Raw genomic sequence first — 41,612 nt, forward strand, 5'->3', positions numbered from 1 at the left:
CGACACCTTGCTGAACGCTGCAATCGGTCTGATCCCGGTGACCTGGGCAAGGAGCTCCTCGTCGGAGTATTGCTTGGGAACTTTGTGTTCACCGAACAACGACTCTTGCGCGGGCTCCGGTTGGGAGAGGAGGTAACGGCGCTTGTAGGCGGAGGTCTGGACGCCGACATTGGCCGCGTTAGTGCCGATGTGATGTCCGCTCTTGGCGACGGTTGCGTCGTGCTCGTCGATCAAAGCATTGATTCGGCTCCCCGATGCGGTGTAAGTGTCCGTCGTCGTGGTCTGCTCCTTCTCGGCGGCGTTGGCCGTCTTATCGATGCTCCGCCAGCGCTTCGCCTCGGGGTTGGCGTAGGCGAAACCGAGGGCGATGGCCGCTAGCAGGATGGTGAGTTGGATGCCGAAGAAGGCGAGGCCGCCGGTGTCGGTTCCGAGGGCTTTGAGATACTCCGAACGGATGTAGCTGAGGGCAGCCAGGCCGGCGAGGGCGCCGAGGAGGCAGACCGTGAGCCAAAAGACGTCGAACACGGCAGGCTTTGGAAGCCTTTCGCGCTCGGCTACATCAGCCTGGCGGCGGTTCTCAAAGGCGTACTCGATGAGGCGGAGACGCTCGCCGACGGCTTCGCCCAGGACGACCAAAGCGAATACGGAGGAAAACGCGGCCAGGTGGAGGTCATCGGTGAAGGCGATCCCGGGAATCCATGGATGGTCTGAAAGCCCGAGGATCTGGTAACCGAGAGTGATGAGACCCCAGTCTCCGACGAACAGCCCGATCATGGCGGCGATGAGGATGACGCCCGCTTTTTTTGAGGGGATCGGCAGACCGGTCACCCGCATGCGACGCGACTGGAGAATGCGCTGACGCTCGGCCGACTCGTAGTTGCTGTTCGCCTTGAGTGCGGCGGCCTCAGCGGACTCGAAGTTGAGCAATTCCTTCTCCAAAAGGGCGTCGACCGCCTGGAGCTCATCGCGGGTGTCGAACCCAATCACGCCGGTGGCAGCGTCATGACCGTGCACGAGTGCGTCAATCGCGTGTGGGTGCGAGTTCACCCCAACGGCTGCGGGATCGAGAATGCCGGTCTGGCCGTCCTCGATTGCTTTGTTTTCGATGTCCTGCTCGGAGATGCCAGTGTTATAGGCGCCGTTGCGGAACGTCGAGACGTTTGGTGACGGCTTGAGGGGCGGTTTCGCCTGCGAAGTGGGAAACTTGAAACGCACGTTGTTCTCCTTAATGCTCTAGTGGGCGTACCAAAGCCGGGCCGGCGGTGCTGGCCGAGGCCGTTCTTGATGGATCGGTGGTCGCCGCCGGGGCTTTCATCCAACGCCGCCACAACGACGCCCACTGCTCGCCGAGCACATGAGGGTCAGACGTTTCGAGATTCTTCGAACCTGGTTCCCTAGTTGCCTGCCGAGCTTCGGACGACGTCCTGGTGCCTCTTCATCTCGCCGAGTGGCTGGGGTACCCGCCTTAGCCGGTACCCCAGTTGCTCGTTAGCGCTTCTTACTGGTTTCGCTCGCCTTGCGGCGGGACTCCGCGATCAGAGCCCGCTCGCGCTCCTCACGACGACGGCGCTCCTGCTCCTGCTGGTGCTTCCGGTACTCCTGAGCCCGCTTCAGCGCGGCTTCCTCCGCGCGGCGGACTTCAGCCGGCTGCTGCTGGTATGGCGGCAACATGGCCATTGCTTTCACCTCCTTCCTCCTGAATAGAGCCCTGTGCCAGTGCGTAAGCCCTGACGCCGGACGGGCCAAATGGTGATTCGAGCCCCACACCATCCGTGCACAAGAGCGTGAAGCCGCAGAGAATCGTCTTGGTGACCTCAGGCGGTCCTCGGATGCCTCCTCGTGACATCTGAAACGGCCGCAAAAGATGAGTCGCATTGGCCAAGGGCTGCCGGCTCATGAGGTCACTCATGACGAGCCCCCGAAGCGAGACGGACGTTCGATGTCCCTCCAAGAAGCAGCTCAGCCGACCGGAGAGCCGCGGATGGACTGGGGGCCAGAATCCAGCCCCCGCCGACAACAACGTCCAATGAATCCAGAAGCTCGAACTGGTAGATGCTGCTCATTTCGTCACCTCTCGCTGCCGCCGTTCTTGACTTAGACAAGAAACTAAGGCGAGCCCGGTGACGGCACACAAGGAGAACGGTGACAAAAGCAGTGCCTTCCGTCACGGATGCCGGGCAACGAGATGTGACTGGCAGATCCTTTGAGAAGCTTCACGCCGGCGTTACAGTTCTCGGCGGTAGCAAGTCCCATATTGTGAGGACGATGCGAACGCTTTTTTGAACTTGGTACTGAGCATCCCGGGAAGTTTCGTCCGCTTGTAAAAGAGGCATCCGGCGGAGCCATTAGGGAATCGAAGCCCTGAGGTCCAAACAGGTACTAGGCGCAGGGGAAGCGTTCAGGCATTGTCGACAGAGGCTATTTTGGCTGAGTCCGTGCATCAGAAAAACCAGATTCACGGGCGGTGGATAGAGGAGGCAGCATGAGGATAGAGATTCTCGCCGGAACCATTACGGTACATGCTCCCGAGGACCAGCGTGGCAGACAGCCCATCGAGATTACGGATGAACAGGACCGATGGCTGACCTTGACCCTTGTTTGGGCATCGAGGGTGAAATCAACGACAGTTTCTTCAACGAGACTTTCTGACGGTACGGGCCTGAGCACGAGCAGCGGTGCTCTCAAAAAGCGCCTGGAGCGGTTACGCAAATATGCAAGCCTCCCCATTAAGTCTGAAAGGGGAACAGGATACTGGATCGACTTGGCCGACGTCACAGTCGACGCTCTAGAGTTCATCGACCGCGCCGAGAGTGAATTTGATGTGCCCTTGGGGTTTCACGGCAGCAGGTCTATTGAGTCGATGCGAACCGCGCGCGCACTGTGGGCAGGCGGCCCCCCGACGTTCAAAAAGCTGACAACCCCCGCACCGGAAATGTACGCGAAGCTCAAGGACCTCAGAGCCAAGCTCCAGTCGATCGGTCAACGGTTGCTTATCGTAGATGATCAGATCGGGGGGCTCCTCGCCGAGCGCCTCCGTCACCGTCACGAATGCAAGGTGGCGCACAACCTCGACGAATACGGCCGTCTGAGTTTAGAGCAGCTCAAGGAGTTCGACTTGTTCGTTATCGACCGGCACCTCAGTGCTGACTACGGAGATCGCGGCGGTGAGGAGATTGTCGAGGACCTCAACCGGAAGGCGCTTGGCATCCCGATGCTCATGATGACGATGAAGCCCCCAGGCGACGACGGGTTGGGAGACTGGGAATCTTCCCTCGGTCTCGCGAGGTTAATTTACAAGGACGGGGGCGACGGTCCTGAAGCCGACTTAACAGGATTAGTAAGGCAGATCGGTGCGCTCATGGAGCAGTCTCCAGCTGAACTGGCCTGCAGGCAGATCGAAATATGGAGCATAAGAGCGCGACGGGTTGCCCGCAAACGTCTGGAGGCAAGGGCCGGGAACATCAGGGAAGTCAGTCAGATGGAGGAGGATGCTGAATCATTAAGGAAGGCGGCGGCAGAGAATAACTTGGCAAAGGCCCAGCGTGGGCGGCATGTCTTCAAGGGTCGCTGGGCTGGTGACTTTGTGTAGGCTATCCGCCCTAGTGCTCTTTTCGTTCACGGATTTGAAGGTCCGGTAGCTCCAAGGGGCATGGTGCAGGTGACAGAAGTCAGGTTTCCCTCGACCTTGACTGCCATATTTACGTTGTGTTTTTTCCCGAATACACGGTAGGTGTGTAACCCCGTTCCCCGGTCGGGGCGGGCCGCGTCCCGATGCCATCCTCCGTTGTTGAATCGTTCAACGACCTCGATCGGCATCGGCTGACCATCGTTACTGACGGTGAGCGAGACGGAATCCCGCTCAGCGCTGGGGTTGATTTCGAGCTTGATCGTGCCTTCTCCTTCCCGAAGACCCGCCGTGGCAGCCAAGGCATTTGTGATCAACTCGTGTAGGAGGCAATATAGCCAAATCCGGGGTCCGGCAGCGTTTACCCAAAGTTCCTCATTCTGACGGGTTAGGTCGTCTTGATCGCTCAGAATAATATCGGCAGTCTTCTGCCGCCCCCTGAAGTCACTCACTACTTCTTGACACAATCGGCCCAGTTCAAATGGCGAGTCTTCGGCCAGATACATTCTGGTCCGTTTCCAGGCTTCCTCACGATTCGAAGCCTCGCTCAGGACAGCATTGGCCGCCTGCTGCTGATGACGGATCATCGTCAGTATGGTTTCGAAGGCACGCGCCTCTACCGAATCTGTGGCGTCGACCCTGTCCACAAGCGATGAGAGCCAAGCCGGCGTAGCCGTTCGGGCCAAAGCACGCAAGGCCGAGCAGTCGCAGACGTGTAGTTCGCCTTCGGTTTCAACGACGTAGCCGCTTTCCTTCAAGCGCTCCACAGCTTCTGAAACGCGGACGCGCTCCGAGGGCAGGCGCCCCCCGCGCTCAGCCCACAGGTCGCCCACCGCCATCCATAGTTCTGCTGTCGTGCAGCCAACCCCAAAGTAGTCGTTGGAAAGTCCGAGGCCGAGGACTAACAGGTCTTCCTCTCGGTCCAGATCTCGTGCAATGCCTCGCACCAGGAGGTCATCCATGTCCTTCCTAGCCCAGAGCGCACTGATCCCGTCGATTGGGTCGTCAGCTCGGGCAGCGTCAATGAGCGTCCAGAGCACTCCGGGATGACCTCCCGCTCGCAAACGGATCCTATCGAGATCAACCGGCTGGGGAGCCATGCCCAAGACCGCCATCAACCAGGCAAGCCTACGGCGGCTAGCCTCAGTCCGTCCCGCCGGAGTATCGCGCGGGGCGATTACCTCTTCGAGCGGAAGCCTCGAGCAAACCAGGCAAAGAAATTGAAGGGCGCGGTCGGAAGCCTTGGGTTGCTCGCCGCCGTTAGACTTCCGGAGCAACGAGAGGACGTCAGGGACAGTTATCACGGGACCGCTAGCGCCTTCCTTGGAGTTGCTCAGTGACAGGCGCAGCAACGTGCCCGGAAGTCGACGCTCGCCCACGCTCATCCGGACTGGCTCCCCTCCCATCCAGCGAAGGCGCGGAAGATGGTTGTTGGAAGGCATCAGGAATTCAGCCACAAGTCCGTCCCCGTCCCGGACGACCTCGGGACGATACCCATCGTCAACCTCGTCAACCATGCGCTGGAGGGCTGCAACCCATAGTCCAGCTCCATTACGGTCGTCACTTCCCAGCAACTGTAATGCTTTGACCACGCCCTGCCCCGCTGAGTCGGACGGGTCAGGCGCGAACCTGGCCCTCAGCCCGGCAGGAGCGGGCTGAGCGGGATCGAACCACCTTGCCATCTCCTGGACCTCTGCAGTTCGCCAGGACCAGCGGGCGAATGTCGTCGGCCGCGGTAGCTGCTGCTGTCCGTCATGATTCTCAAGGGCAAGCTCGGCCAGTCGCAATTCTCCTAGGGCGATTATCGACTCTATGTATGCGGCCCAATCTGGTGCGAGATCCGCGCGCATATTGTTAAGTCGTTCGAGCAAGGAAGCAGACAGGACACCGATTGCGCTGGCCACTGCGTCCCGCATGGCTTTTAAAGCAAGCTCTGCATCGTCAGATTTCTCTTCTACTTGAATGCTTCGGACGCCGACCAAGTTGGAATCGACATCTGCACGTTCACAAAGTAGCCTCAGTTCTTCCACTGCCTCGTCCACTCGGACCTGAGCTTCGACTTGGTACTCCCTTATCTGGCGATCGAGGACATCAAGGGAGGCTGCTTCAAGGAGTTCGAGTCTCTCCGTGAGCTCGGCGGTTCGCTGCGCTTGGATGAAGTCACCCTCTCGCGCTATTTCAAGAACCGCCTCGTACGCCGTTCGGTCCTTTACGATGTCCTCGCAGACGGCTTTCAAAAGGTCAACTGGCGAAGGATTATCCGCGTGACGCGTAGTACAGAAGTATGCCGTCACGAATGGCCAGCTCTTCCAGCTTCGGACTGGGGTGTTACTGGTCCCCTCCTCGGCCCAACCAAGCAACCGAGTGATCTCGGCGGAGACGACAACGCTCTCGGGATTGGGCGCGACCTCCGCCTTGGTCCGGATTGACTCGGCAACAAGGATTATGCGCCTGAAAAGATCAAGTTGATCTGGGGACCAAGCCGGCCGGGGTTCGCGGGATTGGAATGTGTAACCTTTGGCGATCAATCGTTCTGTCGCCTCACTGATGCGGCGATGGTGACGGAGGAAGGACTTCCGGCGGCTAGCATCGATTTTCTTCTGAAGACCGGCTTTCCGGGCGGACTCATCTAACCACTTGTCGTCGTTGCCGTTCTGTACGAATTCTCCGCGCCAGGCTTCCACCGCCCCGATGTCCCTGCCGGCAAGCGCCTTTAGCAGCTGCGTCATCTCGCCCTCCGTCCCGAAAATGTATTGCTGGAGAGCCGTTCCTGACGCGGAATTCGACGGGTAATGCTGCAATCCCAATACGGCGGCTTCGGCTGACTCCCAAAGGTCTTCGCCACCATACAGAGGCACTTTCTGAAGTTCGACCGGAAGGACTCGGGGAAGCGGCCCATAACTCTGCCAATAAAGGGTCGCGACAGAATCGAATTCAGCCACGAGCGGATCGAGCACCCTAAGGATCTCGCCATCCAGCGAGAGATCGGTAGATCCGCTGTCAATATCGCCGAGAACCGCGGCCACCAGGTCTACTACTCGAAGGGCTTGGACCTCCTCGGGCCGGAGGTCATCGCTGCTGGTAAGCCCGGCCAAGATTGCTTGTCCTCCGGGGCCGCCCTCCGCAAGCGCAGAAGTGAACTCTAGTCGCGGAGGCATGTTCGAGTCCGGAATGAAGCTTCGGATCAAACATGCGGCTCCCCAGTTTCCGTCTTCCAACATGCAATTCAGGAGAATCTTTCCGCTCTCGACATCTACTTTTCCCGCAGCAAGGCTCTCGGAAAGTCCCACAGCTCCTGTGGAGCGCAACACCTCTCGAGGGAGACCAAATCGGCTACACGCTTCGGCGACTTGGGTGGTGCCATTTTGAGCAACCATGGTCCTGATGGCGTCAAAGGACCTGGCCTCGACTGCCTCCAAGAGGTTCTGGGCGAGAGCAGGCATAGCCGGCATAAGCTGCGGAACCTGGACGTCGTCGCGTGTACGAATTGGATCGATGCCGGTCAGCGCGCGCCACACGGAATCCGCAAACCACGCTGAGTCTACTTTGACGCCCATTTCTCCGGTGGAACGGCGATTCCGGAGACCTGCGTCCACGGAGAGCGGATTGAATGAGCCCAACAAAACCGTGTCATCATGCGAAACGACCTTCGCATGCATCATCCCGTTGAACTGGACATCTACCGAGGGTGGTGACGATCCGTCTTTCCTACTCAGCTCATCGATCCGACTCCTCCCGTCTCCCCTGACCTCCCAATAGCGCATGGACATCTGCAGGCCCTTCTCCGCACGGGCGAGGGCCAATTCGACGATCTCTCCTGTCAGTGCACTGTCACTGAGCCCGTGTGAAGTTACAAGAACCCGGGAAGCAGCTTTTTGGAGGGCGCCTTGGAGAATGCCGCGATGTTGGAGGTCTGTCACGATTTCCACGGAGGGACGCCGGCTCGATAATTTAGTCCGGGCCACTTGGACAGCGTCGATCCAGCCTAGTGCCCAGGCATTTACCTGAGCATCGAGAGCGTTGTTTTCGCCGAGCACCTCCCTCCACGCGGGCAGCTGCAGCTGGGCTCTCTCAGGTTCGACACGTGGCCCGAATGCACCTCGGATCCGGTTTAGGCTGTTAGCCAGAATCGGCTCGGGCATCTTGTAGTGCAAATAGGCCAAAGCTGCCTCTATCGCGGGAGCAGCAGCTTCGGTGTCGCTGTTCTCCGCAATTTTTGGTGCCGCAAGGAGTACTCCCAGTTCGGTGTAGTCCGTCGTCGACAAGAAATTCTTGCTCGTAACTAGCATCTGCCGGTCATCGGCTACCGCAACCTTGGCGTGGCTGCGAGCACCCCTGCGCCTGCTGAAAAGTAATCGTCCGGGCAGCCCGGCCCGATTGATATGGGCAACCATTGAATCGAGCCAGTTGATCACACTTTGTTCTAGATTCTGATGGCCTCCTTCAATACCCCAGAGAAGTATTACTTGGACGCCTCGTTCGAGGGCGCCAAGGATCGGCTTCCTGAAATACTGAAGCCCGGCTGCCGTGACCCACGGCACTGCAAGTACGATCTGCCGGGTTGCCGATTCCATCAGCGTGGTCAACGAGCGTCTGTGATCTTCGAGAGAGCTGAGGAGGGTTAGGTCCATCTCCTGTCTGGCGAGCCACTGAGCGTAGTTAAGCACCTGAGAAGTCAAGTCGAAGGCACGGTCGTGTGCCCTTTGGCGCAGGCTCGGAGCGCACGTTGCCATGCCGGCCACTGTGCGTTCCAGTTCAGCAACGACCTTGGTTATGCCGCGGTCCTCGAGCGGCGCGCGTGTTGCCTGGGACTTGACCCGAACGGCAAACTCAGACCTCGGCAGTTCGTCTAGAATCCTTTGCAACCTGGTAGTAGCCGTAGTCCGGTCGCGGACGGATAATGCCGCGTCCACAACGGCGACAGTAAGTTCGCCCGTAGCCGACAGGTGCGCATCAATCCTGATTGGAACATATCTCCGCCGGGATACCACGTGTAGGAACTCGGGCTCGAGATGAGCTTCCACAACACGCAGGTTCCGCCCCTGATAAGCGTCACTCCGGTTCTGCTGTTCAAGCACATCCGAAAGGGCCTCGGCCAGTTCTGCCGAGGACACGCTCAAAGGATGTCGGTCTTCGGGCCCAATCGGTACGACAGCAGATCGATCCCTGGGGCTGCTGCGGCTTCGCGTGGGAGGGAGCACTCTGCCCGTCAGGCGCTCGAGGACGAGTTCTTCCGTCCCCCGGATAAAGCTGGCCGCGGTTCCGTCCTCGCCTGCCGACTCAAGCTCTTTCCGTCCATCATCCGTTAGGGCAAGAGACTCGGTGTCAGTGCCCATTTGAACGCTGATCCAGCCGGCCTTCCAAAGATCGGCAAGAATGTCGATTACCAGACGATGGGCCAATCCAAAGATGTCAGCCAGGTCATTGGGGGTCGCGGCCCCCTTTCCAATTGCCCGCAGAATCGTACGCTCAATGTTCCCGGCCCGGTTCAGCGGCGCCAACAATAGCCGCACCGTCACGATGTCAGCCTGTGCCCAAATTTCGAAAGCCATTATTCCTCGCTGATAAACTCGGCCGCGGAAAATACCGCGCCATCCGCGCGGAATCTCTGGACTATGGCGGCCCATTCAGGACCCGCCGCATTCTCATATACATCCAGACGGCCGACAATAACGACCATTTCTCGTGCCCGGCTAAGCATTACATTGATTCTTTCGGGCGAGGAGACGTGCCCGACGGTTTGGACAGCGGTGGCCCCGGGGCGCAGTCGGTCCCGCACGAGGGAAGCCAAAACAATATCGGCTTCGCGGCCCTGGAACCCATCAACCGTGTGGATCCGTTCAACGAGCTCTGGTAGACGGCCCTGAAGAACCTTGACCTGGCCCTTGTAAGGCGTGAGCACTGCGAGGCTGGGTCCCTGAGATCCTCCAGGGAAAGGGCTCATCATTCGGACAATGTTTGAACAGAGCACAGCTTCGTACTCGTTGGCCCAGAATCCAACCGAACGCTCAGCCCTACCAGTATCGACCCACACCAGCCGCTGTCCCCGCAACTGCGCCGGTTCCTTGAGCGGGTGCGCGGCTCTCGCGCGTAGCGCCCTTAGCCCGCCGCTCGCGGAATAGAAGACGTCTCCAACTATGGAGGAAACCGCCTCATCCATTCGGTATTGCTCTGTCAGGGAACGGACTGCAGCGCCGGCAAGCGTGCCGTCGAACAAGCGCGCGAAGGTACTGAAGTTACGGATATGCCGTTCCCTCGCGTCAAACATCGCCTGGAGTTGTGGCTCCTCGTAGTTTTCCAGATCCATGAGGAACCGCTCAACGTCACCTCGCCGATACGCTCCGATCTGCGCGTGATCCCCGACAAGTGTCCACCGCACACCCCTCACGAGCGGTAACGCAAGCTCGGTAGGCCAAGCCCGCCCTGCTTCCTCGACTACAACCCAGTCGAAAGGTTCGTCGGAAACGTCCGCGTTTAGTCTCTCCCGGGTAGCCACCCCTGTAGTGGCGAATACGATGTTGGCCGCACTCCTCACCCTGCGGGAGATTTCAGGGTGAGCGGACCTGACCCGGGCGATCCAGTCCTGAACGACGGGAACGAGGCTGGGTCGTTCTGCTCTGCCAGTACGGAGCCAATCTTGTGCTCTGGCAACGCTATGGGCAATGACGCGATCGGCCATGCTGGATGGTGTGAGAACGGCTAGTTCCGGATGAGGGTTACGGTCAGCACGGGAGGTCTGGATGCGCAAGGCAAGCGTGTCCATCTGCAGGGCGCCTTCCGAACCTGATGAAGGGATGATTCCAAGCTTCTTACAGATGCGGATCGCCAAATTTTCTAGCGCGTCATGCGACTGAGCCGACACGAGCACACGAGCGCCGGGATCGTCTTTGACAAATTGAAACACCGCTTCTGAAGTCACCTCCGTCTTTCCCGTTCCCGGTGGTCCTTGAAGCGCGAAGAGGGAATCATGAATAAGGATGTCGTGCACAGCCTCCCGGCCTTCGCCTTGGAGAACAGAAATTGCAGGTTCAGGGCTCTGTGCTAGTCGATTTAGCACTGCCTTGGGTTCAATGAGTTGGCGAAGGAGAGTGCGGTTAGTGGCTAGCTCCCTCACCGCCTCCTTCTGCCTCGCGATCTGGGTCTCGGTACCGGAATCACCTTCCAGCCGAAGCCAACCACGTTCGGCTGGAAGGGGCTTCCCCTGAAGCGCTAAAACTACGGTATCTGGATCGAACACATCCACAACTTCATAGACATGACCACGATTCCCGAAGGACATTTCGCCGTACTCAAAGAGCCGTACGCTGCCATATTGGATACTCTCGTCTGCGTCTCGGACAAATGAAGCTAAATCAGGACGCCGGGTGTCATGAATCGATTTACCGCTCAGAAGTTCGTTACTGGTCAGTTTCCGACCATAATCGTCTTCCATATTCCAACGAAGGGTGACTGTCGCAGTGCCCGCACGGCCGGGATCAAGTACATACGCATAAGTTCGGGAATCGAGAAGCGCCCGTTGATACTGGAGATACCATTCGAGGGTCCCTAGATAATCACGCTCCGCCTCAGACCATGAGTCGGAAGCCCCGGATGGTTTGACTAAAACCTGCCAATCGGGCCTACCTCTGCACAAGTGACGGGCAACATCGATGTCCTTTGGCATGGGTTCGACATCGACCATTGGCACTTTATCAACGAGGGCGCCCACCCGCAGCCGGTTGATCATTGCGCTTATATCTGACGACTTCCGCACAAATTTAACAATCATCATTTCATTGAACTCGCTGCTTCCGACCCGCAAGCGCTCACAAAACCAGGTAATTTCACGTCCAATGATTACGGTCTTCGCGCGACGCAGTTTTTCGACGCTTCCGCCGGCGAAGCCTTCCGCACCCGTCGGTGAATGAAGGATTTCAGCTCCACGCATGTCCAATTCGACCCGCTCGGTGAGCTCGTCCAGGCCATCATCGGTGAGCGCCGAATGTTCCACAAATTTCCATTTAAGGAGGGTCTGATCTGTCTCGTCTCGCATAACGCCGACCAGATAGGGAACGTCGGGCATTTCTCCCGATAAAATCGCGCGTGCGTCAGAGAATTCCGCCGAAATGGATCGGACTACTTCGTAGGCGGTCGGGCGGGCAGCCGGCTCCTCGTCAAGCATTCGCAGTAGAGTCTGGGCAAATTGTCCGGGCAGTTCGTTCGAGCGCCGCACCAGAGCTATCCGAACATCATTTTGAATTGTTCTTACATCCGCGATGGTTTCGACCGGCGCGGAAGTGTCCCCTATCCCGAGGAGCCAGTCCGCCGCAACCATGCCGAGTGAGAATATGTCTCCTTTCGGTCCTCCCAAGGTTCCGTTAGGGAGATCAAAAACAAACTTGCACCTTTCGGGAGGCATGTAGATTCGCGACGAGGGATCCTCTCTCAGATACAGGCTTCGCAATTGTGCGAGGTGGACTGTAGATCCCCGCATCCGGAACATGTTCGCTAGAAGAGCGCTCATCTCGAATCGGGCCAGACTTATATTGCCAATTTTGGCGTCTGTGCTCTTCATGGAGAGCGCGCCCGGCCACAGGCCTTGGTGGGATATTTTCGCGTCGTGGAGGGTAGAAAGGGCGTCAGATAGGTACCAAAGGTGCTCCAGGGCTTCCCCGCGATTCGCGCGCAGGAGTAGGCGATTCTCATGTTGGGACATGGGGCTGCCCTCACGGTACATGCGGACAAACGCAGCTCCGGCGTCACCGTCGATTCCCTCGATGCGCCCTCCATCCACAAACCGCGGCAGTGCCCTATGGTCAAGCCCTGCAATCCGCTCAAGTGTCCGTACCTCCTGCTCCCAGAGCAGGCCACCCACACCGCCCACTCCTAGATAGAGATTTAGGGTCACCACTTCATTGGCCGGATCGAGAAGCTCGTAGCGGTACAAGATATCCGGAACCAGTGCAGCGTCGTCCCCCTCAGCTGTCAGCCTCTTCCATCGGCGCCGTGATTTCCCCCCGGGCATCGCAGGCGCTCCTATAAGCGCATCAACGTATTCATCCGCGAGTTCTTGACTCAAGGCTCTCCCCCATCTGCTGACTGAACCTTCACCTCCTGGACGGAGAACCTCGGGAAATCTCACCCAACTCGCACCCTATCCTCGCCCGTCTGGAAATGGAACCATTGCGGGAGGGAGTCGGGCCTGTGCTGAATCGGCTCCAAGTCGAGAGTTCTCACGTCAGGGAACCACCGGCGAGTTGCTTTCTTTGGTTGTTCTTCGATGTCGCGGTTGTAGAAGGAATTTTGTGGGTCGAGGAGGGCACTCGGATCGCACTGTCCAAGATCATCAATGGCAAAGAGCATCAGAGTGTAAGGCACCCTCGACAAGCAGGTGCGCAATGGGGCGACCTTGGTGAGCCTCATAGAACGCTGGCACACGCTGACGCCGGGACAGGAAGTCAAGGTCAGGGAAGCCGGCCACGCCCCGCCGCGGGCGTCATCGACAACATGACCCGGAGGTTCGGTCATAAGGGTTTAGATAGACGGGAAGTCCCTGGGGCGGATGTTCCTGGGCCGGAGACCCCGTCGAGATCCTCTCTGCATTGGAAACCCCTGACCCCTTTTAGGGTGCAGCGGCAGGACGACCGCCCGTCAGGGGCTGAAGCGGGGTTCAGGACGCTGGTCAGGGCGACAGTATGTGTCGGGATGGGCGGGTTCGCTCCATCGGACCACCAGATGGGGCCTATCCACTGCGTCATTCGGATGTTTTCGGCCCGGTTCATCGGCGGCTCTTCGCCCAGTCCTAGGCCGGAGCCCGGGCTGGGCCGCCGGGACGGCCGTCAGCCTCTACCGAAGGGCTGACGGAGACCCGCCAGCGGCGTCGTCTCTCCCCGCTGCGGGAGGGGAACGGAATACCGGCAAGAAGGGGGAGGGCGCTTCGGCAATTGCGCCCGGACAATTAGTTCCGCTGCCCACAGCCGGGGAAAATCCTGATGGGTTATCCACCGCTACTGCTGCTGAGGGAGCTTTCCCGATGGCTCCCGATTTCCAGCCGTGGATAACCCGGATTGACCCCAACTATGGACAGCCCGCGTGGTCGCCTTGGGCGTTGGCTACCACTACGCGATTTAGAACAGCCCTGAGGGCGGTTCCTCGCAGGGTAGAGGGGCGAGTTTGGCGCGGTGGCCGTCGTCCGGGGTGCAGCCTTTGAACGGTCCATCTGTTGAGAGCAGAACGGACATGTGGTGGTCTGCGTGGTCGCGCCACCACACGCTCATCCCAGTGGTGCCGTCCAAGCGCAGGAACTCCCAAGCGCGCCAGAGCGCTTCGAGGCGGCTGATCGCTTCGGCGTGCTTCCACCACTGCGGGCACCAGGTCACACCGCCCTGCACGTTGAGCTGCCGGCGGTAGCTGGTTGCCAGCTTGTTGCTGACGAATTCAGCCACGTTCGGGTAGAACAGCTCCGGGGCGTCCGCGTCCTCCTCGGCTGGCTCCGAGGCTGCGGCGTTGTCCCCCAGCTCGTCGTCCCACTCCCCCAGGCCTTCACTCATTAGAGGCACCCGCGGTGACCCACCGGTTCCCGGCCGCGGCCGCCGGCCTGTTGGCAGGGTCATGTGCGGTGATGGAGGCTCGGACTGCATCAGCCTGCGGACCGCTCATCCAAGGCACTGTCTCCAGCATCGCCGCAGGGGCACCAGAGGCGAACATGATGGCACGGCCGCGAGGGAACGCGGCCAGGTCCGACACGTCCAGTGTGCGCTCCTTGCGGTCGTCGTCGTGGCTGTAGGAAGTGCCCTGTTTGGAGCGGCTTCTGGTCATGTTGGAGTAGCGGTACTCCCCCACGAGCTGTGCGAGCTCGTTAAGGAATTCGGCTTCGGCGACGCCGCCGCCGTAGACCTTGATGTTGGAGGCGCTCCAGAGCTTGCGCATCCCGTCGCGGCCCCACACCTCCACGCCCTGGGACCAGGACTGAAGGATGGTCATCAGGACAATGCCCCGGGAACCGTAGTGGCTGTAGAGGTTCGGCAGCTCACGCCACCGGCAGACGTTGGCTGCTTCGTCCAGGACACCGACCATGGGCGTGGCCAGCCGGCCCCCGGGTGAATGGACGGCGAGTTCTTCGGCTGCCTCGACCGTGGCCACGGTCAGCGCCGTCACCAGCGGGCCTGCGGTGCCCTTTCCTTCCTTGGACAGGCTGTACAGCGTCCCGTTGGATCGGACGAACGCTGCGGGATCAAACTGCGGCCGCTCGTCTTTTTCGCTCTGGGGTGTCACCCAGCGTGCCACTTGGCGGTTGGTGAGGCAGGAGGCCATCTGCAGCGCCGTGCCGTACACGCCGCCGCGTTGCTTTTCGGGTGCGTTGATGACGCCGCCGACGGCGTTGGAGGTCTGGGTGAAGCCGTGGGCTTTGAGGATGTCCACCGCTTCGTCGTCAGCGGGCCGGGTCAGCCAGGTGTGGACCTGCGTGATCGGGCGGCCGTCGAGGGCGGCGGCGAGCAGGAGCCCGGCGAGGAGATCCTGGCCGGCGGGATCGAAGTAGGCGTCCGTTTTGGCGTCCGGGCCGCGGGAACCGGCGGCGAAGTGATCCGCCAGGCGGGCTGCTTTCACTTCGTCCGTGACATAGGACAGGGGGTTCCACCACCACGTGGGTTCCTCGAGTGCGACGGACTGCGGGTCGAAGACCCAGACCGGCCCCTCGGCGGCACGGACGTCGCGCGTGCCGTCAACGATGTCCCGCTTGTTCGATGTCACCAACGCCGCTCCCGGGGCGGCGAGGATCGCCGGGATGGCCCGGGAAGTCGTCTTGCCCGTTCTGGGTCCCCAGATGTCGATGTGCATGTCTTCCCAAGATCCATAGACCATCTGCCCGCCGAGGACGGTCTTGCCGACCGGGACGCCGGGTGAGCCTTTCACTCCAAGACGTTCGGCGGTGGCCGTTGCACCGCGCAGGCTCAGTGCGCGCAGGTCACGGCCTTTGGCCATGTGCTGGGCGGCTGCGTCCACGCGGGAACGCTTGGACCGTTTGCGCATCACCGACCCGACCACCAAGACGGCCAGGACGATGACGAGGACGCCGAAGCCGATGATTACCCCTGTGGCGGCTGCAGGCCACGTGACTTTGTGCGAGAGCAGGCCGAAGACCAGTTCAAACGGGTTGACTGGCAGCTTTTGCCTATCATCGGAGAGCATTGACCCCAGGTGCACGGCGCCGGCCACCGAGCCGACCCCGAGCACCACGATCGTTATGACGATCCAGAGCAGGATCGCTTCGGTGTCGAGCTGGGAACGCTTGCCGCTGCTTGGTGCACCCATGGGACGTCTACTCCTTTTTTCTTTTTCTCGTGCGCTTGGGGAGCGCTCGTTGTTTCAGCTGCGTGTGTATCCAGCCAACGATGAGGGGTACTAGGCCTGCTAGGACGCCGATGATAAAGGTGATGTTGCTTTGGCGTTCCTGCATGCCGAGCAGGATTGTGGATCCATGGGCACGGAAGGAATTGCTTCCGTGCTGTACCCAGGTCAAATCGTCGTCGTCACCATTAGGTTCTGGCGCGGTGATTTCAAGTTTTTCGTCAGATTGAAGGTCGCGGTAGTCGACTGTTAGCTGTGATAGATCCGAGTCGAACAATTCTTTTCCGTCAAAAACTTCTTTCGTGGGTGTCCAGTCAGGTGCCCTGAAGCCCGTGCCAACGTCTGGAAGGGCGAACGCGGTACGGGATGACCCTGCTGATGTCCATCCGTTGGTCGCAGCCACGGTGAAGGCGGTGGATAGGATGCTGTTTTGCTCACGAACCAGAGTTCCAGAGAGCACTTGAGCTTGAGTAAGAGGGAACTTAGGAGGATCCTGCAGATTCTTAGCATCCGTACAGTTGGGTGCGACGTCGTCACCATGGAAATCAACTTCGAGGCTGCAGTCCCCGATTTTAGGGACGAACTCTTGCTCGGGACGTCGGAAGTTGTCCCCCGTGAGCGCAACACTGAAGCCGACGCTGTCTTCCTCGTAACCTGGCTCGACGATCAGACTGATGTAAACGGAGTTGAACTGCCCGCTTCCCGTAGTCCCGTCCGCAAAACTAACTAACGCTTGGATCGGCACGTGCGGCTTATCCGTGAATATCAGGATTGACTGGTCAGCAGCGGATGGGGCGGCCGGCGAGGCTGTCGTTTGATGGAACCACGCAGCTAGCCACAGGAATCCGTACAGAAGCAGTAGTGCGCAAAGGGTGTCAGGAACCCACCAGGGAATCGCCCAGAAAGCGGCCAATTTCGACTTTCGGACCGCTTCTCGACGGCGCGCCTTTTTGAAAATGCGCCCTCTCCTAACGGCAGGGTGCCGCCGTCGCTTCATCTATCGCCCCTCATCGTGCCAGCGCTTGTTGGTGTCGTGCAGTTTTTCTTCGACGCTGGTGAGTTTGAGCGCGACGGGGATCCCGGGGCGGCCGCCGACTTTGAAGAGGAACTTGCCCAGGCCTGGGCGTACACGTTTGCGGGATCCGCCGACGTCGGTCCATGACCCGGGGTCAGCCCATGAGATGAGGCGGGCTTGTTCGGCCCGGGAGAGGGTGACGGCTTTGTTGAGTTTTTCCATTTCGGCTCCGGGGAGCGCGCCGCAGACGACCATGCCGGAGCGTTCGACGAATCCGCGGGCTTTCATCCGTTCGGATTCGGTGGGCAGGGCTTCGAGGTCGCTCATGGTGTGCGTGATCATGGCTTGCCCGACGCCTTCGGTCCGGTTCAGGCGGGTGAGTGAGTCGACCCGGTCGACCATGCCTTCGCCGGAGCGCAGGGCCCGCCACAGTTCGTCCATGACGACGAAGTAGTTCCGGCGCGGCTCCAGGCCGGCGTCTGCCAGGGTGTGGGCGACCTGGACGGTAGCGAACCCGGTTGACCAGCAGGCCAGCAGGCAGGCCGCTTGAATGTCCCGCTGTGTGTCGGAGATCCCTGAGAGGTCGAAGACTACGGGCTTGGTCAGGTCCATCGGCTGGTCGGTGGGCTGGGAGAACATGTCCGAGAAGCGGCCTGAGCCGTCGAGGGAGTACAGCGACTGGCGCAGCTGGTCGGTCGCGTCGAGGTAGCGGCTCATGTCGCCACGGTCGAGGGCGATCGCGCGCAGTTCGTCGGGGGCGTCTTTGATGACCTCGATCAGGTCCCCGATGAGGGGCACGCGGTCCAGGCGCTCGTCCAGGATGTGCAGTGCCCGGTCAATCAGGGATTCCTCGTGGGCGCTGGGCTTGGCGTTCCGCACGATGGTGATCAGCGCCGTGATCATGTTCAGGCGCCGGTTGTGCGAGTCGGCCATCAGCTGTTCGGCCAGCTTCTCCGCCTTCACCGCTGCAGCGAGCAGCTGCGCGGCCGCGGTCTGGTCGCCATCTGGATCGTTCAGGGTCCGGTTCGCCTTGGCCCGGTGTTCCTCGGCCGAGGCGAGCAGCCTGACGGCGGCTCCGGTGGCTTCGCCGGGGTCCAGGACGTTCAAGTGGCCGCGGCCGGGACCCAGGCTGATGACCTGCCCGCCGAGGGCTTCGATCAGGTCAACGTAGTCCGGCTTCAGGTCGCCGAGGATCAACGGGTTGATGCTCCGGCCTGCCAGGCCCAGGACGATGTGCCGGACCAGGGTGGACTTGCCGTAGTGCGGCAGGCCGAGGACGAACATGGAGGGGTTGTTGATCATGCCGTGCATGAACCAGCTGATCGGATCGGCCCCGAAGGGCGCTCCGGTGTCGGTGTGAACGCCGATCGGGACACCCAGGATCGGCGTGCCGGACCCGCCCACGAACGGCCAGAGTCCGCAGACCTGGACCGAGGTTCCGCGCCATTCGTCTGCTGCCGTGACGTAGACAGCTTCGCCCTGTCCGCGGCCACGCCAGCCCCGCAGGCCCGGGCGGCGCGTGACCGCGGCCGCGAGCTTCGCGGCAGGGGCCGGTGTGCGCTGGTGCTTGGTCTTGCTGCCGAACATCACATGGCCTCGCGGATCTCTTCGGGAACCTTCAAGTGCTTGGGCAGGACCAGACCCAGTGGCAGGGATGCGGCGAAGGCAGAATCCTGTGAGCCGTAAGCGCGGCGCAGCAGCAGTCGTGCCGACGGGCCGAGGTTTCCCTCCACCACGGCCACAGCGTCCTCAAGGTCCCGTGCGGACAGCACCGTGGCCGTGACAACCATGCCGAAGTTGACCAGCCCGGCACCCTTGGCTTCCTCCGCTGCGGTGGCCTGCGCCGCACGGGCATCGACCAGGGCGCGGGCTGTGGGCCGGTTGGTCGAGGAGGCCCGGGTCAGGGCGCTGGTCTGGTCCGACTCGACGATGGCAGCCGCGCGGCCGGCTTCGATCGGCCGGTACAGCAAGGTGACGCGCTTGCGGTCGATCTCCCCGTGCGGTGCGACCAGGCGGCCCAGTGCCGATGCCAGAATGTGGCCGCGGGGTGCGCCGGTCATCGTCCAGGACACCGAGTGCCCGGAATCGTGGCGGTAGCCGTCCCAGTTTGATTGATGGGCGGACGGTCCGACATCGCCCCAGTCCAGGTCAACGGGTGTGCCCTGGTAGTGGGCTTCGTCGATGAGCCGGGCCGCTGCAGGGTCGTAAGCGACCCGAACGACCTCACACAGTTCCTGGGCGTTCAACGGTGCGCATGCCCCAGCGCCGGTGGATTCCAGACGCTCGGTCAGGCTGGGAAGCCGTGAGGCGAGATCCCTTGCGATCTCCTCGGCGGTGCGTCGTTTGCCGCCTGCCCGGGCAGCGGCGCTGAACGTCAGCGCGACCCAGGCACGGATCGTGGCCGACCCCTGCGGGTAGGTATTCAAGGCCTCCCGGAGCATGGCCTTGGCGATGGCAGGAGCGTCGTCGTGGATGTTCGATTCAACTTCCCGGCGCAGCCGTGCCCCGGAATCGGGTGCGGTTTCGACCGTGACGGATGCAGCCACGACAGCAGGTTCATTCGACAATGAGGCCAGCCAGCCGCCCCAGTTAGCCACCCAGGCATCAATCTGCTCGGGATCAACCAGGGACGCACCGTCGGGCTGGGTGCCGAAGACAACGCTGTAATGCGCGGTGGACGGAAGGTGGATCAGCGCGAACGGGCGGCCATAGGAGTCCGTGAACTCGTAAAGCTTGGAGCCGGCAGAGATCCCAGGCAGCTGGAACTCACCCCAAGGCGTCAGCCCCAGCGGACCGGAGCGGTAGATGTTGGCGCGTCTGCGCCGCGCGGAGCGGAACGCCAGCCGGGCGAAGATCCGCTCCCCTACAGACTTGTTGTGCTTGTCGGTCACCGAGACGACGGCCAGCGCCACCCCAAGGATGAGCAGGGCAATGAGCCCGGCGAACCAGCCGCCGACGAAGAGACAGATCACCGTGATGATGAGGCCAACAAACAAGCCGGCTGTTGCCAGCCCGCCAAGGGTGCCGATGCCTGCCTTACGCGGACGCCGCCAGTTGCCGTAGGTCGGTTCCCTGTATGTGTTCTCGATTGCGGCCATGTCAGGCACCCCCCGTTGATTCTTCGCTCATGTTTTTGATGGCCCCGGAAGCGGCTTGGCCTGCTTCTGCGCCCTTTTGTGCGGCCAGTACGGCGACACCGCCCGCGCCCGCGGCCGCGGCGCCACCGCCGGCGGCTGCTCCGCTGCCTGCAGCAGCACTGCCGGTGCCGGTGGATGGTGCCGCGCCAGTGGCTCCGGTGCTCCGGGTACCGGTTTTGCCTGCTGTGCCGGACGTTCCTGCTGTACCCTGGCTGCCAGTGCCCGAGGGACCCTGGGATCCAGGGCTTTGGGTCGAGGTGCTGCTGGTTGTCGTCGAGCTGGTGGATGATCCGCCGCCGCGTCCGGCGCTGCCCATGCTGATTGCGCCGGAAGCCAGTGCGCCGACCGTCCCTGCTGCGAGAGCGCCACCGCCGCCAGCGACAGCACCGACCATCGGGGTGACGAACCGCATGAGGGCTGGCATGGCGAACAAGGCAATGATCATCAGAGCCAGTCCGGTGACCGTTGCCAGGAGCGCGGAGCCGAAGTCCTTGCCGTCACCAACGTTTCCGAAGATCTTGCTGCCGCTGAGCTGGAAGGCCGTCGCGTAGATAATGGCGGCCGCGGGCTTGTAGAGGATGAAAGCGATCAGCCAGGCTGTGCACTTCTGGAACCAACCCCTGCCTGCCTCGGTGTTGCTGAAAGCTGCAGCCGTAGGGAAGATCCCTGTCAGGATGACGAGCAGGCCCCCACGGATGATCATGAGCACGATCTGCATTACGGAGGCCAGAATCGCAATCAGCCCCAGGAGAATGATCATGATCGACCCGATCGGGCTGGTGGCCGAAAGCGCCAATAGGGCCGTGATGTTTTCGTTGAACGAGGTCCCGTTCGTGGAATTAGTGATGATCCAGGCCGAGAACTGATCCGCAGCGACTGTCAGCAGTCCCACTGCTGCCACACCGGCACCGGAGACGACGATTAGGGTCGCCAGCGAACGCACCAGATCCCGCAAAGGCGCACCCCTACGTTCAATCGTCATCTTGGCTGCACCCACGAGGACAGACATCACCGCCAGGGAAGCCGTAAAAAAGTAGAGACTGTTCTGCAGGAACAACACCGGGTCACTCGCGGCAGACCCTCCCGGGGCTGCGGTCAGAGCGGGAGTTCCCACGTTCACCCAAAATGTCCCGAGTGTTTGGACTGTTTGTCCAACGGCATCGGCAATAGCCTTCGCCATGTTCTTGACGGCATCATTGGCGACATCTTCGATGGCCGCCCCTGCCTGGCAAAAGGGATTTATTGCATTCAAGCCGGAGCAGTCAGCCATTAGACACCGGCCCACTCAACGTAACCACTGAGGTCACTGAGCTGTCGCGCCCCAGTGTCCCCTGTAGCCGGCACAACGAACTTCCAGTCGCCCTCGTACCACTGGAGCGGAACCGGAATGGAGACGAAAGTTCCGTTTGCACCCTTGAATGCGAGATCAATGACGGCTCGGTCAGCCTCGTAAGAACGGAACGTGAAGCCGGCCAATTGGGCGGTCACGGAGTTTGGGGCGGCTGTTGGGGATGACTTCAGCACCGCATCTCGCTCCGGGCTGGGTACAGCCAACTGCTGATAAACGAGGTCCGCTTTTCCAGCTGAGGACAACGCAGTCATGTTTGCCGCTGCATACAACGCACCGGTCGGTGAGTGCGCGAAACAGGAACGGAGGCCGTTGGCTTCGGTCTTGCCGGGGCCGAACTGACTGGGCGATGTTGGTGCGGCGATCTTCCCAACCAATTCCCATTTGGTGTCGGCGGGTGTAGTGGCCGGCTTGGCCTGGTCGCCGGATGGCAGGCCGCACACGCTGGCCGCCGACGTCGCCGTAGGTTGGCCGCTGCTCGTGCTCGTGCTGGTGGAGCTCGGTTCAGGGGACGCCGTTCCGCCGCCTTTGGGAACCAGGGCCAGGATTACCCCGAGCGCGACAATGATCGCCACGACAACGGCCGAGATGATGAACTTAGGTTTGGTCAGCGGATTCTGGTCTTCGTTCACTGTCGGTTCAGTCATGGCTGAAGCTCCTTAGACCAGGGCGCCTACGACGCCGCCGGCGGAGGCTGCCAGGATGCACCCGCCGAGGACCCATGCCAGACGGCCGGCATGCTCGCCGCCCTCGCCACGTCGGTTATTGACCATCATCGTTCCGGCTGTGATCAGGATGCCCGCCACGGCCAGGCCGAAGACGATCCATGCGAGCCACTTGAGCATCGTCAGTACGCCTTCAGAGCCGGGAGGTGCCTCACCTGTGCCCGGGTTCGGTATCTCTGTGATGGCAAAGCTTGACCATTCCAAGGCCTTGGAGAACAACATGAGTTTCTACTTTCTATTTGGCCGGGAGTCCGGCGGTGGCAGTTACTGCGATCTGCACCTGCTCGAGGGTGGTGCGGGCTTCTTTGGGAAGTTCCTCGGTCCCGATGTCATGGCCGTAGCGCCATGCGTCCACCCAGGGGAAATGCCACATGTGGGGCACTCCCCCGCCGACGACGCGGGCGAAGTCGCGGATCTCTTTGGGGAGCCGCCCGGGAGCGTCAGCCATGACCACGAGGCCGGCGACCTGGATCCCGGGAAGTGACCTTGATGCCCATTCAGTTGCCGCCAGCCGTGCTGCACGAAGGCCCGGGATATTGGACCGGGCAACCAGGACGATCACGGATCCGGCTGCCGTCAAAGGCCACTGATGATCGGCTGCCTTGGAGCTCTTGTCGAGGCGTGCAAGCGACGTTTCGCCCGCGCCGCCGTGGACGCCAAGCCACCAAAAATTCGGTTGCCTCCCCGCAACGTTCCTTCGGGGAAGCCGGTCCGCCTGGTCCGGCTGCGGAACACTCAGCTGCGGCCTTGTCGCCCCCGTAGGGATGAAAGGCGGCTCTTCCGGGACGGCGGGAACGGGTTCGTCGATAGTTTCTGCGCCGAGCGTCACCCAGCGATTCTTTGAGACCGGCATTTCACTTCCCCTACTAATGTCCGCAAAGATCGTATCGGTACCATCCGACACGAAAGGCCAAAAGTGACCGCGAACAACAGCTTTAGTACCTTTCAGTCACTTCTAGTACATCACAGTACCAATTTGTGGTCTACGATGGCTCTATGCGGTGGGACGGACTGAGCGTGGACCCCAAGTACCTGGAAGCACTCTTCGCCAAGTACCCGGAGCGTCTTACGCCTCAGGACCTCGAAGAGATCTTCGGGTTGTCCCGAAACACCGTCTACCGCTGGCTCCAAACCGGAGTGATTCCTGCTTACCAAGTCGAGAAGACATGGTTGATCGCCAGAGATCAAGTCAAGGACTGGGTCTGGGAGAACCGGAACACGCTCAGGAAGGGCCAGACACCAGAAGTGAACGACGAGGACCAGCCCTAGGGCAAAGCAGCCGAGCAGATGTGAGGGGGACACGTGCAATCACGAACGAGCGCGCCTGCGCTGGTCGCCGGCGCCGTCCTTGCGCCCGTCGGCTTGGTACTGTCCATCATCCTGTTCGGCGGCGGCTCTCAGGCCGCTGCCGATGTCTGCTCACCGACCGGGTCCAGCGTCAGTGTTGACGCAAGCCAGCTGCCCAAGGTCGCTGTCGCCGGCTATGAGGGCGAGCAGCTGAAGAATGCGGCCGTGATCATCAACGCAGGCAAAGCCCTTGGCCTGTCGGCCAGGGGGCAGACGATCGGTGTCATGACGGCCATGGGCGAATCCGGGCTCCGGGTCCTGGACTACGGCGACGGCCCGGGCCCTGACTCCCGGGGACTGTTCCAGCAGCGCGACAACGGCGCGTGGGGGACCTACCCGGACCGGATGAACCCAACGACTTCAGCGACGAACTTCTTTACCGCCCTGCAGAAGGTCAGCGGGTGGGAACAGCTCGAACCCACCACGGCCGCGCACAGGGTCCAGCGCAACGCCGACCCGTTCCACTACCAGTCCTACTGGGCGGCCGCCGTCGAGGTCGTCGCCGCCCTGGCCGACGTTCAGATCACCGATGCCGGCGGGGAAAGCTCCTGCGGGATCCCCGGCCAATCCGGTAAAGACGATGACCTTCCGTGGAGCACGGCCAAGATCTACGAGCCATCCCCGCTGGGCATGTACAACCGCGAATGCGTCGACTTCGCCCTTTGGCGTGTCAACCAGCAGCTTGGCAGCACCACCACCCCCTACAAGGTCCTGAACGGCACCTTCCGGCCTGACGGTGCCGTTCTCGGCTCTGCCCTTACCTGGAAAGACGGCTGGGACGCCAAGGGCTGGCCCACCGGTGGAACGCCACGGGTTGGCGCGGTCGTCTGGTACTCCCCCGGCACCGGGGGCGCCGACGGCACCTACGGTCACGTCGCCGTCGTCAAAGCCGTCAACAGAGACGGAAGCTTCCTGGAAGAGGGCTACAACGGCAACCCCGCCCCGAACGACCACACGTACTACACCCGCACCGTAGAGAACAGCACTCCCAGCGCCTTTCTCTACCTGCCCGGCAGCGACTCACCGGAGGAACCATGAAACGCGCCCTGACAGCCCTCGCGGCCCTGCTCGTGTGCACGGCCTGCGCGCCGGTATCCAGCTCAACATCCGCCGAACCATCGCCCAGTGCTTCCGCCGCCAGCCCGGCCACGCTCAGCGCTGGCGGTAAGCCCCAAGCTCCCGGCGGCACAGCACCGCCCACCCTGGGCATCCTCTGGGACGAGGCAAGCAAAACAGCCGCGTTGGAAACCGCGACCAACGCCATGACGCTGTATGCCCGTCCCACGGTCACGGACAAGCAATGGATCCAGGAGCTCGGGCAGCTGCTGACCGCCCAAGCAACCGCTGATTACCAATACGTTGACCCGTCCAACATCCCGGTCAGCAGGATGACCGGAACGGGCCAGCTCAGGATCGATGAGAACAACGGTTTCGGCTGCCAGGTCGTCTTTCCCACCGATGCCGGCGACTACAAGGTGCAACTGCTCCGCAGCGCAGCCGACAAGCCCTGGCAGGTCAACCGTTTCACGCCCCCGAACGGCACAAAGTAAGGACAGATGATGGAAACTCAAGCGCTCGACTTCCCCAAGATCAACGCCGTTCTGCGGACCAACGGAACCGGCGAAGTCACCATCAACGGGACCTCCCACGCGATCGAGGCCGCCGACGAAGCCGCCGTCCTCAGCGATGCATTACGAATCATCACTGAAACCGCTGCTCAGCTCGGCCGACCCGTCCGCGTCAGCACCACTGACCCCGACGGGCAGGGCCTCATCATCGTCTCCCCCGAGGGTGTGGTCAGCGAGGCCTCTCCGATCAAGCCCACCCCGAAGCGGGAGCAGGAACCTCTGCCCGTTACGGCAGCCCCTTTGCTGGAGACGGCCAAGGCCACGACCACGGCCGCGCCTGCACCTACGCCTGTTTCGGTCCCTGCTTCGTCTCCGTCCGAGGAGGCGCCGGCACAAGCTGCCGCCGCTGCTCCGGTGACATTCAGTGCAGCCGTTACAGCCGCGCCCGCCGAGGGGCCCGCACCGGCTGCCACAGCAGCCGCTGTGGAGCCTGCCACGCGGCGCAGCCTCAAAGACACTTCGTTCCTCATCAGCGCGCCCGTGCTCCAGCCGGCTACGCGCGGCTGGCGCGGCGTTCTCAGCCGCTTGGGCTTCCGCATGGACCCATCAGCCGAGGAACTGGCCGAACGGGAAGATATTCGGACAGTGAGCCAGCACTGGCCCGGCCCCCGCACCGTAGCTGTCGTCAACCGCAAGGGCGGAGCGAACAAGACCCCCACCGTCGTGATGCTCAGCGCGATCCTGGCCCGCTACAGCGGCGCGGCGACCGTGGCCTGGGACAACAACGAATCACAGGGCACGCTCGGCTGGCGCACCGAAAAGGGCGGCCATAACAACAGCGTCCTGGATCTCATCGACTCATCAAAGGCGCTGCTCTCCCCCAGCGCCCAAGCAGCCGAGATCGCCCAGTTCGTCCACCACCAGACCTCGGACAAGTTCGACGTCCTGCGCTCAGACGAAAACGAGGAAGGCGACCACGAAGTGACCGCAGAGGAGGTGGACATCGCCCACCAGGTACTCACCCGCTACTACCGGCTCATCGTCATGGACTCCGGAAACACCGCCCGTGCCGCAAATTGGCGGCGAATGATCCACCACACCAACCAGCTCGTGGTCCCCGTGACAGCCATCGAAGACCGCGCCGAAGCCGCCCGGCTGACCCTCCAAACCCTCGAATCCCGCGGCGGCCACGACGCCGAACTGGCCCGCAACGCCGTCGTCATCGTGTCCGAGTCCACCGACGCCAAACGCAGCATGAGCGGCGACGCGCTCAAACGCGCCAAGGACGAGGCCAGGCGGATCGCTGACGGCTTCGCCCCCCATGTACGAGCCGTGGTCCGCATCCCCTACGACCCCGCCCTGGTCAACGGCCCCATCCGCTACGACGCCCTCCAACCCGCCACCCAACGCGCGTGGCTCGCCGCAGCCGCCGCCGTCGCAAAAGGTTTCTAAGAAAGTGCGACACGCCGAAAGGTTGCGGTACCGGTACCGACGCCTATGGATGGGCAAGGATGAGAGCATGAGTCAGCCATATGCAACCCCGAAGCTCGACGGCCAACGCGTCGCTCTGCGCGGCCGCGTATTGCCCGACCAACATGCTCGCGCCAGTACGGAAGCAGCCCGCCACGGACTGTCGCTGAGCGAGTACCTAGGTGCGCTCATCGACCGCGACAGCGGCCTTCCCAACAAGATCGACAACCCCCAGGAGGCGCTGATCCCCCGGGCCTCTTAAACACTGAAGGCCCGCAATAAGCGGGCCCTCAGATTAAGTTATTCAAGCTCTCCACCGCGTCTCCGGCAAGTTTCCCGGTGAAGGGCTCCTACTTCCACACCCTCTAGGAGGGTCCTTCCGTTATGCCCATAAGTGTACACGCGCATGCCCTGACGTCCACGAGACACCCCGGAGCCGTCGTCTCCAGCAAACCCTCAGGACGGCTCAGAAGGGTCAATAGGTCCCGTGAAACGACCGCTGCCGTAGTTTTGGCTGCGGTTCCAGAAGGCATGGTTCGGGCCGCCCACGGCCGACAGACTATGGCCGCTCTTCTTACCCACGAGAAGTTTGCCCAGTGCAACCGCAATGGTCGTGCCACCATTGCCGGCGTACTTCGTGCTCTCATTGCACGCGCCGACTACGACTCAATGACCACACGCCCCGGTTGGGAAGCCCTCATAGAGGCCACGGGTACATCCAGGACGACTGTGGCTCGCGTACTGCGCCTCCTGGCAGCTTGGGGGCTGATCGGACGCGTAGCCACCGGCAGGCAGGCGAAATACGCTGCGGTGGGACCGGACGGGCGACGCATAAATGAAGCTGCTGTCTATGTTCTGTGCGCTCCATCGCCGCTGGCGCTTGTGCACAAAGTTGGCACCCCTCCCGCCCTAGGCGGTTCTCACCTTAATAAGAAAGAGTTAACCCATACACGCGCGCGAGAAAAATACTTCAACACCGACGTGGCTCCGCCACGACACATTCCGACAGGCGCCGCCAGCGGCGCCTCTACCCCCCAAGTGCCATGGCGTCCAGAATTGCTATGGCCAACTCACCGAACGACAAACCGCCATGTACAGCGTGTGGCCGCCTCGTCCGAGATCCGGTACCGGAGCTTTCCCCTGCGTTGCATGACGCCCAAGGACATCGCCAGCTCGTGCCGGGACTTCTTCCTGGCAGGTTGGACAGTCGCCGACATTATGCACGCCTTGGACTGGCGCCCCGACGGCACACTGTGGCCTCACAGCGGAGCACCCGACACGAAGGATGCCCGGCGGATGCGCGGCTGGCTGCGACACCGCCTCAATGCCTGGCGCACCGCAAGCGGCGAGCCATTACGTTCCCGCGATCAGCAGGCAGCGGCGCGCGCTGCCGCTCTCCGTCGTGAGCAGCATGCCGAGCGCCAGAGGATCCTGAAACGCCAAGCCACGCGCGCAGCCCAGTTGGACGCCAGCGACTCTCCAGCCAAGGTCACCGCTCTGGCCAAGATCCGTGCCATGTTCGACGCCGGCAAGCGCCAGCGTTCCGCTGGATGGACGGCGGGAACGAGCTGCGTGTCTGTGGCACCACGCGCTGACACCCAATGAGGACCGCTTTGAGATCTATCCTGCGGTCTCCAGGCGTACCGCGTCCCCGCGGCTCGCAGCGCACAACAGAAAAGAAGCGAAAATTGGCTAACTGTTTTTGCTTGTTCCACTTGTTCTACTTGTTTAACAAGCGAAGCAAGTAGCCTCTCCCCCACCAGGCGTAGAGCAGAAGGGTTTCCCCTCGTACGTGCTCTGCGGGCACATAATGGACGGCGGGAACGAGCTGCGTGTCTGTGGCACCACGCGCTGACACCCAATGAGGACCGCTTTGAGATCTATCCTGCGGTCTCCACCGGCCCACAGTGAGGACAGCGCAATGGCATTGTTCTCATGGTATGAAGGGCCTGTCCCCCATCCCTTTCGTACCGTGGCCGTCGTTCCACGCGTACGGCGTCCCCCCGCGGCTCGCATAGCACAAAAGAAAACCAGCGAGAGAAGCAAAAATTGCTTAACTGGCTTTGCTTGTTTCACTTGCTCCACCTGTTTCACAAGCGAAGCAAGTAGCCTCCCCCACCACGCCTAGAAAGCAGGGGGGTTTCCCTTGGTTTACCAGTTTCACTTCAATCACAAGTGAAAAAAGTAAAGACACAGTACTCAGCTTCACAAGTGAAACAAGTTCTGCTGATTACGCTGTAAACACTTGTGAGAAGGAAGGGCTCAATGAAACACGACCTAGACCGTGGCACGCTCAGCAGAGTTATTGCGGTAATCAACGGCAAAGGCGGGGTCTTCAAGACCAGCCTCGTAGCCAACGTCGGAGGGCTCCTCGCGGAGGCTGGCTCACGTGTACTCCTTGTGGATCTCGATCCCCAGGGCAATCTTGCAGAGGACCTAGGCTACTCCGACCAAGGAGACGGCGGCCGGAGCTTGGCGGCCGCTCTCTGCTTCGGCGCCGAGCCGTCCCTGCTAACAGGTGTTCGACCCAACTTGGATGTCATCGCTGGCGGTGCCGAGCTCGATGACGCAGCCGCATTTCTTGGAGCCAAGGCCCAGAAAGACCGAGATGCCGCACACCTAGCCCTTGCGAAGATGCTCGCAACCGTGGCGGGGGAGTACGACCTCGTTCTACTGGATTGCCCGCCGGGTAATGAGCCTTTGCAGGCGGCAGCCGTCGCTGCTGCACGGTACGCACTGGTACCGCTGAAGACAGACATGTCCAGCCGCAAAGGCGTCGCTGCGGTCGCAGCACGGATGGATAGCGTCGTCGGACTTAACCCAGCACTGGATCTCCTGGGTGTTGTCCTGGTCGGAACGGGAACCAACTCAAAACAGGTCCACAAAGTCACCCGCGATCACCTCATTGCCGACTTCGGAACAGACGAAGTGCTGTTCCCAATGACGATCCGTCACGCAGAAGCAACTGCCCAAGCCTGCAGGGAACGGGGGCTACTGGCGCACGAACTCGAACGGGAACTCAGCAAAGCTCCCAAATGGTGGGAGGTTCTTCGCGGTGAAGCCAAAGCCACGAATGCAGGACCAAAATCAGCATCCAGCGTCGCTGAAGACTTGCATGCAGTCGCCATGGAAGTAACGCGACGCGTCGCCGCTACAGAATCCCAGGAGGTTAGCGCATGAGCACCGCGCAAAACTCTAGCCGGCCCGCACTCGGGCTGCCGCCACGGCCCACCGCAGCACCCCCAACTACGGATGCACCGTTGGCCCGGATGCTCCCCGGCCGCCGCCAAGAGGTGCCGGCGAAGACTGAAGAACCCAAGGATGCCCAGAGTTCGCCCATGACAGTGAGCATCCCCACCGCCCTTCGCAATCGTGCCAAAGCCGCATACAAGGCGACCAGCTACGCCGAAGGAGATAACACTTGGGCGCATTTCATAGCTAAAGCGATAGAAGCAGAAACCTGCCGACGCGAAGCTGAACACAACCAGGGCGAGATGTATCCGGAATGGGGAGAGAAACTTCCCGGCGGCCGACGCCTTAAAGAGAGCTGACACGGGGATCCTTATTGCCGCTCCCGGAAAGGAAACCCGCGCGAGGGGGATTGCGTTTTACTTGCTTTACTTGTTTCACAAGTAGAGCAAGTAAAACAAGAAGAAAGCCCAGTCTGAAGGGATAGGCGGGGTTTCAGAGCATCCAAAGGGTTAGGTCAGAAACGGCCGACTGCGGACCACTCCAGCGTGCCCGGTCATACAGGCATTTAGTCCCCAGCTCCTTCAAACCATGGCCAAGGCCAAGGGTAGTGCTCAAAAAATACCTGCCACGCCCCGCAGAGAATGGCCCCGGCTCCAAACGCGGCAAAGAGATTTCCGCCAGGTTTGGCCCACCGCCGCCAGTTTCGCTTACTCACACCCATAGCGTCGGTGTCAGAAAGTAGTAGAAGCGTCGCGCCGATAGCAACCAACGTGGAGCCAACCGCGTTGGCTGCGACGTCACCAGCCTTCCAGACGAGGAACGCGTCCACTGCCAGAATCAAAAACGCAGCGATTGAGAGGAAGAGGATCTTGCGTCGCGAATGTTGGACTCTTGCCGGAGGCTGAGCCAGATTCGGCGTGGATGCGGGGGTAGCTGCTTGTGAAGTTTTTTGTCGGCCGGAACCAATGGCTACGGAGATGGCTGATACAGCGATAACGGCAAGAAGCAGTTGAATGCCGCGGCCCTTTGTGTTTTTCATCGCTGTCCCCAATTCATCGTAAGAGACAAAGCACATGTCTCTGGCCCTGTCCGTGGTGAAGGGTCCCCAAAAGACTAGTAGGCAATTCGCGGCCTAGTTCAACTCGCAAACCAAGACTGGCCGCGCAATCAAGAACGACTGTTTCTGACCATGAGTTTGGTAGCTTCACCTTTGGCCAAGCCATTTGCAGCAGCAGGCGGCTCTCCTTCGCAATGTTGCGGGCAGGGTAGGAGCGGGCTGCTAACGTGGGGTCGCTCCATGTCGTCAGCGCGCCCGGAAGGTAATTCTTATGGCAATTGATCTCGTCGAGTGTTCCAACTGCGAGACCGACGAGCACGTTAAGCTCGTCGAACGGCTGACGGGAACACAGAAGAAGCTCAAGTGTTCAACCTGCGGACACGAGTGGCTCCGCGGCGAGCCTGCCCGGCAGAAGGTTCAACTGCCGACTCTGGAAGAGATCAAAAAAAGGTTCCCCAAGCCAGGGGACGTCGATCCCGGGAGGCTCGCACGTGCCAACGAACTCAAAGCTGAGTTTCTCAGACGCGAGCCCGAGCCTGTACCCAGCATCGCCCCCTATTGGGCGAAATACCAGCAAGTGTTCAGCAGTAATGGTCTGGCAAAAGCGGACCCACGGGATCTCAAGGACTTCGCCAACTCGAACATCGGCGCGAACCCAGGGAACATGTCCGTCTTCAATGAAGCGTGGAATGACATGGGGAACGATGCCGGCGCGGCGCAGGTCCGCAAAGCAGTCGAATATCTGCTTCGTGGCACATCGCCCGTCGACCTGGAGGACCGCCTCACGGCCCTGATTAATGACACCACGTCCCTCGGCATGAAGGGCTTTAAGGAGTCGCTCCTCACGAAGGTTCTGTGCATTGTCTACCCAGACAGGTTTCTAACCATCCTCATGTACACCGGCGCGGCCGGAAAACGGGAGATTGCACGCTCTCTCTGGGGTCTCGAACTGCCGGACCCTGCGCGCGTTGACTGGACTATTGGACGGCTCATCCTCTGGAGCAATGATTTACTGCTGGCACTTCTCGGAGAGGGCTTCCGGCACCAGCAGCACGCCGCCGAATTCCTGTGGTGGGCCAAGGACAAGGCCTAGACGGAACGTCTCAGGGCCGATGCCGGGCTGTAGCCGGGCTGTAACTAATGGTCCCGTCGTTGCCGCTTCTGAGCAAGGCAGTCGCAGGATTGCACAGGGCCGCGCGCATCAGTAGGGTTGGGACCACTAAGGCCTTTGGAAGGGGCTGCGAGGAAATGGCCGGAGCCGGGACACCGGATCACTCGTCACCACACGAGAAACGCCACCCGAGCCCCGTCCAAAGGCCTTAGTTATGTTCCGGAACGATCCGAGCGCCCAGTTCACCTTGAACCCAGTAACGAGCGCCCGGGCAAGTCCTCCACCAAGTCGACCCGGTCACCAGTGGAATGGCGTGGTTCGGGAAAATCTTCATACCTTCGCCTAAGTGGTTTCCACGGGGATCTGTGCTGACCAGCTTTAGTACTCGGGAGTAGTAGCGTCCGTCGCCACTAACCAGCGCAGCCGTCAAGAACCCGGAAAATATATCGGCGGCTTGGAGTCCATCGAGCTTCGCGGAATCGAACCACTTAAAAGGCCAGAGAAGGTTACCGAAAGGTGTTCGGGGATTACTGCCAAGTGCAGCTGCGTGAAGCTCCGTCATCGTGTCGTCGTGGTCGACACCTCCCACGACGCCAAGCGAAACCTTGGCAAGGCGCGGACCACCAGGCCAGGCTGCGGCAGCGCGGGCAATGCGCTCCATGAGGTACAGCGTCATCAAGTGGTATGACCGCGCTTGTTCGTTGCGCATGTGAGCCCCCAATCCCACCGAAGGCTTGTGCAGCAGAACGTTGACCAACCTTATGTTGGGGATCGAGGTCAGAAGATGGAGTGCGGTGAAACGCCTGGCTTCTTGCTTTGCCTTGAAGTGATCGACCCAGTGCAGCTTGTTGCCCGCTGGGATTTTGTAGACGGACCTCAGACCAGCTACCGCCGCCCGCATGTGATCCACATGTTCTTGCTCGACCAGGAGCGCGGTCATGGTGAACCAATCTGACTCTCGGTTGTCCTTGAAATTCCTGTCGCCGTACTCATCAACGAATACGTGGACCTTGGGCAAGACCTTGTTTTGACTGGGTGTCTGATACAAGACCGGAGCGGGGGCAGGAGCTGGTACGGACACGGGAGCGGGTGCTGTCGTTTCCCAGTTGCCCCAGCCAGGATGGGGTGGGGCGGGTGTTGCCGTTCCCCAGCTACCCCAAGCGGAAGGAATTGGGACGGGTGTTGGCGTTTCCCAGGTGGAGGGAACTGTGGTGGCCGTTGGCTCGCCCCAGCTAGGAGGTGCGGGCGTTGTCGCCTTCCAAGCAGAAGGGGCGGACCAGTCAATTTCTCCATCTGATTGATGCACGCGTCTTATTCTAAGTTCGGGCGCGCACTCGCACCGGACGTCGGGCACGCATCACTCGGCAGTGCCCCCTACCGTCATTGAAGTAGGGGTCCCTCAGGGGGTGGTGGTTTTCGTGTGGGGTGGCTATGACGCAGCTCGGAGACTAGATCCCGACAGGTCAATAACGACCGTTTCTGACCTACCTTCGGCACGCCTCCGAAAAAACTCGAAAAAACACTCATATCGTTGGTCTGTGACTGTTGGCGGTAAATGGCGGTCTTTTTGCGGCGCTAAATGTCGCCTTGCTAGTCGGCAAGCGCTCGTGACCGCCTGTAGAACGTCGCTCGGGACATACCGAGATCCCGGGCAACCTGCGCTGTGGGCTCGCCACCTTTGACTAGGCGAACAGCGCTTCTGATCTGACTATCAGTGACCCGGCGGGGTCGGCCGCCAAGGTCTTTGCCAGCTTCTCTTCGCTTGATTATGGAATCCGTGACGCGTTCGCGCTTGATCTCGTGTTCCATCTGCGCAAGGGCGGCCATGATCGTGAACAACATAGAGCCCATCGGTGTTGCTGTGTCGACGTCGCCTCCGCCCAGGTTCAGGACGCGCAGGCCGGCACGCCTAGTGCGGAGTTCGTCGGCGAAGGCAAGCATGTTTTGGGTGGATCGCCCGAGCCGGTCCAAAGTCGTGATGACCAGGGTGTCACCCTCCATGAGCGCGTCGAGTGCTCGATCGAACTGTGGTCGCGACGCACGCGCTCCGGAGACACCCTGGTCGACGTAAAGGTCGTCGCGTCGAACGCCGGCGGCCAGTAGATCCGCCCGCTGCCGGTCCGTGGACTGCTGCCGCGTCGAAACCCGTGCGTAGCCAATAAGTTTCGGCATGCCTGCCTCCGATGTGTCTCATAACTAATGATTGGTACGCCGATTCAAGCAGAAGGTTTCGAGACATAGTTATAAGAATCGCCGGACGCAGAGAAAGTCGCGAGATTTCACAGGAATTAGGATCCTGCCGAATAGAGCCAGTGAGACGTCTCGTATCCCAAGGGTTTCGAGACAAGCTGGAAGGGCAACGTTTAGGGCACCGTCACCGTGCATGTCATCGTTCGGGGTACACGTACACATCAAGGGCCGACCACGGAGCAGAGGGATGCATCCATGCCTGGCTGAACGCTCGACGACCGGCTATCGGGCGGCACTTCACCAAGTTCAATGAGGCAATTCGGCAACAGCATTAGGCGCTCTGATGCCGCTTCTCACTAAAACTTACTGGTAGCTTCAATAGGATTCATACGCTTTGGAAGGTTGGAAATGTTCGGCCGATTCAAGAAAAGAAGTTCCAACATTATCGTTGTCACGCTAAATGCCCGGCTGCAGCCCCTGGACCGGGCCGCATTAGAAGATGCCTTCGAGGCCGCGATGAAACAGCGCGGACAAGAAGTTCGCGTGGTCGGCGGGGGAACCCAAATGGCGGCGAACGGTGAAATCAGTGAGTGCGATATCGAGATTGAGTTTGACGGACCCTCAGATACGAGGGTCGAGGCCATTTCCGAAACCCTCACCTCAATGCTTGCGCCCAAGGGCTCAACACTGCACGTGCTAGACCTAGATCGTCGGATACCTTTTGGGGCGCACGAAGGACTAGCCCTCTACCTCAACGGCACCGACCTTGCCGATGAGGTGTATCGGGACTGCGACTCCAATTACGTCTATGCAGAGTGCAGCCGGTTGTTGGAGGGACTCGGCATCGTAAGCAGCCATTGGCAAGGACCCCATGAAACAGCGCTGTACATGTATGGATGGGACTTCAAAGCAATGCAGGAGAGGTTGACTCCATTCCTGCAAGAGTATCCGCTGTGTCAGCAATGTCGGGTACTCCAGATCGCATAATCCGACGCTGATGCGGCCAAGCGAATATACGATCCTTGCGCTACGTCGGAGAGATGCCTCGGGAAGTCTGAGACGATGCTGCCATGACAATCAGCGGTGCGCATGCAACGGCATTTTTCGAGGAAGTTGTCCGCGAACAGCAAGTCTGGACAATTCGGGATGCTCACGGCTTTCCAGCCCCGCTTGGAAACAATGGACTTCGAAGCATGCCCTTCTGGTCCTTGAGCTCACGAGCGGAGCGCATCGTAACGAATGTCCAGGACTATGCAGGCTTCGAGAAAGTCCTGATCCCTCTTAGTGAGTGGCATTCAAAGTGGCTGCCCGGCCTGGAACGAGATGGGCTACGCGTGGGGCTCAACTGGTCCGGCAATCGCGCAACTGGGTACGACGTGGAGCCGCGCTGGAGGATCCCTCACTGGGACAGTCAATCAGCTTTGTTGTTGCGTTTAGAGAGCCGCTGCCGACATTTGCGGTTGGGTAATAATCAGACAGTGATGCAACTAGAGTTTTGGCCGGACTATGGGCCAGGTCCACTGTGGGAGCAAGGAAAACCTGCTGATCTGCGATCTCTGGGGCTGCCGTATGAGCTCGCCGAGCAGCTCATCTCTTGGAACTCTCGATTCGAGGAGGACAAGGTTCCGCTCGAAGGCCCGGGTGACGTCGGCTGGGTCGCAGAAGGGGTACATCTTCTGCGCCAGGTTCGCCTTGCCCTGGGAGCTGGGTACAACGTCGTGGTCACTGAGCCCTGGTGGGGAGAGACTCCAAGTTGAGTTTGAGACTACGGAGGAAACGTGTCTCAAGCCGTGCGGTTACGCTCCACACCCTCTGCTCCCGGTACAGACTGTCCGATGAGCGATCGACTTACGGACACATAGAGGCCTGCTCATGAATGCGGGCCGAAACCCAATTCCCATTTACAGGCACCCTCGTGTGGTTCATATTCGAGGTATGCGAGTGGCCGGAATTCTCCCCTCAGACGCTCCTGACCCGCGGGCCGGATGGGCCGAGCGCCTGAAGCTGATGCCCATTCCGGTGATGGGGCTCGCGCCTCAACCATCGTTGGAGGACACCGACAGCGTTGGTGTGACCTATGGCCAAGATGATCGTGGGTACAACGAGATGACGGCGAGCATCACCTATACGCTCTGGCGAAACCCGGATGACCGCTCAGACCCGGTAAACCTCGCGGACCTCAACGAGAAGACACGCAGATCGATCGAGGAAGTTCCGCCATGGCCGCGGCCCCCTTGGCTGATCGAGTACGTGGAGCGCCTGCGTTACCCGCAACTTGAGGATGCCGTGCGAACCACCTGGCACCGCGATCCATCCGAGCGTTCTTCGGTTCGAAGCCTGTTGGTTGACCATGTCAACCACATCCTCATGAACCAATATCGGCAAGAGCTCTGGCCGGGCAGCAACCCGTGGGACCAGCACGCCCCCACAGTTACCGGCCGGATGGTCAACAGCCAAGCCAGGACCGTCATCAACGGAGTCGATATGCCCGGTGCAGAGGTCGATACGGACCCGTTCGTCTACGGTATCGGAGCCCAACTGGCAGGCGGCGGCGTGGTGACCGCGGTGCTTCCCCGCACTGAGCTCAAGCACATCCAAGTCCAATTCACGCCCCGGACCTAACGCTTCCATTCCAAACACAGCAACACCAAGCTTGACGTCGCCCCCTAGGGGAACCTCGTCCGTAAGCCGATGGTTAGGTGCTTGTATCCGGAGCGTCTTGGGATGAGCGCCTCTCCAGTTCGTTGCATTCACGCCTCGCAGCGACAGCTAGCGGCGTCATTATGGCGACTATGGGCAAGGCCCATATGACCATAGAGGGCCAGAAGCCAAGCCAGCCCCGTGTGAGCGATGACCCGATCATTGCGGCCCAGAAGAGCCAGAAGCCGGTCCATAAAAGCCGTTTCAACTTCGGCGTACGAGTCCCCTCGTCATTGCTCATGGCGCACCTTAGCGGTTCCGATTCTTAAAAACGATCCCCTTCATGACGTGGAGTCATCCTTCCTGCCCGCCTTCGGTAGCCACTACTTCCCGGAGGCATGGTGCTCATTCCAATACTCGCTGCGCTGTCTCCGAAGAGATTTAACGAGCACTAAAATTCCGAAGACTAAGGCGATCGCCGCAACCCCGAGGAAGATCCAAGTCCAAATTTCCGATCCCCGAAAGATGACGTTCGCCCACAATGCGACCAGACCGATCACCATACCGATAAGCGCTGCTCGGGTTTCCCTCTTGTTCATACCGGAGTGTAACCACGAGGATGCCGCGGGCAATAGAAGCCGAGGTTTTACTGCCGAAGCACCCATAGGGCCTGCACCGTAAGCCGGTGGCCCAAAGGGCGCAGATGTGCCCGATTGTGGATCCCCTTACGGACACCTGAACCGACTTCCAAGTCGGACTCGATGAGTCTCATAACCTCGGTGCCTCGAATTCTTACAGATTCAAGGCAGCTGGCACAGTGGTGCGACAAAGAGCGATCACAAAACGCCGCCTTTTAGCGGCAAACTCCACAGAAAAAAGTCGAAAAGTCTTTCTATCGTTGGTCAAAACTGGTTTTCGAAATGAAAGCTGGTCAAAACCTACACTGGAGGCTTTTTGACGTGTCCGGCAACGTAATTGGGTATGCGAGGGTGAGCACCCGCGGGCAGTCACTAAATTCGCAAGTGGACGCACTCGTCGCTGCAGGAGCCGTGCGGGTGTTTCAGGAGTACGCCTCCGGCGCCACCCAAGCAAGGACACGATGGAAGGAATGCCTGGACTACCTGCAGTCAGGGAATGTTCTGACAGTTACTGATCTGACCAGGCTGGGACGCAGTACTGCTGATTTGGCTGACATCGTGACGGTACTAGGACAGCGGGGGATAGGGTTTCGTTCGCTCGCTGAACCGTGGCTCGACACCACCAGCGCACACGGAAAGCTAATCTTCGACATGTTCGCTTCGCTTGCCGAGTACGAACGGTCACGGTTGTCCGAGCGGACGAAAGCAGGCTTGGCGGCGGCGAAAGCCCGCGGCCGGCTCGGCGGTCGCCCTCGTACTATGACTCCGTCCAAAACAGAGGCCGCCCAGCAGCTGCGCAACCAGGGAAAGACTTTGAAGGAGACAGCCCAGATCCTCAGTGTCAGCGTTTCCTCACTAACTCGGGCTCTAAGCCGGACTGACCTCGTCCCAGAAGCCGTATCCGAAGCCACATAGCGCGCCTCTACTTTTGGATCAGCTTTCGGGGCAGCCAGATTACGCGGATCGGTCAGGATCTGTGTCAGTTTCCGAAGTCGACTGCACTGTTTGTCCAAAGCGATCTGTACAGCCCGCCCGTTGGGGGTGGTCGGCTAAGCTGCGAACGTGTCAGATCAGATTTGGGTGCCGATTGCTATTGCCCTCTTCGGCAACACCGTGGCGGTGTTGATCGTGGTGTTGACCAATCGTGCGGCTGTGCAGCGGGAGGAAGCTCGTATGGCGCACGAGTTGAAGCGCTGGACGCACGAGAATGCTTGGAAAGTCGGCGAGGTTCAGCGGGCCTATTACGTCTCGTTCTACAGCGAACTAAGGAAGGCAGCACTAGCCATCCACGATGCCGGGTACGAGATTGGTCCGCCTCTCGACGAGTTTGCTTGGCAGCTCCCGGCGTACGACTCACTGGAGAATCTCCGCGTGTTCGCGAGCCCTGGTACCTTCAAACAGGCTGAGGCTGCCTATAACGCGCTGTATCGGTGGGGCGCCGCCGATCGCACAGACTACGAGAGCGATGAAGAGATTGAGTTCAACACTCGTCTTGATGACTACCTGACTGCGGTACGGGCTGACATCGGCATTGTTGAGACAGACTCCGGGAATATAGCCGACCGCTAAACGGGACAACGCCTAGGCGAGCCTTGATACCTTGGCGTTTCGTGCAGGGGACTTTGGACACCAGATGTCCATACCCGAAATGCACAGCTCCCGTACTTTTTTGATCCTTATGGTCGTTTTTTGAGAGCTTCTTCGTAAAACGCGAGTCGCGTGGCGGCATGAGCCATGTTCCGCTGTTCCTTGATGTAGGAGTACGCGATCCAGCAGCCGGCAACGAGGACTACTAGGCCGATGGAAAGAGGCGGGGCAAGGGGGCCCGCCCAGGGTGCTGTTGCTTGGCCTATCAGGGGGAAGGCCACCAGGATAACCCCGATATATAAGGCGGTAAAAGCGCCAAGGCTCCCACCGCTAAGGTGAGGTGTTCGGTTGCGGAGGCCGCGCAAGTCTTCAAACTGTTTGTCCTCACTCAAAGTGAGGAAGGCGGCGATTTCAGGACGTGTTACTTCCGGGAAGCTTCGCGACCGCAGCCCGCGGCGGGTGAAAGAGTGCATGGGAGAGAGCATATGAGCTGGGGCAGACTTTCTAATCAAAGTCATCCGGACGGTAGCCTTCGCAATATCGAGTTGCTAGCGCCAACAGCTCACGGTGGTCCTCGGAGAGGTCGAAAAGGTCGATCTCCTTGATGGCCGTAATGAGGTCCGACTCCGTGCCGTAAAGTTCAACAAGGAAATCCCATGCGAGTGTAGGTGTCCTCCGGACCGCACGTGATCCCATAGATTGCCCGAGGGTCTCGGACCTGGCTCCTCGCAGAAGGGCGAGGGTGAAGGCGCTCTCCCGCCTGTCGGTTAGGGGCAGCGGTTCACGTCCGATGCGCTTAGGCAGGTAGACGAGTTGCAGTAGTTGTACTTCATTCGAAAGGTTTGCGGTTGCGCACGCTCGGACTTCGTTTATGAGCGATTCCGTTAGGCTCCTGGCGAAGTCCTCACTTACGAGCGCATGTCCAGCATTCTCCCAATGCCCGATCAGGCTTAGTAGCTCGAACTTGGCGCTGAGCGTCCTCAGTTGCACCATGATCGCTTGAGCTGCCAGTTCTCGGTCTTCTTCCGACTCAAGCACCCGCAACAGTCTCAGGCAAACTCTTCCAACAACCATGCGGGTGCCAAGATCGAAGAACTGGCGGGGCCGTTCTGGTAGGTCGGGGTACAGGTTGAGTAGTGTGGCCGTGGCGGGTACCGCCGCACTTGGCTTGAAGTCGGTTTCAAAGTTTTCGAGCGCCGATATCACGCTTTCCTGCTCCGAGGCGGGAAGTCCCCTTATGTAAGTATCGAGGGCGTTAGCATCGTCGATCAGACCAAAGGCTACTTCCGCTCGTTCGAAGGCAGTCAGGTTAGTGGACCCGACTCGGTCCAAGTAGAGCGTCAGAATGTCCGGATGCGCGACGGCGCGTTTCCGCAGCCAGTCGCCAGCCCAGCCGGACCCGAAGCTGTTATTTCCGATGTGCTGCGCCGCGGCGGAAAATACGCGACGGATGAGCGCTTCAGCCACTTCACGGTCATCCCCTGAAAGCTCCAGAAATGATTCGATGTCCTTTTTCAGTGGAGAATCTGCTTCGTAGGAGTTGGATGATCGTGTCGAGGTAAGGGCGACTCGGATTTGGGCGATCTTTGCCATCAAGTCCGGTCTAAAGACTCGGAGGGCTTCTAGGGCCAGAATGTCGACTAGATCGACGCGCTCTTTTAGCGCAGCTACTGCTAGGTGGCATGACGAGGCGTACCGACGTACATCACGCATGTTCCGTACAAACGGGGTTATCACTTCAGAGAAGACGTCGGCCCACCTATCACCGTTGAACAGTTGGACGCCCCCGGTTTCATCAATCACCTCTTGAAGGGCGTCGGCAACCTGCTGGTGGAGGGTGGTGGCTGGAATGGCGGGAAGGTCGATGCTCGTTTGGACGATCTTTTCGAGGTAGTCACGCCCTGGCATCCCTGTTTGCGTCAAAGCTTCTTCCACCCGAAAGCGGTCATAGGCCAGCACATAGATCACGCGGGGGAAGCTGGCGGTCAGCCGCACAAGCTTGAACAGGTCCTGCACTTCCGTGCTCGTTAATCTGTCAATGTCGTCGATGAATACCAGGACCGGGCTCTCAAGTTGGCTCAGGGCAGCGCTAAGGACCTCTTTCTCTTTTAGAACGCTTCCCTTGGGGTTCGCTCGTAGCTGCTTTGTAGCTGCGGTCAGTTCCTTCCAGTGTTTGAAGGCTGGCCCGACAAAAGGAATCCAAGAAAACGGGACGAGGAGCGAGCTGTAGTTGTCGAGAGCTTCAACGATCTTGTCGAAACGCTTCTCGTTGCTGAGGCTCAGCTGTGCGGATAGTTCGCGAAAAAATATCTCAACAAGTTGGTTGGTGCCCGAGAACATCCAAGGGTTAAAGTCCACTACGACACGTTCGCTGTCTATTGCTTCCCTCAGCAGTGCAAGAAGCGAAGTTTTCCCAGAGCCCCAAGGCCCAGTAAGGGCGAGAACATGCCCCTGCTCCGCCGGCAGCACTCTCAAAAAGTCCCGCAGTTCTTCGGCTAGCCTGCGTCGACCCAAAAGGTCATCGCCATGGCTTCCAATGGGGTTGTCGCTACGCGGCATGTGCTACCTCTTCCATCATTAGCTGCGACAGGAATCGTCACTACTTCCGGCTACTTTTTGAAGTAGTCCAAATACG

Annotated in this window: 32 protein-coding genes (1 of these 32 running past the window's edge); 15 read left to right on the forward strand and 17 right to left on the reverse strand. The window is 60.3% G+C overall.

The window, feature by feature from the left end; genetic code table 11:
* On the reverse strand, window positions 1-1,215 hold the 5' portion of the coding sequence (locus AC1DDG_RS15425; protein ID WP_476876733.1) for a hypothetical protein. It extends 246 nt beyond the left edge of the window; the window shows 1,215 of its 1,461 coding nt (coding positions 1-1,215); it begins with the start codon at window positions 1,213-1,215; the stop codon falls past the left edge of the window.
* 273 nt (window positions 1,216-1,488) lie between these two features.
* Complete coding sequence (locus tag AC1DDG_RS15430; RefSeq protein ID WP_476876734.1) at window positions 1,489-1,677, reverse strand: hypothetical protein; 189 nt, start codon at window positions 1,675-1,677, stop codon at window positions 1,489-1,491.
* An 805-nt stretch (window positions 1,678-2,482) separates the two neighbouring features.
* Between AC1DDG_RS15430 and AC1DDG_RS15435 the strand changes: the two genes are divergently transcribed.
* On the forward strand, window positions 2,483-3,589 hold the full coding sequence (locus AC1DDG_RS15435; RefSeq protein ID WP_476876735.1) for a response regulator transcription factor: 1,107 nt from the start codon (window positions 2,483-2,485) through the stop codon (window positions 3,587-3,589).
* A gap of 26 nt (window positions 3,590-3,615) precedes the next feature.
* Here the strand turns inward: AC1DDG_RS15435 and AC1DDG_RS15440 are convergent, their stop codons facing one another.
* The 11 genes from AC1DDG_RS15440 to AC1DDG_RS15490 form a co-directional block, all read right to left on the reverse strand.
* Window positions 3,616-9,177, reverse strand: coding sequence for an ATP-binding protein (locus AC1DDG_RS15440; RefSeq protein WP_476876736.1), 5,562 nt, complete (start codon window positions 9,175-9,177; stop codon window positions 3,616-3,618).
* Entirely contained in the window at window positions 9,177-12,683 is a 3,507-nt protein-coding gene (locus AC1DDG_RS15445) for an AAA domain-containing protein (protein WP_476876737.1), read from the reverse strand. Before AC1DDG_RS15445 ends, AC1DDG_RS15440 begins: the two co-directional genes overlap by 1 nt.
* Before the next feature lie 1,048 nt (window positions 12,684-13,731).
* Window positions 13,732-14,154 carry a DUF4913 domain-containing protein gene (locus AC1DDG_RS15450; protein ID WP_476876738.1) on the reverse strand — a complete coding sequence of 141 codons (423 nt, stop codon included), beginning with the start codon at window positions 14,152-14,154 and terminating at the stop codon, window positions 13,732-13,734.
* Window positions 14,147-15,916, reverse strand: coding sequence for a type IV secretory system conjugative DNA transfer family protein (locus AC1DDG_RS15455; RefSeq protein ID WP_476876739.1), 1,770 nt, complete (start codon window positions 15,914-15,916; stop codon window positions 14,147-14,149). The genes AC1DDG_RS15450 and AC1DDG_RS15455 overlap by 8 nt, the downstream gene beginning before the upstream one ends.
* Before the next feature lie 7 nt (window positions 15,917-15,923).
* A complete protein-coding gene (locus AC1DDG_RS15460; protein WP_476876740.1) occupies window positions 15,924-16,697 on the reverse strand; it encodes a hypothetical protein in 774 nt (257 codons plus the stop codon).
* Between the two features lie 252 nt (window positions 16,698-16,949).
* Window positions 16,950-18,554: an ATP/GTP-binding protein gene (locus AC1DDG_RS15465; RefSeq protein WP_476876741.1), complete on the reverse strand. Its 1,605-nt coding sequence runs from the start codon at window positions 18,552-18,554 to the stop codon at window positions 16,950-16,952.
* Entirely contained in the window at window positions 18,554-20,065 is a 1,512-nt protein-coding gene (locus AC1DDG_RS15470; protein WP_476876742.1) for an SCO6880 family protein, read from the reverse strand. The genes AC1DDG_RS15465 and AC1DDG_RS15470 overlap by 1 nt, the downstream gene beginning before the upstream one ends.
* A gap of 1 nt (window position 20,066) precedes the next feature.
* Window positions 20,067-21,356: a TrbL/VirB6 family protein gene (locus AC1DDG_RS15475; RefSeq protein WP_476876743.1), complete on the reverse strand. Its 1,290-nt coding sequence runs from the start codon at window positions 21,354-21,356 to the stop codon at window positions 20,067-20,069.
* Between the two features lie 17 nt (window positions 21,357-21,373).
* Window positions 21,374-22,099 (reverse strand): DUF8175 domain-containg protein, encoded by a 726-nt coding sequence (locus AC1DDG_RS15480; RefSeq protein ID WP_476876744.1) that lies wholly within the window; start codon window positions 22,097-22,099, stop codon window positions 21,374-21,376.
* 12 nt (window positions 22,100-22,111) lie between these two features.
* Window positions 22,112-22,399, reverse strand: coding sequence for a hypothetical protein (locus tag AC1DDG_RS15485; RefSeq protein WP_142059573.1), 288 nt, complete (start codon window positions 22,397-22,399; stop codon window positions 22,112-22,114).
* Window positions 22,400-22,412: 13 nt separating this feature from the next.
* On the reverse strand, window positions 22,413-23,006 hold the full coding sequence (locus AC1DDG_RS15490; RefSeq protein ID WP_476876745.1) for a DUF6668 family protein: 594 nt from the start codon (window positions 23,004-23,006) through the stop codon (window positions 22,413-22,415).
* A 167-nt stretch (window positions 23,007-23,173) separates the two neighbouring features.
* On the opposite strand from AC1DDG_RS15490, the gene AC1DDG_RS15495 reads away from it, so the two are divergent.
* From AC1DDG_RS15495 to AC1DDG_RS15530, 8 genes are all read left to right on the forward strand, one after another.
* Window positions 23,174-23,446 (forward strand): helix-turn-helix domain-containing protein, encoded by a 273-nt coding sequence (locus AC1DDG_RS15495; protein WP_011689726.1) that lies wholly within the window; start codon window positions 23,174-23,176, stop codon window positions 23,444-23,446.
* 33 nt (window positions 23,447-23,479) lie between these two features.
* Complete coding sequence (locus AC1DDG_RS15500; protein WP_476876746.1) at window positions 23,480-24,562, forward strand: CHAP domain-containing protein; 1,083 nt, start codon at window positions 23,480-23,482, stop codon at window positions 24,560-24,562.
* Window positions 24,559-25,074 carry a hypothetical protein gene (locus AC1DDG_RS15505; RefSeq protein WP_476876747.1) on the forward strand — a complete coding sequence of 172 codons (516 nt, stop codon included), beginning with the start codon at window positions 24,559-24,561 and terminating at the stop codon, window positions 25,072-25,074. The genes AC1DDG_RS15500 and AC1DDG_RS15505 overlap by 4 nt, the downstream gene beginning before the upstream one ends.
* 6 nt (window positions 25,075-25,080) lie before the next feature.
* Window positions 25,081-26,544 (forward strand): MinD/ParA family ATP-binding protein, encoded by a 1,464-nt coding sequence (locus tag AC1DDG_RS15510; RefSeq protein ID WP_476876748.1) that lies wholly within the window; start codon window positions 25,081-25,083, stop codon window positions 26,542-26,544.
* A gap of 67 nt (window positions 26,545-26,611) precedes the next feature.
* The gene (locus tag AC1DDG_RS15515; protein WP_476876749.1) at window positions 26,612-26,824 is read left to right on the forward strand and encodes a hypothetical protein; all 213 of its coding nucleotides are present in this window, start codon (window positions 26,612-26,614) and stop codon (window positions 26,822-26,824) included.
* An 887-nt stretch (window positions 26,825-27,711) separates the two neighbouring features.
* On the forward strand, window positions 27,712-28,167 hold the full coding sequence (locus AC1DDG_RS15520) for a hypothetical protein (protein ID WP_476876750.1): 456 nt from the start codon (window positions 27,712-27,714) through the stop codon (window positions 28,165-28,167).
* Between the two features lie 660 nt (window positions 28,168-28,827).
* Window positions 28,828-29,742, forward strand: a complete 915-nt coding sequence (locus tag AC1DDG_RS15525) for a ParA family protein (RefSeq protein ID WP_476876751.1) — start codon at window positions 28,828-28,830, stop codon at window positions 29,740-29,742.
* Between the two features lie 158 nt (window positions 29,743-29,900).
* Entirely contained in the window at window positions 29,901-30,113 is a 213-nt protein-coding gene (locus AC1DDG_RS15530) for a hypothetical protein (protein ID WP_476876752.1), read from the forward strand.
* A 206-nt stretch (window positions 30,114-30,319) separates the two neighbouring features.
* On the opposite strand, the gene AC1DDG_RS15535 is transcribed toward AC1DDG_RS15530, so the two are convergent.
* The gene (locus AC1DDG_RS15535) at window positions 30,320-30,793 is read right to left on the reverse strand and encodes a hypothetical protein (protein ID WP_476876753.1); all 474 of its coding nucleotides are present in this window, start codon (window positions 30,791-30,793) and stop codon (window positions 30,320-30,322) included.
* Between the two features lie 289 nt (window positions 30,794-31,082).
* Here AC1DDG_RS15535 and AC1DDG_RS15540 point away from each other — a divergent pair, with 289 nt between their 5' ends.
* Complete coding sequence (locus AC1DDG_RS15540) at window positions 31,083-31,904, forward strand: zinc ribbon domain-containing protein (RefSeq protein ID WP_476876754.1); 822 nt, start codon at window positions 31,083-31,085, stop codon at window positions 31,902-31,904.
* A gap of 226 nt (window positions 31,905-32,130) precedes the next feature.
* Here AC1DDG_RS15540 and AC1DDG_RS15545 read toward each other — a convergent pair whose 3' ends face one another.
* On the reverse strand, window positions 32,131-32,940 hold the full coding sequence (locus tag AC1DDG_RS15545) for a DUF3800 domain-containing protein (RefSeq protein WP_476876755.1): 810 nt from the start codon (window positions 32,938-32,940) through the stop codon (window positions 32,131-32,133).
* A 572-nt stretch (window positions 32,941-33,512) separates the two neighbouring features.
* A complete protein-coding gene (locus AC1DDG_RS15550; protein WP_377088587.1) occupies window positions 33,513-34,094 on the reverse strand; it encodes a recombinase family protein in 582 nt (193 codons plus the stop codon).
* A gap of 426 nt (window positions 34,095-34,520) precedes the next feature.
* On the opposite strand from AC1DDG_RS15550, the gene AC1DDG_RS15555 reads away from it, so the two are divergent.
* The 5 genes from AC1DDG_RS15555 (at window position 34,521) to AC1DDG_RS15575 (ending at window position 38,959) form a co-directional block, all read left to right on the forward strand.
* A complete protein-coding gene (locus tag AC1DDG_RS15555; protein WP_056083906.1) occupies window positions 34,521-35,099 on the forward strand; it encodes a hypothetical protein in 579 nt (192 codons plus the stop codon).
* An 83-nt stretch (window positions 35,100-35,182) separates the two neighbouring features.
* Window positions 35,183-35,869 carry a DUF2750 domain-containing protein gene (locus AC1DDG_RS15560; RefSeq protein WP_476876756.1) on the forward strand — a complete coding sequence of 229 codons (687 nt, stop codon included), beginning with the start codon at window positions 35,183-35,185 and terminating at the stop codon, window positions 35,867-35,869.
* 178 nt (window positions 35,870-36,047) lie between these two features.
* A complete protein-coding gene (locus AC1DDG_RS15565) occupies window positions 36,048-36,734 on the forward strand; it encodes a hypothetical protein (RefSeq protein ID WP_476876757.1) in 687 nt (228 codons plus the stop codon).
* A gap of 977 nt (window positions 36,735-37,711) precedes the next feature.
* The gene (locus AC1DDG_RS15570) at window positions 37,712-38,305 is read left to right on the forward strand and encodes a recombinase family protein (protein WP_476876762.1); all 594 of its coding nucleotides are present in this window, start codon (window positions 37,712-37,714) and stop codon (window positions 38,303-38,305) included.
* A 147-nt stretch (window positions 38,306-38,452) separates the two neighbouring features.
* Entirely contained in the window at window positions 38,453-38,959 is a 507-nt protein-coding gene (locus AC1DDG_RS15575) for a hypothetical protein (protein ID WP_476876758.1), read from the forward strand.
* A 522-nt stretch (window positions 38,960-39,481) separates the two neighbouring features.
* On the opposite strand, the gene AC1DDG_RS15580 is transcribed toward AC1DDG_RS15575, so the two are convergent.
* Window positions 39,482-41,536 carry a KAP family P-loop NTPase fold protein gene (locus AC1DDG_RS15580; RefSeq protein ID WP_476876759.1) on the reverse strand — a complete coding sequence of 685 codons (2,055 nt, stop codon included), beginning with the start codon at window positions 41,534-41,536 and terminating at the stop codon, window positions 39,482-39,484.
* Window positions 41,537-41,612: the final 76 nt, after the last annotated feature.

Source organism: Arthrobacter sp. 10L430, assembly GCF_056395245.1.

Bases quoted from the DNA above. Each gene is read 5' to 3' on its own strand.
- AC1DDG_RS15515 (WP_476876749.1), top strand. From the start codon at position 26,612: ATGAGTCAGCCATATGCAACCCCGAAGCTCGACGGCCAACGCGTCGCT.
- AC1DDG_RS15530 (WP_476876752.1), top strand. From the start codon at position 29,901: ATGACAGTGAGCATCCCCACCGCCCTTCGCAATCGTGCCAAAGCCGCA.
- AC1DDG_RS15455 (WP_476876739.1), bottom strand. From the start codon at position 15,916: ATGGGTGCACCAAGCAGCGGCAAGCGTTCCCAGCTCGACACCGAAGCG.
- AC1DDG_RS15450 (WP_476876738.1), bottom strand. From the start codon at position 14,154: ATGAGTGAAGGCCTGGGGGAGTGGGACGACGAGCTGGGGGACAACGCC.
- AC1DDG_RS15435 (WP_476876735.1), top strand. From the start codon at position 2,483: ATGAGGATAGAGATTCTCGCCGGAACCATTACGGTACATGCTCCCGAG.
- AC1DDG_RS15555 (WP_056083906.1), top strand. From the start codon at position 34,521: ATGTTCGGCCGATTCAAGAAAAGAAGTTCCAACATTATCGTTGTCACG.
- AC1DDG_RS15565 (WP_476876757.1), top strand. From the start codon at position 36,048: ATGCGAGTGGCCGGAATTCTCCCCTCAGACGCTCCTGACCCGCGGGCC.
- AC1DDG_RS15550 (WP_377088587.1), bottom strand. From the start codon at position 34,094: ATGCCGAAACTTATTGGCTACGCACGGGTTTCGACGCGGCAGCAGTCC.
- AC1DDG_RS15465 (WP_476876741.1), bottom strand. From the start codon at position 18,554: ATGTTCGGCAGCAAGACCAAGCACCAGCGCACACCGGCCCCTGCCGCG.
- AC1DDG_RS15580 (WP_476876759.1), bottom strand. From the start codon at position 41,536: ATGCCGCGTAGCGACAACCCCATTGGAAGCCATGGCGATGACCTTTTG.
- AC1DDG_RS15520 (WP_476876750.1), top strand. From the start codon at position 27,712: ATGACGCCCAAGGACATCGCCAGCTCGTGCCGGGACTTCTTCCTGGCA.
- AC1DDG_RS15505 (WP_476876747.1), top strand. From the start codon at position 24,559: ATGAAACGCGCCCTGACAGCCCTCGCGGCCCTGCTCGTGTGCACGGCC.
- AC1DDG_RS15510 (WP_476876748.1), top strand. From the start codon at position 25,081: ATGATGGAAACTCAAGCGCTCGACTTCCCCAAGATCAACGCCGTTCTG.
- AC1DDG_RS15480 (WP_476876744.1), bottom strand. From the start codon at position 22,099: ATGACTGAACCGACAGTGAACGAAGACCAGAATCCGCTGACCAAACCT.
- AC1DDG_RS15525 (WP_476876751.1), top strand. From the start codon at position 28,828: ATGAAACACGACCTAGACCGTGGCACGCTCAGCAGAGTTATTGCGGTA.
- AC1DDG_RS15535 (WP_476876753.1), bottom strand. From the start codon at position 30,793: ATGAAAAACACAAAGGGCCGCGGCATTCAACTGCTTCTTGCCGTTATC.
- AC1DDG_RS15540 (WP_476876754.1), top strand. From the start codon at position 31,083: ATGGCAATTGATCTCGTCGAGTGTTCCAACTGCGAGACCGACGAGCAC.
- AC1DDG_RS15485 (WP_142059573.1), bottom strand. From the start codon at position 22,399: ATGTTGTTCTCCAAGGCCTTGGAATGGTCAAGCTTTGCCATCACAGAG.
- AC1DDG_RS15470 (WP_476876742.1), bottom strand. From the start codon at position 20,065: ATGGCCGCAATCGAGAACACATACAGGGAACCGACCTACGGCAACTGG.
- AC1DDG_RS15430 (WP_476876734.1), bottom strand. From the start codon at position 1,677: ATGGCCATGTTGCCGCCATACCAGCAGCAGCCGGCTGAAGTCCGCCGC.
- AC1DDG_RS15495 (WP_011689726.1), top strand. From the start codon at position 23,174: ATGCGGTGGGACGGACTGAGCGTGGACCCCAAGTACCTGGAAGCACTC.
- AC1DDG_RS15440 (WP_476876736.1), bottom strand. From the start codon at position 9,177: ATGGCTTTCGAAATTTGGGCACAGGCTGACATCGTGACGGTGCGGCTA.
- AC1DDG_RS15560 (WP_476876756.1), top strand. From the start codon at position 35,183: ATGACAATCAGCGGTGCGCATGCAACGGCATTTTTCGAGGAAGTTGTC.